The following is a 56752-nucleotide window of genomic DNA, read 5'->3' as shown; positions in this document are numbered from 1 at the left end:
GCCTTCTGTTCCTGCGGGGCCACGGGGATGCGCACGCCGTCGCCGGAGATCTCGAAGCGGCGCTCGCCGTCGGTGCCGCGTAACAGGGAGTCCTGGGTCTGTTCGATCCCGCCGAGGGCCTGGTTGTCCCCGCCCAGGAACCCGACCACGGAACCGCCCAGGGAACCGTCCGGATAGCTGCGCTGGAACGTGGGCTGGCCGTAGATGTACGGCAGGTTCAACTCCCGCAGGGCGTTGTACTGCTCGGGGGTTACGCCCCGCGCTACGTAGTTGAAGCTCTTGTCCCCGTCCAGCGCGGCCTTCACGTCCGTGTCCTTCATGCCCAGGGCGTCCGCGATCTTGTACACGGCCTGCGTGGGGGTCACGGTCTCGGTGGAACCGTCCTTGTGGGGCACGGTCACGGCGGCGACGGCGCTCTGGTCCACGGTGATGTCGTAGCGCTGCAGTGTGCGGGCCAGCACCGTGCCACGGCTGTCGGTGATCTCCCCGCGCACCGCGGGGATGGACTCCACGAGCGTGCGCTGGGCGGCCGCGGCCTCGGCCCGACCCCCGGGGTCCAGCCCCTGGACCCAGAACAGGCGGCCCACCACGAGAAGCAACAGGACCAGCAGGAAGGCGATGCCCACGTGCATGCGCGAATAGGGCCGGAACAGTCGGTTCTTGCGCGCTGACGATGCTGACACGGTCTTCCTCGATTCCTGGACTTCAGCGTGGTGGGGCCACCTCCGACGGGTTCTACTCCCGGTCCGCGGCGCGGACCGGCGCGTTCACTGGCCAGGCGCGCGCTGCGACGGCGCGGGGATGGAGCCCCCGTTGAGATCCCGGGACTCGTCGGCCTTCTGGGCCGCTTTACGCTGGGCGGTCTTCTTGTCCGCTTCTTCCTTGGCGCGTTTCTCCGCGCGTTCCTCGGCGGCGATCCGGTTCGCCTCCGCGGCGTCGGAACCCTTCATCTGCGCGGGCGGCACGAGGATGTTCTGCGCGTCCGTCTTCTCCGCGGGGGCGCTCGGGGCCGTGACGGCACCCGTGCCGAGCTGGATGCTCCCCACATCCTTGGCCGGGACCATGCCCAGGTCGTTGGCGCGGGCGGCCAAGTTCTGCGGCGCGGAATTGGCCTCGATATCCTGAGTGAGCGCCTCGTTCTCCTGGGAGAGAGCGCGCTGCTGACCCGTGAGCTCGGTCAACTGGTACTGCCCCTGGGTGATCTGGATGTTGAGCAACAGGATGCCCACGAGAGCTGCGGCCAGGGCGAGGGTGCACATGACCACGGTGGAGACCCGGCTGCGGCGGGCCGCGCGGCGCGGCACCACGGAGAGCGGCCTACGCCCGTCCGCCCCCCGGCCCGAGGGGTCACCCGACGACGGGTGCGAGGCCGACGTCGCACTGCTCATCGCTCACTCCCTGGTCTTGTGGTCTCCCGGAGCCGCTCGACGGCACGCAACCTGGCCGAGGCGGCCCGGGGGTTGTCCCGGACCTCCTGCTCGCCGGCGCGTTCCGCCCCGCGGGTGAGAACCTTCAGCGTGGGCTGGTGTTCCGGCAGTTCCACGGGAAAACCTCTGGGGGCCGTGGAACGTGCACCGCGAGTGAACTCCTGCTTGACAATTCTGTCCTCCAGGGAGTGGTAACTCATGGCGAGGACACGCCCTCCCACCCTGACAGTTTCCACGGCGGCGGGCACGGCACGCTCCAGGACGTCGAGTTCCTCGTTGACCTCGATCCGCAACGCCTGGAAGGTCTGTTTGGCCGGGTGGCCCTTCTTGTGCTGGGCCGCGGCGGGAACCGCGGAGCGGACCACGTCCACGAGCTGGGCGGTCGTGCGCAGCGGGGCCTCGGTACGGGCGGCGACGATGGCGCGCGCGATCCGCGGCGCGAAGCGGTCTTCGCCCCAGCGGTAGATGATGTCCTTGAGCTGGGCCTCCGAGTACTCGTTGACCACGGTGTACGCGGACAGTTCCGCCCGGGAGTTCATGCGCATGTCCAGGGGGGCGTCGAACGAGTACGCGAAGCCGCGCTCGCGTTCGTCCAGCTGCAGTGAGGACACCCCGAGGTCGAACAGGATGCCGTCCACCCGGTCCACGCCGGCGGCTGCGGCGGCCTGATCGATGTGGTCGTACGTGGTGTGGATGCCCGTGAACCGCTCCCCGAAGTGCGCAAGGCGTTCCCCGGCGAGTTCGAGGGCCTGGGGGTCCCGGTCGATCCCGACCACGCGCAACCCCGGGAAGCGTTCGAGCATGGCGTGGGTGTGCCCGCCCATGCCCAGGGTCGCGTCCACGACCACGGGGTGTTCGGTGTCCAACGCCGGCGCGAGCAGGTCCAGACAGCGCTCCAGCATCACGGGGATGTGTCGTTGCTCGGCGGGGGCGTGGTCCATGCCGGGCTCCTGGTCTGTCGCGGATCGTGCGGGTACTACGGGTCGCAGGTCTCGGTGCGCACGGCACCGATGTCCTCCGGGGGCATCCTACGGTGCGCCCGGACACCAGATCCCCATCCGCCGCTCGCCCCTCGAATCCGGCCTGACTCGGGGGAAGTCGAGTCAGGACGGTGACGTGGGCGGCTGGAGATCTCACGTCCGGGGACGGCACCGGCGGGGATCCCGCGCGGTGGTCCTCGGGTGATCAGAACAGCCCGGGTATGACCTCGTCCTCCGTGGCGGAGAAAGCCGCTTCCTTCTCCGTCAGGTACTGCTGCCACGAGGCCGCATCCCAGATCTCGGCGCGGCTGCCCGCCCCGATCACCGCCAGTTCCCGGTCCAGGCCCGCGTACGAGCGCAGGGACGCCGGAACGGTGATGCGACCTTGCTTGTCCGGGACCTCGTCCGATGCCCCGGAGAGAAAAACGCGGATGTAATCCCTGGCCTGCTTGGACGACAACGGGGCCGCCCGCATCTGTTCGTGGACCCTGGCGAACTCCTGAGCGCTGAACACGTACAGGCAGCGTTCCTGCCCTCGGGTCAGCACGAGTCCGTCCGCCAGTTCGGCCCGGAACTTGGCCGGGAGAATCAGCCTGGCCTTGTCATCCAAACGCGGTTCGTATGTTCCGAGAAACACAGCCACCGCCTTCGAACCAGGGTCAGCCCAACCCTCGCTTCTCTACCACCCTCCACTTTACTCCACTGCCCTCCCCCGTCAACGCGCATCCCCTCCACGGCACGCCACGACGGCGCTGCCCCGGGGCGTCGTCGACACCCCTTTCCCGGCGTGGTCTGCGGGCACGCCGGAGACGATGGGTCCGGACATGAAAGAACTCCCCGGCGCGGTGCCGGGGAGTTCTCGGAAGTTCTACGGGCTGGACGGCCTGCGGGGAGGCTCAGCGCTAACCCTGATTGCGTTTGTCCCACTTCTCCTCGAGGTTCTGGAGGAAAGTGGAGGACTTGCGTGGACCGGAGGGACCGCGGCCGAACGGCCCGCCATTGGACGGCCCGTTCCCGGGGCCTCCGGGATTGGCCGCGCCCTTGTCCGGGGTGGCCCGGCCCCGCACGGTGGCCACGTACGCGCCGGCGGCCATCACGATGAAGCCCAACACGCCCACGATGATCAGTTGCAGGGCGACCCCGGCGAGCAGGACGCCCAGGCCAACCACGGCGATCACGACCCCCAGCACGACGTTGCGCATGGACCCGCGCCCCCGAACCGCTTCGGTGTGCATGGTCGACGCGAAGCGGGGGTCGTCGTCGTGCAACTGCTTCTCGAGCTGGGCGAGAAGCTGTTGTTCGTGCTCGGAGAGAGGCACGATTCCTCCTGTGGTGTTGAGGGAGCGAGGCGGGGGCGGTACGGCTGCCTTCCTCACGTACCGTCCAGAATATCCCGTGCGGGACGGATTGGCATCGTCGTTTCCATGAGTTTGGCTGGGCGCACAATTCCGGGGCCGAATCGGTGGTGCACGCGGTCCATGGCTTCCTCCGCGGCACCCCATTCCTCCTCCCGTCCGTCCAGGCTCAACTGGAACGCGTGATCGGCCCCGGTGAGCTTCTCCGCCCTGATGCCCACGAGCCGCACGGCCTGCGCTCGCGGGCCCAGACCGTCCAGTAGCGCGCACGTTTCGGTGTAGAGATCGTGGGCCGCGGTGACGGGGTGACTCAGCGTCCTGGAGCGGGTGATGGTCGAAAAATCGGCGTAGCGCAGCTTGAGTCCCACGCGCCCGGCGCGCAGTCCGTGCCTGCGCAACCGGACCGCGGTGTCGTGGGCCAGGCCCAGCAGCACACGTTTCAGAGCCGCACTGTCGGCGACGTCGCACTGGAACGTCCGTTCGGCCCCGATGCTCTTCTCCTCGCGCGCGGGCGTCACGGGACGGGGGTCGTGGCCGGTGGCCAATTGTTTCAAATGTGTCCCGGAAGCGGTGCCCACGAGCGCGTGCAACCGGGGCAACGGCGTGGCGGCGATGTCCCCGACCGTGGACAGCCCGGCGGACTGCAGGATCTCGGAGGTGCGCTTGCCCACCCCCCACAACTTGCCCACCGGCAGCTGTGCCAGGAACGCGAGGGTGTGCTCGGGCGTCACCACGAGCAGCCCGTCCGGCTTGCAGTACGCGGAGGCGATCTTGGCGACCGTCTTGTTCTCCGCGACCCCCACGGAGGCGGTGAGTCCCGTGCGTTCGTGGATCACGCGCCGCAGGGTCCGGGCGATCTCGACGGGCGGCCCGCTGCGCCGGATCGCCCCGGACACGTCCACGAACGCCTCGTCCACGCTCAGCTGCTCCACGCGGTCCGTGACCGAGCGGAAGATGTCCATCACGACCCGTGAGTAATGGGTGTACGCCTCGCGATGCGGTTCGAGCACCACCGCGGAGGGGCAGCGAGCGCGGGCCTGGGACACGGGCATCGCGGAGTTCACGCCGTACCGGCGGGCCTCGTAGGACGCGGAGAGCACCACCGAGCGCGGACCGGAACCGGCCACGATCACGGGGCGGCCGCGGTACTGGGGGGCGTTGAGCAGTTCCACGCCCACGTAGAACATGTCCATGTCCACGTGCAGGATGGCGCAGCGCCGGTACTCGGCCAGTTGCTGCGGACTCGGCCCGCCCATGGCGCCTCCTTCCACGACCCTCCGGCATCGGGAACCCATCGCCACGCGGGACCCGTCCGGATCAAGACCCGTTGATGACGGACATGCCACCCGCGCGGGATCTGGTTCGTCTTCCCTAAGCCTAGGAAGGGGCTCCGACACGCACACGGGCCACGGCACCACGAACTTGTCCGGCCCCGGGCCGCTCGACAGGGCGGCACCGATACGCATCCGCGGCGCCGCGTCCGGTTAGGCTGGTTGGGCGCCCGCGGGGCGGCCCGGCGTCGTGGAGCCCGTGCCCGTGACGCCCGCCGCGCCCCGCGGTACCGCGCAGCGCGGCCGACAGCATCCCCTCGATCAAAGGTGCCCTGGCATGACCCCTTCCGACGCGTCCGTCACCGCGACGCAACAGGACCGTGACTTCTCCGCGCTCCTGGACGAGCGGATCACCGAGTTCTTCGCGAGGGAACGCGAACGGGTCACCGGGATCTCCCCGCACGCGACCGTGCTCGTGGACGCGATCGAGGACCTCACGCGCGGCGGCAAGCGCCTGCGCGCACGGCTGTGCTACTGGGGCTGGCGCGCGGCTGGCGGGGCCGTGGCGGACGACGTCGCCGTGGCCGCCGCGGCGTCCCTCGAACTTTTCCAGACCGCGGCGCTGATCCACGACGACATCCTGGACCGCTCGGACACGCGCCGCGGCAAGCCCAGTGTGCACCGCGTTTTCGAGGCCCTGCACCGCGAGGCCGGGTGGTCCGCGGACGCCGCCCACTTCGGGGTCAGCGCGGCCGTCCTCACCGGGGACATGAGCCTGTCCTTCGCGGAACAACTCTTCGCCGACGCCACCGCGCGCGTCGCCGCGGACGCGGCCGCGACCGCACGGGAGATCTTCTCCACGATGCGCACCGAGGTCATGGCCGGGCAGTACCTGGACATCCACGCGGAGGTCGCTCCCGCCGTGGGCGACCCCGAGGAACAACTCGAGCGTGCCATGACCGTGCTGCGCTACAAGTCCGCCAAGTACTCGGTGGAGCACCCCGTGGAGATCGGCGCGGCACTCGCCGGCGCGGACCGCGAGTTCCTCGCGGACTGCTCCGCGTTCGCGCTGCCGGTCGGCGAGGCTTTCCAATTGCGCGACGACGTCCTGGGGGTCTTCGGCGACCCGGAGACCACGGGCAAGCCCGCCGGGGACGACATCCGCGAGGGCAAGCGCACCGCGCTGATCGCACTGTGCGCGGCATCAAGTTCGACCGAGGACATCGCGTGGCTCGAATCGGTGCTCGGCCGCGCGGAACTCACCGAGCAGGAGGTGCACCGCGCGCGGGACCTCATGCGGGACAGCGGCGCCCACGCGCGCTCGGAGGACCTCATCGCGTCCCTCGTGCGCACCGCGGACACGCAGCTGGCGCGCTTGCGCACCGACGACGTCGCCCGGGCCGGACTGCAGGCGCTCGCCGACGCCGCCGTGCGCCGCGCCAAGTAGGCCGCCTCAGCGGGCGGGTGTCACCAGCCCAGGGCCTGGGCCCTGCGGCGCACCTCGGTCTTCTGGCCACGGCGCAGCGCGTCGATGGGCCGCCCGGGCAGGGACTCGTCCTCGGTGAACAGCCAGCGGATCGCCTGGGCGTCCGTGTAGGCGGCATCCCGCAGGACGGCCACGGTCCCCTTGAGGGAGTCCACGGGGCGGTCGCCGTCCATGAATTCGGCGGGGACCACACGCACGCGGTCTTCGGGTCGGCGCACCTCGAGCAGGGCGCCGTCGTCCACGAGCCGGTGCACCCGGGTGATCTGGATGTCCATGGCCTCGGCGATGTCGGGAAGGTAGGTCCACTCGCCCACCAACGAGTCGAGTTCGGCGAATTCCTGGGCGGAGAGATCGGTTGAGTAGTTCACGAACCCTACTGTGCCACGGCGCACCGACCGGCTCACACACCGGTCGCGACCAGGGGTCGGGTAATCTGGGGGCACCGTGCTGTACCGGAGGGTGCCGCCGGATCTTCCCCCGCTTCCCCGTCCAGAGGTAGGAATCGCGAACATGCCGGTTGACCCGCCCCACGACCGCCGGTCCCCCCGTTCCACATGGTCCCGCCGCGCCGCGCAGGGCTCCGCCGCCGCGCTGGCCGCCCTCACCGCCCTGGGCACCGTGGGTTCCGCGCACGCCGCGCCGGCGCCCGCCCCGAACGTCCACGTGGCGCAGCATGCCCAGTCCACGCACGTGACCGTGGCCCCCGGGGACTCCCTGTGGTCCCTGGCGACCGCCCACGGGGTGCGAGTCCAGGACCTGATGAGCGTCAACAAGCTCCCGGCCCACGGCATGATCCGCCCCGGCCAGCGGCTCGTGATCCCAGGATCGGACCGCGCTCCCGCCTCCTCCTCCGCGGCCGTATCGCGCGCCGACGACGCAGACCCGGCCGGCTCCGACCGCGGCGGCTCCCGGCGCCACACCGTGGCCGCCGGTGACACCCTGTGGGACCTCGCGCAGCGCTACGGCGTGAGCGTGGCCGAGCTCATGCGGGCCAATGGGGTCTCCGCTGCCTCCGTGTTGCGCCCGGGCCAGGGACTCACGATCCCGGGCGGGGCGGCGGGACCCGCCCGAGCGGCGTCGTCGTCCGAACCCGCCGCGACGGTGCGTGACGCTGGCACGGCCGCGGCCCCGAAGCCCAAGGCCGCCGTGGGTGACACGTTCGCGGGCCGCACGTACCCCCGCGAGGTCGTGGAGTCCGCGAACCGACACCACGCCCAGTTGCAGCAGCGCCAACTGCCGGCCCCGGAGCAGATCCGGGAGATGGTGCGAGCGACCGCCCAGGAGTTGGGTGTGGACCCGGCGCTCGCGCTCGCCCACGCCTCGCAGGAATCCGGGTTCCGCCACGGGGTGGTCTCCCCCGCGGACGCCGTGGGCACCATGCAGGTGATCCCGTCCGCCGGTGAGTGGGCGTCCGCGATGGTGGGTCGGGACCTGGACCTGCTGGACCCCCAGGACAACATCACCGCGGGGGTCGCGTTGATCCGGGAGCTGCAGGCCAAGGCCCCCAACAAGGCCGCGGGGATCGGCGCCTACTATCAGGGACTGCACGGCGTGAAGACGTACGGTATGTACCCCGACACCAAGGCGTACGTGAAAGCCGTGAGCGCACAGGAACGAGAATTTGCCCAGTAGCAGCATGAACGACCACCGCGTGGGATCCCTGCTGGAGGGCCGGTACCAGGTCCGCCGCCTGATCGCCCGCGGTGGTACGGCCACGGTCTACGAGGGGCTCGACGAACGGCTCGAACGTCCCGTGGCCCTGAAGATCATGCACCCCCACGTCGCGGACGACCCGTCCTTCGTGGCCAGGGCACGGCGTGAGGCCAAGTCCGCCGCGCGCCTGCACCACCCCAACGTGGTGGCCGTCCTGGACCAGGGTCACACCGCGGATGGCGTGCTCTACCTGGTCCTGGAATACGTGGACGGGCCCACTCTGCGCGACGTCGTGGCCCATGAGGCGCCCATGACACCGCGCCGCACGCTCGACCTGCTGATCCCCGTGCTGCGCGGCCTCACCCAGGCGCACCGGATCGGCCTGGTCCACCGGGACGTGAAGCCCGAGAACGTCCTGCTGACCCGGGGCGGGCAGGTCAAGGTTGCCGACTTCGGACTGACCCGCGCCGTGGACGAGCACACCACGAGCACCACGGTCATGGGCACGGTGGGCTACGCCGCCCCCGAACTCGTGGGGGACGGCCCCGTGGACCAGCGCAGCGACGTCTACGCCGTGGGGATCATGGCGTACGAGATGCTCACGGGCTCACGCCCGTACACCGGTACCGCCCTGCAGGTCGCGACCGCCCACGTGAGTCGGGACGTCCCCGCCCCCGGTGGGCTCGCGCAGGGCTTCCCCGCCGCGCTCGACGAGTTCGTGTTGCGCGCGACGTCCCGCGACGCTGCCCAGCGCCCCGCCGACGCCGTGGCGCTGCTGGACCTCGCGCTGGCCATCCGACGCTCGCTGCCCGGGCAGATCGACCCGCCCTCACTGCGGGACACGGACACGGTCGTCCTGGGAGGCGGGTCCCACGCCTCGACGGCTGCGGCGGCGGTCGCCGGAGGGGCACTGGCCGGCGCTGCGGGAGCGTCCGCCGCTGCCGGCGCGGCCACCGTTCCCACCGCGGGAGGCGACGCCGCCGAGGCGCCGACGCAGGCACTCGGCGGAGTACCCACGGAGGCCCTCGGCGATGCGGGAGCGGATCCCACCGGGGAGAACGCCACCACCCCGCTCGGTACCCAGCACACGCATGGAATGGGCCGTCCCGGCGAGCGCGGGGCCGGTGCGCCGATCCTGCCCGCCTTCGAACCCGACGCGACCGGGACCATCGCCATGACCCAGGTGGGCTCCACCGCCCACCGCTCCCGCGACACACCCCGGGTCCGGCTGAACCCCCAGCCCCCTGCCCTGCACCTGGCCGTGGGCGCCGTGGTCTTCGCGCTGCTGCTCTCGGTGGCCGGATTCCTGGGCTGGTGGCTCGGCTCGGCCCCCGGGACGGCGTCCGCGACCGTCCCTGCCGTCGCGGGTCAGGACACCGCGACCGCGGAACGCGCCCTCAACAGCGCGGGCATCTCCAACGTGGGCGTGCGCTCGACCACGAGCCCCGAGGTCCCGCAGGGCATCGTGATCGCCACGGATCCCGGGGCCTCCACCACCGTGCGCGGTATCGAGCAGGTCAACCTGGTGGTCTCCGAGGGTCCCGCCCGCGTGAGCGTTCCCACCGTGGTCGGTTCAGCGGGCGACGACGCCCGGGCCGCGATCACCGGCGCCGGGCTGCGCGTGGGCGAGATCTCGCGGGAGTACTCCGCGCAGGCCGTGGACACCGTGCTCGGGCAGTCCCCCGCTGCGGGGACGAGCGTGGACGAGGGCACGACCGTGGCCCTGACCCTCGCCGCGGACACCCCGCAGGGTGCACCGCCCAACGTGGTGGGCCAGGACGCGGACTCCGCCCGGCAGAGCCTCGAGGAGCAGGGGTACACGGTGGAAATCAACTCACCCGTTGGTTCCCACCTCAATCGGGTGGTGCGCCAGCGTGAGGACGGGAACACGGTGATCCTCACCGTGTTGTGACGGTCGTGCGGACACGACCGCATGAGTGGCGACCGTGCTGTCACGACCACGCCGTGACACCCGCGCCCCGAAGGCGATGACGACACGGACGCCTGACACACGAAAGATGACCCCGGCACCAACGGTGCCGGGGTCATCGCATGTCAACGGATCAGTTCTGCTGGGAGAGGTACTCCGCGACAAGGAACGCGATCTCCAGGGACTGCATGTGGTTCAACCGGGGGTCGCACAGCGTCTCGTAGCGTTCGGCGAACGAGGACTCGTTGACCGGGTCGGACCCGCCCAGGCACTCCGCGACGTCGTCACCGGTCATCTCCACGTGGATGCCGCCCGGGAACGTACCCAGCGCGCGGTGCACCTCGAAGAAGCCGCGGACCTCATCCACGACGTCGTCGAAGTTGCGGGTCTTGTACCCCGAGGGCAGCGAGACCGTGTTGCCGTGCATGGGGTCCGTGACCCACACGGGCTTGGCACCCGTCGCCTCCACGGCCTGGATCACCGGGGGCAGCTTCTCGCGGATGTTCTTGGCACCCATGCGGGTGATGAACGTCAGACGACCCGGCTCGCGCTCGGGGTCCAGGGCATCGATGAGCCGCAGGGCGTCGTCGCCCGTGGTGGACGGGCCGAGCTTGACGCCGATGGGATTGCGCAACCGGGAGAGCAGGTCCACGTGCGCGCCGTCGAGTTCGCGCGTGCGCTCCCCGATCCACAGGAAGTGCGCGGATGTGCCGTACGGCAGGTTCGTGCGGGAGTCGATGCGGGTCAGTGCACGCTCGTAGTCAAGCAGCAGCGCCTCGTGACCCGCGAAGAACTCGGTGGTCTTGAGAGCGTCGAAGTCGGAGCCGCACGCGGCCATGAACTTCACCGCGTGGTCGATCTCGCGCGCCATGGACTCGTAGCGGGCGTATGCCGGGTTGGCCGCGAAGCCCATGTTCCACGCGTGCACGCGGCGCAGGTCCGCGAACCCGCCCTGGGTGAAGGCGCGAATCAGGTTCAGCGTGGACGCGGACGTGTGGTAACCGCGCACCATCCGCTTGGGATCGTGGACGCGGGACTCCTCGGTGAAGTCGAAACCGTTGACCATCTCCCCACGGAATGAGGGCAGGGTCACGCCGTCGCGGGTCTCGTCGTTGGACGAACGCGGCTTGGAGAACTGCCCCGCCATGCGCCCCATCTTGACCACGGGCAGCGACGCGCCGTACGTGAGCACCACGGCCATCTGCAGCAGCGTGCGCACCCGGGCCGAGATCTTGTCCGCGGTGGCACCGGCAAACGTCTCGGCGCAGTCGCCGCCCTGCAGGAAGAACGCCTCACCGTTGGCCACCTGGGCCAGGCGCGCGCGCAGCCGGTCGACCTCCCCCGCGAACACGAGGGGCGGGACGGCGTTGAGCTCCTGCATGCTGCTCGCGAAGTCGGGGTGCTGCGCCCACTGGGGGTGCTGACCGATCGTCTTGTCCCGCCACTCGTCCAGGCCGGGATAGTTCGCCGCGCTCGGGGAGGGGGACGACACGGTTCGGATCTGTTCAGGCAGCGTTATGGAACTCATTCGGACAGTCTAGGCGGATTCCTTGGGACCGCGCTCGTCCGTTCCGTCATGTGAACGTCCCTGCAGTTTGGCGCCCAGGTTGCTCGCCTGCTGGGACACGGCGTCCGTGACCGCGCGTCCCTTGTCCCGGGTGGCCTCGACGACGTCGCGGGCCTGGTTCTTGAGCACTGCGGTCTTCTCCCCGGCGAGCGCGCGCTTGTGATCGGCAGCGTAGACGTCCGCCATCTCCTGGCCAGAGATCTTCTGGATCGCGGCCATGATCTCGTCCGTCACGCGGCGCATGGTCGCGTGGTCCCCGCGCCGGGACATCAGGTCCGAGAAGTCCATGGGCTCACCGAAGACCGTGGTGACCTTGGCACGGCGCGGATCCGGGAACCGTGAGCCCAGGGGCTGCATCTTGTCCGTGCCGAACATCGCCACGGGGATCACGGGGGCCCCGGTCTCCAGCGCGAGGCGGGCCACACCGATCTTCCCCTTGTAGAGCCGACCGTCCGGGGAGCGTGTGCCCTCCGGGTAGATCCCGATCAGCTTGCCCTCGGCGAGTGCCTGGCCACCGGCACTGAGCGATTTGGCGCTGGCCTTGCCACCCCTGCGGTCCATGGGGATCTGGTTGATGGCTTTGAAGAACGCGCCGATCACGCGCCCCTTGAGCCCGGGGGTCGTGAAGTACTCGGACTTGGCCAGGAAATACACCTGGCGCGGCACGGCCACGGGCATGAAGACGGCGTCCGGGACGGACAGGTGGTTGCTCGCGAGGATCGCGGGGCCGTGCTCGGGGACGTTCTCCAGACCCACCACGGTGGGTCGGCACACCAGGTTGACCACGGGGCCCACCACGTAGGTCTTCAAGAACATGTACACCATGAGCGGGAGCCCTTTCGTCATCGCGGGAGTCACCGGATGCCCGCGGTGGCCCGGCCGTGCACCGGTGCGCACACGCGGCACCGTGCCTTTGTTCCGCCACATTCTCTCACGAGTTCTCGCGGCGGCTGGCACAATGGCGCCATGTTCTCCGATCAGCAACTCCACGGCCCCCTGCACCTTCCCGGCTCCTCCTCCGTGGGGGTCCTCCTACTGCACGGCTTCACGGCCACCACGGCCTCCGTGCGGGATTGGGCGCACGCCGTCCACGAGGCCACCGACGACGCCGGAGCCCACCCGGGCGTGTGCGTCCCCCTGCTGCCCGGGCACGGGACGCAGTGGGAGGAACTGGCCGAACAACCGTGGCAGGCCTGGCGGGACGCCGTGGACGAACAGTACTGGGCGTTGCGCCGCGAGCACGACCGCGTGGTCGTGGGCGGGCTGTCCATGGGCGGCGCGCTGGCCCTGCACACCGCGGCCCGGCGGGAGGTCGCCGGGGTGCTGCTCGTGAACCCCGCGCTGTCCCTCGTGAACCGGATGGCGCGGTTCAGTCACCTGATGAGTCCCGTGGTCGCGTCCCTGCCCGGGATCGGTGGCGACGTCAAGAAGGAGGACGTCCTGGAGTCCACCTACGACCGCACGCCCCTGGCCGCCGTCGCGCAGTTGAACGTGCTGATGCACCGGACCGTGCGCATGCTCCCTGCGATCACCGCGCCCACCGTGGTGTTCCGTTCCGAGGTGGACCACATCGTCTCCGGGGGCTCCGCTGACCTGGTGGCCGAGCACAGTTCCGGGGACGTCCGCGTGGTCGATCTGCAGAACAGCTACCACGTGGCCACCCTGGATCACGATGCCCCACTGCTCGAACGGATCTCCCGGGACGCGGTCCAGCGGTTGTCCCGGGGCGAGCAGTTCCTCCCCGAGGACCCGTCGTGAGTTCACGCCAACCACCGGAGGACCCGTTCGAGCGGATCATCCGCGGCAACTCGTGGGACGACGTCCCCCGCGACGACGAGGACCTCGAACCGTGGGCCGAGGACTTCCCGTGGGAGCCCCGCGAGCAACCGGCCGAGGAGATCCCCGTCGAACTGCGGGACACCCGGGAGGACGAACGCTACGAGCCCGATCCCGGGCCCGTTACGAGCGGGATCTCCCCCGCCATGCTGCGCGCCCTGAGCACCGTGCTCGCGGTCATCGTGATCATGGTCGGGCTTGCCCTGTTGCCAGGTCCCCTGCCCCCGGTTATGTGGCTGCTGGGCCTCGTGGGTCTGGTCACGGGTCTGTACCTGGTCTTCCGCGCGCTGCCGCAGGACTCCCCCGAGGACCACGACGGCGCCGTCGTCTGACGCGTCCGCGCGGCGCGTTCCAGCGGGGCCGGCTCCCCGGACGCGGGCGTCTCCGCCACAATCCTGCCGGGGTCGCCGTCATGTGGTGGACACGTCCAGTATGTGCCGGGAGTGAGGCGCGACACACAGTAGGCTGAGAGCCGTTCCCATCAGGAAGGTGCCCCTCCATGCGACGCGTCAGCGCCCCGGCCATCGTCGATCCCCTGCCGTACCCCGGCATCGCCCACATCCTCGCCGAACGCGCCGAGCAGAAACCCGACACGGTGCTGTACACCGTGCTCGCAGAAGGGCGCGAGCGGGACGTCACGGCGCGACAGTTCCGTGACGAGGTCGTGGCCCTGGCCCGCGGGATCGCCGCGAAGGGCATCCGCCCCGGTGAGCGCGTGGGCCTGCTGAGCCGCACGCGCTACGAGTGGACGCTCGTGGACTTCGCCCTGTGGTGGGTCGGCGCAGTGCCGGTGCCCGTCTACGACACGTCCTCCCCCGATCAGATCGCCCACATCATGTCTGATTCGCAGGCCGTGGCGATCTTCGTGGAGACCGACGAACTGGCCGAACGCGTGCAGCGGGCCACCGGGATCACTGAGTTCGCGGCCGCCCGGCGAATCTGCGTCTTCGACACCGCCTCCAGCGAAAACTCCCTGGAGGCCATGATCGCGGGCGGCGCCGACCGCACGGATCTGCAGACGCCCTACGACGGCGTGACCCTGGACGACGTCGCGACCCTCATCTACACCTCGGGGACCACGGGTGCGCCCAAGGGCTGCGAACTGACCCACCGCAATTTCGTGTCGTGCTCGCAGAACACCATCCCGGTGGCCGGTGCCGTCATGGCCGGGGGGTCCCGCACCCTCATGTTCCTGCCGCTCGCGCACGTGTTCGCCCGGTTCGTGGAGGTCACGTCCCTGGACGCCGGGATCACCCTGGCCCACACGCCGGATGTCTCCCACCTCATGGAGGACCTCGCCCGGTTCAAGCCCACGTTCATCCTGGCCGTGCCCCGCGTGTTCGAGAAGATTCTGGTGGGCGCGCGGTTCAAGGCCCAGGCCGGTTCGCCCGTGAAGAAGCTGATCTTCGAGCGGGCCGTTGCGACCGCCGTCGCGTGGTCACGCGCCGCCGTGAAGGGCCCCGTGCCGCCGCTGCTAGAAGCCCGCCACCGCCTCTACGACAAGCTCGTGTACTCCACGCTGCGCCAGGCCATGGGCGGGGACGTGCGCTATGCCGTCTCCGGGGGTGCGAGTCTGGGCGACTACCTCGCGCACTTCTTCAACGGGATCGGTGTGTACGTGGTCGAGGGCTACGGGCTCACCGAGACGACCGCCCCCATCGCGGCGAACTTCCCGAGCCTCAACAGGCTCGGCACGGTGGGCCACCCGATCCCCGGCAACGAAGTCGCGATCGCCGCGGACGGGGAAATCCTCGTGCGCGGCGCCAACGTGTTCAAGGGCTACCACGGGCTGCCCGATAAGACCGCCGAGGCGTTCTTCGACGGTTGGTTCGCCACCGGGGACCTGGGCCACCTGGACGACGAGGGGTTGCTCACGGTCACGGGGCGCAAGAAGGAGATCATCGTCACCGCGGGCGGCAAGAACGTGATCCCCAACCAACTCGAGGACCCCATCCGCGCCTCCGCGACCGTGGGGCAGATCATGGTCGTCGGGGACGACCGCCCCTTCGTGGCCGCCCTGATCACCCTGGACCCCGAGACGCTGCCCAAGGTGCTGCCCGGACTCGGGCTGGATCCGCACATGAGCGTCGACCGGGCCGCACGCGAGGAGGCCGTCATCGACCACGTCCAGAAGATCGTGGACCACGCCAACGCCAAGGTCTCCCGCGCGGAGGGCATCAAGGCCTTCCGCATCCTGGACCGTGACCTCACGATCGAGGACGGCCACCTCACTCCGTCCATGAAGCTCAAGCGGGCCAAGGTCGCCCAGGACTTCGCGCGCGAGATCGAGGACATCTACGCGCGCTGACAGCCCGCCGACGCCGTGGGGTGCCCGGGCCAGGAACTGCGCTTCGCATACCGGGCTCCGGGGGCCCGGTTTAGTCCTCCGTGCGCTGCCCGGGGACGTCCAGACCCAGTAGCGCGTTCTCCACCACCTCCGCGAGCGCGGGGTGGATCCAGTACTGGCCGCGTGCCATTTCGTGGGCCCGCAGCCCGAAGGACATGCCCTGGACGAGCGGCTGGATCAGGTTGGAGGAATCGCGGCCGATGAGGTGTGCCCCCAGCAGCTCGCCGGTGCGGGCGTTCGCGATGAGTTTGCAGATCCCGGCGTGGTCCTCCATGGCCCAGCCGTAGGCCACGTCCCCGAAGTCCTGTTCCTTGATCGTGATCCGCTCGTCGTTCCGGGCGGCCCAGTCGCGGGCCTGGACCTCGGTCATGCCCACGGACGCGATCTGCGGTTCAGTGAACACCGCGGACGGCACGTAGCGGTGATCGGTCGCGCGCAGATCCTGCGGGTGCACCACGTTGTGGGAGACCGTGCGGGCCTCGGCGTTGGCCACGTGCTTGAGCTGGTACGGGGAGCACACGTCCCCGAGGGCCCACACGCCGGTCACGGGTTCCCCGTCCGAGAGCACACGCTGGTACTCGTCCACGGCGAGCAGACCGCCGCCGGTGACGTCCAGGTGGGCGGCTTCCGGGCGCAGCGTGTCCGCATTGGGGACGCGCCCCGTGGCCAGCAGGACGACGTCGGCGGTGCCGTCCCAGTGCTGTGCGGAACCGTCGGAGGCCTGCGCCGACACCGTCAGGCGGCCGTCCTCGGCACGCTCGATCCCGGAGAGCGTCCACCCGAGTTGTAGGTCCCACTGTTCGGCGGCCTCACGCGTGAAGCGTTCGGCGATCGTGTCGTCGTGTTCGCGCAACAAGCGCTGCGAACGGTTGAGCTGGGTCACGGAGGCGCCCAGTCCGCGGAAAACGTGGCAGAACTCGGCGGCCACGTACCCGCCGCCCACCACGATGACGTCTCGGGGGAACTCGTCCAGGCGCATCACGGTGTCCGAGGTATGCACCCCGGGCAGGTCGGTACCCAGCACGTCGGGGATGCTGACCCGCGAACCGTTGGCCAGCACGATCTCATCGGCGGTGATCCGCTGCCCGGACTCGGTCTCGAGGACCTTGGGTTCCACGAAGTGCACGTACTCCTGGATCACCGTGACGTTGTCGAGCGACTCGCGGTACTGCAGCCCGTTCTTGGAGATCGCGTCGATCCGGGCGAAGATGCGATCCCGCATGCCGGGCCAGTCCACACCCTCGATCACGGCGTCCAGGCCCAGCCGTATGGCGTCCCGCGCTTGGTCCCCCACGGTGGCCGGGTACGCGTACATCTTGGTGGGGATGCACCCCACGTTCAGACACGTCCCCCCGAACCGGCCGGGTTCCACGATGGCGACGTCGAGGTCCGCGTACTCGTCTGTAAGGATGGAGTTGCCGGAGCCGGAGCCCACGATGATCAGGTCGAAAGAACGCATGTGCCCCATCCTAGGCCGCCGCCCCGCGCGTCCGAGGACAGGCGGGGCGGCGGGATCCGTCACTCGGGATCGATCACCAGCACCAGGTCCCCGCCGCTGACGTGCGCGGTGTCCGCCAGTGCCACGCGGGAGACCGTGCCCGAGACCGGCGCAGTGATGGACGCCTCCATCTTCATGGCCTCGATCGTGGCCACTGAGTCCCCCGCGGCGACCTTTGCCCCCTCGGAGACCGTGACCGTGACCGCACCTGCGAAGGGTGCCGCCACGTGCCCGGGCTTGGAGGTGTCCGCCTTCTCGGTCTCCACGGCCTGGGACTTCACCGACTCGTCGCGGATCTCGAGCAGACGCAGCTGACCATTGAGGGTCACCATGACCGTGCGCATCCCCTTCTCGTCCGGTTCGGAGATCGCCTGCAGGGTGACCAGCAGCCGCACCCCCTTGCCGAGCGAGATGACGTGCTCGTGGTCCTGTTTCAGCCCGTACAGGAAGTCGCGGGTGTGCAGGAGGGAGATGTCCCCGTACTTGGTGCGCGAGTTCTGGTAGTCGCGTGTGGGGCCGGGGAAAAGCAGCCGGTTCAGGGCCGCGCGGCGCACCTCGCCCGGCTGGGCGAGCTCCTCGACATCCTGCTCCGAGAGCTCCTCGTCCGCCAGGTGCACGGTGCGTCCCTCCAGCGCCTTGCTGCGGAACGGTTCCGGCCAGCCCGCGGGCGGGGTGCCGAGCTCGCCGGCGAGGAAGTTGATCACGGAGTCGGGGATGTCGAACTTGCGGGGATCGGCCTCGAACTCGGCGGGGTCCACGTCCATGCCCACGAGCTGCAGGGCGAGGTCGCCCACCACCTTGGACGACGGCGTGACCTTGACCAGGTGCCCCAGCATCCGGTCCGCGGCGTGGTACATGTCCTCGATCGCCTCGAACTTCTCCCCGAGCCCCAGCGCGATGGCCTGCTGGCGCAGGTTTGAGAGCTGCCCGCCCGGGATCTCGTGGCGGTACACGCGGCCGGTGGGCCCGGTCAGCCCGGACTCGAAGGGCTTGTAGATGGAGCGCACCACTTCCCAGTAGGGCTCCATGTCGCTCACGGCGTCCAGGTCAAGTCCGGTGTCCCGGTCCGTGTTCTCGAGCGCGGCCACGAGCGCGGAGCCCGAGACCTGGGACGTGGTGCCGGCCATGGACGCGGATGCGGCGTCGACGGCGTCGACCCCGGCCTCCGCAGCGGCGAGCAGCGTGGCGAGCTGCCCGCCCGCGGTGTCGTGGGTGTGCAGGTGCACCGGCAGATCGAAGCGCTCGCGCAGGGCCGCCACGAGACGCCGCGCGGCCTCCGGGCGCAGCAACCCCGCCATGTCCTTGATCGCCAGGATGTGCGCGCCGGCGTCCACGCACTGCTGAGCGAGGTCCAGGTAGTAGTCGAGCGTGTAGACGTTCTCCTGCGGGTCGAGCAGGTTGCCCGTGTAACACAGGGTCACCTCGGCCACCGCGGTGCCCGTGGCCCGCACCGCCTCGATGGCCGGGCGCATCTGCTCGACGTCGTTGAGCGCGTCGAAGATCCGGAAGATGTCGACGCCGGTCTCGGCCGCCTCCGCGACGAACGCGTTGGTCACCTCCACCGGGTACGGCGTGTACCCCACGGTGTTGCGCCCGCGCAGCAGCATCTGGATGGGGATGTTCGGCATCGCCTCGCGCAGCAGCCGCAGCCGCTCCCACGGGTCCTCCCCCAGGAAGCGCAGCGCGACGTCGTACGTGGCACCGCCCCAGGCCTCGACCGAGAGCAGCCCCGGCAGCAGGTGCGCGTACGCGGGTGCCGCCGCGAGCAGGTCGCGGGTGCGGACACGAGTGGCCAGCAGGGACTGGTGGGCGTCACGGAACGTGGTGGACGTCACTGCGAGCGGTTCGTAGTTCCGCAGGGTGCGCGCGAAGCCCTCGGGCCCCTGCTCCTGGAGCACCTGGCGCCAGCCGGAGGGCACCTCGTGGGAGGACGGACCGTCGAACGGGCTGCGGAAGGGTTCGTCCCGCTTGTCCCCCGGGTAGTGCGGGAGCTTGTCGCGCGGGTCCATGCCGTCGATGCGCTCGCCGTGGGGCTTGTTGACCGTCACCTCCGCGAGGTAGTTCAGCGCGCGGGTGCCGCGGTCCGCCGAGCCCTTGCCCTTGAGCAGGTCCGGGTGGTTCTCGATGAAGTCCGTGGCCACGTCCCCGGCCAGGAAGTCCGGATTGTGCAGCACGGCCTGCAGGAACTGGATGTTGGTGGCGATCCCGCGGATGCGAAACTCGGCGAGCGCACGGCGGGCGCGGTGCACCGCGGTGGTGTAGTCGCGTCCGCGGCACGTGAGCTTCACGAGCATCGAGTCGAAGTGCGGGGAGATCTCCGCGCCCGCGTAGAGCGTGCCGCCGTCCAGGCGCACACCGGCGCCACCGGCGGAACGGTAGGCCGAGACCTTCCCCACGTCCGGGCGGAAGTCGTTGGCGGGATCCTCCGTGGTGATCCGGCACTGCAGGGCGGCCCCACGCACGCGCAGCGCGTCCTGCGAGATGCCCAGGTCGTCCAGGCTCTCACCGGCGGCGATGCGCAACTGGGACTGGACCAGGTCCACGTCCGTGATCTCCTCGGTCACGGTGTGCTCCACCTGGATCCGGGGGTTCATCTCGATGAACACGTGCTGCCCCGCGCGTTCCCCCGCGGTGTCCACGAGGAACTCCACGGTGCCCGCGTTGACGTAGCCGAGCTCTTTGGCGAACTTCACCGCGTCCCGGTGCAGGGCGTCACGGATCTCCTCGTCCAGGTGCGGTGCCGGGGCGATCTCGATGACCTTCTGGTGCCGGCGCTGCAATGAGCAGTCCCGTTCGAACAGGTGCACGATGTTGCCCTCATTGTCCGCGAGGATCTGCACCTCGATGTGCCGCGGACGCAACACGGCCTGCTCGATGAACACGGTGGGGTCACCGAACGCGGTGTCCGCCTCGCGCATCGCGGCATCGAGCGCTTCCGCCAACTGTTCGGGCTTCTCCACGCGCCGCATCCCGCGGCCACCGCCACCGGCGACCGCCTTGACGAACACCGGGAAGCCGATCTTCTCCGCGGCCTCGATCAACGTCTCCTTGTCCGAGGAGGGGTCCGAGGACTCGAGCGTGGGGATGCCCGCGCGCCGCGCGGCCCGCAACGCCTCGACCTTGTTCCCGGCGAGTTCCAGGATCTCGGCGCGCGGACCCACGAACGTGATGCCCTCCGCCTCGGCCGCGCGCGCCAGGTCCGGGTTCTCGGACAGGAAACCGTAGCCCGGGTAGATGGCGTCCGCCCCGGACTCCTTGGCCACGCGCACAATCTCGGCCACGTCCAGGTACGCGCGGACCGGGTGGCCCTCCTCCCCGATGTGGTAGGCCTCGTCCGACTTCTGGCGGTGGATCGAATTGCGGTCCTCGTACGGGAAGACGGCAACGGTCTTGGCGCCGAGTTCGTACGCCGCTCGGAACGCGCGAATGGCAATCTCGCCGCGGTTGGCCACCAGGATCTTGGAGAACATGACTACCGTTTCCGCACGCGGCGCCCTGTGGGGCCCGCGCACTGGGTGAGGAGACAACTACCGGGACAGCTTACGTGAGCCACGCCTCGGCAGGGTAGCCCGGATTTCGTGTCCCCTGTGCCGGTCCAGGCAACATCCGCCGCTCGTGGTGACACCTACGGCTCATGACGACGACGCCGCGCGGCACCGCCCGGCCCGGCTCGCGACGTGCGGTGATCCACCCACTAGCATGGAACAGGCTGGTGGACAGCCCCCATTTCAGGTGACAGAAGGGTGATCCGTGCAGATCGTCAGCATCAGCAGCCTCAAGGGCGGGGTGGGCAAGTCCTCCGTGGTCCTGGGGTTGGCCTCCGCCGCTCTCGAAGCACACGTCCCCACGCTCGTGGTGGACCTGGACCCCCACGGCGACGCCTCCACGGCGCTCGGCGTTCACGCCCGCCCGGGGCACGAGGTGGGCACCGTGCTGCGCCGCCCCCGCAAGGGTGCACTGGCCTCCGTGGCCACGGCGTCCTCGTGGACCAAGCATCCCATCACCCCGCACACCGTGCCCGCGGGCCCGGGCGCGCCTGCCGACGGGTCATCGACCGGGGACGGCGCACGAGCCGTGCTGGACGTGGCACCCGGCTCCGCGGCGTCGTCGCACCTGGACCACGCCGCGTTCCGGACCAAGGACCTCAAGCGTCTCGAGACCGCGCTGCGGGGACTGGCCCGCTACGAGCTCGTGCTGATCGACTGCCCGCCCACCCTGAGCGCGCTGACCCGCATGGCGTGGGCCGCGTCCCACAAGGTGCTCTCCGTGGCCGAGCCGTCCCTGTTCTCCGTGGCGGGTACCAAGCGCACCATGACGGCGCTCGCGCAGTTCGAGACCTCGCGGATCTGGGCCGTCCCGGAGGCCGGGGTGGTGATCAACCGCGTGCGCGACGACTCGGTCGAACAGCGTCACCGCATGCGGGAACTGCAGGAGTTGTTCGGACCGCTCGTGGTGGATCCCGTGCTGCCGGACCTGTCCGTGATGCAGCAGATCCAGGGGGCCGCGTGGCCCGTCCACCGCTGGCCGGGTGCCCCGGCTCAGGATCTCGCGCAGCGCTTCGGCACCATTCTGGCGGGCCTCACGCGCTGATCCCGCAACCCGCGGCGGCGGGGTGCGGTGGCGGGTCAGCCCGCGTTCTTCTTGCGACGGCGTGCGCGCCGGGCGGACAGCTCGTCCTCCGGGAACGGATCCGCGGCGGGGGCCCCGTCCAGGCTCGTGTGTTCGCCCGGCATGGAGGCCAGCGTGCCCTCGACCTCGCGCCACACCCGACCCACAGCGATCCCGAACACGCCCTGACCGCCCTGGACCAGGTCGATGACCTCGTGGGGGGACGTGCATTCGTAGACGCTCGCGCCATCAGACATGAGCGTCAACCGCGTGAGGTCCTCGATGTTGCGCAGCCGCAGCGCGCCCACCGCCGAGCGGATCTGCTGCAGGGAGACACCGGTGTCGAGCAGGCGCTTGACGACCTTGAGCACCAGGATGTCCCGGAAGCTGTAGAGCCGCTGCGACCCGGAGCCCTTGGCGCCGCGCACGGTGGGTTCCACGAGATCGGTCCGGGCCCAGTAGTCGAGCTGGCGGTACGTGATCCCCGCGGCCTTGCACGCGGTGGGACCGCGGAAGCCCACGGTCTCGTCGTAGCCGCCCAGGTTGTCAGTGAACAACATCTCCTGGGTGCCGCCGGCGAGGGAAGATGCGCGCAGCCGTGCCGCGTCCAGCGGCAGCTCCGGATTGCTCAAGCGTCCTCCTCATGCGTGGGTAGGGGTGTCCGATCCCCCGGACACGGGCACCAGCTCGCTGACGCCTCCTCGACGGTAAACCCACGGGTGGAGCGGGTCAAAAACATTGCCCACGGGCGGGCCCGTGTCGTCAGCCTACCCGCACGGGGCCCGGACGGGGTGGAATCAGGACTGGAAATCGTCCGGATCCACGTGGTCCAGGAAATCCCGGAATTCCCGGACCTGGGCCTCGGCCTCCTGCGGCTGGTCCCCCGCCTGTTCCCGCAGCTCCCCGTCCGGGCTGAGCACCAGACCGGCCTCGTCCAGCACGGCCGCGGCGCACAGGATGGGGCACGACGTGCGCGCGGCGATCGCGAGGGCGTCCGAAGCGCGGGCGTCCACCACGGTGCCGTCGTCGAAGGAGATGGCCGCGTGGAACACCGTGTTCTCCACCGTGTGCACCACGACGTCCCGCACGCTGCGCCCGAGCTGGTCCACCACGGACAACAGGAGGTCGTGTGTAAGGGGGCGCGGGGGCTCGATGCCCTGCAGCGCGAACACGATGGACGTGGCCTCGTTGGTCCCCATCCAGATGGGTAGACGCCGGGCGCCCTGGAGTTCGCGCAGCACGACCACGGGCTGGCCCGTGGGCACGTCCATGCGCACCCCAGCGATCTCCATGCGCACGTTCGGGCTCATTGCGCGCTCCCGTCCGTGTCCGGCGAGGCGAACGGTTGCACCGTCTCCTCCACCTGCGAGGTCACAAGCGCGGTCATCACGGTGAGGCACAGCGAGGCGATCTCTCGAGCCCGCTGCACGGCCCTCCGCCGCGTCTCGGGGTCCCTGCGGTTGCGCAACGGTGAGATGCTGCCCTCGACCAGGGCGATCACGCGCTCCGAGGCGCCCCGCAGCACCCGCAGGTGCCGCGGTTCGATCCCGTACCCGTTGAGCTTGCCCGCAGCCACGGCCACGGTAAGTGCGTGGCCGTCGAACGCGCCGACCCGTTCCACGAGCAGGCCGTGGTTGAGCAGTTCCCGCAGCAGCGGCACGTCCGTGCCCGACCGCGCCGCGAGCTCGCGCAGGGTGTACCGCCGACCGTCGTCCGGAACCGGTGAAGTGGGTTCGGGGTCGACGCCGTCCCTGGAGCGTCCGGTCCCCGGTTCCTGCCGCTCGGTGTCCTGCGCGGGATCCTCGCCCCGGTCCAAGCGGTCACGGATGACCCGCAACGGGAGGTAGCGCTCACGCTGCAGCGTCAACACGGTCTCCAACCGGGCGACGTCCTCGTGGGAGTACTTGCGGTACCCCGAGGCGCTCCGCAACGGGTGCACGAGTCCCTGGTCCTCGAGGAAGCGCACCTTGGACGCGGTCAGTTCAGGGAACTGCGGCTGCAATCGGCGTAGTAACGCCCCGATACCCACCCGCGGGATCTGCGGTCGTTCGGAATCAGGCATGGAGCGCGTCAGGAACCGTTCTGCACGGAGTGGTAGTACGTAAACCGGAACTTGCCGATCTGGACCTGGTCGCCGTTCTCCAGCACCTTGGTGGCGACCCGGTCACCGTTGACGTAGGTGCCGTTGAGGGAGGACTGGTCCACTGCCTCGAACGTACCGCTGCGTCGGATGAACTCCACATGACGGCGGGACACCGTGACGTCGTCCAGGAACACCGAGCACGCCGGGTGACGACCCGCGACGATCTCGTCCCGGTCCAGCAGGAACCGGGCACCGGTCAGCCCGCCGTTCGTCTCCAGCAGCAGCGCGGAGCCCGGGGGCAGGGAGGCCACCGCGTTCTGCTCGCTCTCGGAGAGTTTGTGGTGAGCGGCATGGGCCAGCACATCCCCCACGATCTGGATGGATGTGGTCTCCGGACCCGCCTGGGTACCGGATTTCTCATGGTTCGACATCAGGGTTCCCTCACCTCACGTGAAGTTGGCGTATTCAGTCCAGCAACTGCTGGTAAGCATCGGCATCCAATAGCTGCCCGGCGGCATCCGAGGAGTCCACACGCACGGTGAACAGCCAGCCGGATCCGTACGGGGACTCGTTGAGCGCGCCGGGGTTGTCCACGAGGTCGTCGTTGACGCTCACGATCTCGCCGCTGACGGGCGCGAAGAGGTCGCTCACGGACTTGGTGGACTCGACTTCCCCCACCACGTCCCCGGCGGAGACGGTGTCCCCGACCTCTGGTAGTTGGACGAACACGACCTCGCCCAGTTCGTTCTGTGCGTGGTCCGTGATGCCCACACGGAAAGTGTTGTCCTCGTGGAGGTCCTCGACCCACTCGTGTTCTTCGGTGTACGCGAGTTCCGCGGGAATGTTGGTCATGTCGGTCAGTTTAGGGCACGACTCACGCAGTCGGGTTCATCACACGTGCGCGTGTGCAGCGCGCCGGTGTCAGCTGAACGGCCTACGAGGTTCAGGCGCGCTCACGCGGCGCTTAGCCGGTACCGCCCCGGCGGGTGTACTTTGACCCCGTGCCCATCACCGAGGCCCTCCGCCAGGCCGCGATCCGCGCGCGCACGCACGGGTCCAGGATCCCCCGCGCCGTCCCCCTGAGCCGACGACGCCGCGATCCGCTGCACCTGCACGAGCTCACCCCCGCCCGGTCCGCACGGATCATCGTCACGGCCTTCCTGGTGGCGGTGCTCACGGGCACCGGATTACTCATGCTGCCCCCAGCCACCACGGCTCCCGGGGGCACGGACGTGCTCACCGCGGCGTTCACCGCGACCTCCGCGTTGTGCGTGACCGGCCTGGTCACGGTGGACACCGCGACCTACTGGACGCCATTCGGTCAGGTGGTCATCATCTGTCTGATCCAGGTGGGTGGCCTGGGTGTCATGACGTTCACGACCATGCTGGGGATCCTGCTGGCCCGTAAATTCGGCCTGTCCTCCCGGTTGCTCGCCAACGCGGAGACGAAATCCCGCGGCGGAGCGCGCAAGGTGGTCGCACGCATCGTGGCGACCACCGCCGTGATCGAGAGCATCGCGGCGCTCATCCTGTTCCTGCGGTTCTGGGGCCACTACCACTACCCGCCGGGCACCGCCCTGGCCCACGCGGGGTTCCACGCCGTGTCCGCGTTCAACAACGCGGGATTCGCGCTGTACACGCTCAACGTCATGGACTTCGCGGGCGACGCCTGGATCCTGCTCACGCTCGCGGCGTGCGTGATCCTGGGCGGGCTAGGCTTCCCAGTGCTCTACGAACTGCGCCGCCACATCCGGGTGCCCCGGCGCTGGAGCATGAACACCCGGCTCGTGCTGCTCGCGACCCCCGTGCTGCTCGCGGGAGGCACGCTGTTCCTGCTGGTGCTCGAGTGGAACAACCCGGGCACCCTGGGCGGCCAACCGTCCGCGGTCAAGCTGCTCAACGCGTTCTTCCAGTCCACGATCTCCCGCACCGCGGGCTTCAACAGCATCGACATCGGTCACATGCACCCGGTGTCGTGGCTCGGGATGGACATCCTGATGTTCATCGGCGGCGGCCCCGCGGGCACGGCCGGCGGTCTCAAGGTCACGACGTTCGGGGTGCTGTTCTTCGTGGCCCTCACCGAAATCCGGGGTGGCGCCGCGGTACCCGTGCTCGGCAAGCAGCTCTCCCGCTCCGTCCAGCGCGAGGCCATCACGGTCGTGGTGCTCGCGACCGTGGCGGTGATCGGTGGCACGATGCTCATCATGCTCACGGACACCGGCCTGGGCCTGGACCGTGTCCTGTTCGAGTCCGTCTCCGCTTTCGCGACCGTGGGACTGAGCACGGGGATCACCCCCACGCTCGCCCCGTTCGCGCAGTGGGTGTTGATCGCCCTGATGTTCACGGGCAGACTCGGCCCGGTCACCGTGGCCGCGGCCATCGCATTCGGCCGCCGCCCACCCCATTACGAACTACCCAAGGAACGACCGCTCATCGGATGAGCCCGGGCCCCGCCCGCGCCACCCGTGGACCCGGTGCTCGACGACCACGACCCACGAAGGATGCCCCATGTTCGGACCCCACCCCGCCGCGTCTTCTCGCAACGCCATGGCCAACGCCGTGGTCGTGATCGGGCTGGGCCGCTTCGGCGGTGCGCTGGCCACGGAACTGATGCGCAACGGCACGGACGTGCTGGGCGTGGACATGGACGAGACGGTGGTCCAGCGCTTCAACGGCAAGCTCACGTCCGTGGTGCGCGCGGACGCCACGGACGAGGACGTGCTGCGGGAGCTGTCCGTGGACGAGTTCGACCGCGCGGTCGTGGGCATCGGTTCGGACATCCAGGCGAGCATTCTCGCGGCGTCCCGGCTCGTGAAGTTCGGGTGCCCCGCGATCTGGGCCAAGGCCATCACGGAGCCCCACGCGGAGATCCTGACCCAGATCGGCGTGCAGCACGTGGTCAATCCCGAGAGCGACATGGGCACGCGTGCCGCGCACCTGATCCAGCACCGGATCCTGGACTTCGTGCCCATCGACACGGACTACGCCCTGGTGCGGTGCACCCCACCGGAACCCATCCAGCAACGACCCATGGACCTGCTCAACGTGCGGCGTCGGTTGGGGGTCTCGGTCGTGGCCGTGTGCCGCCCGGGCGGTCAGTGGGAGCCCATCGAACCCGGCACCATGCTCTACGACGACGACCAGATCCTCGTGACCGGGCCCACCGCCAAGGTAGAGCACTTCTCGAACCTGACCTGAGGGTGTTCCTATAGGAACCGAGTCAGTCGGCGCAACTCACGGGCCGTGGCCGCGGGAGCGCCGTCGGGGCGCACGAGGGCGTCGAGGCGGCGGCGCAGTGCGGCGTCGTCGCACTCCAGGCCGATGGCCACGACCCGGGACCGCGCGGGCTCGTCGGAGGGCCGTGACACCCGGTCCACCGAGACGTATCCCGCCACGGAGTGCGCCACGAACCGGCGGATCCCCCGGCCCGCGGCGACATCCACGATCGCCTTGATCCGGTGGACGGACGCGGGCGGGTCCTCAAGCAGCTCGGCGAGCGCCGCGGGGTCCACGACCGAGGGCGCGTCCAGGGCCGTGGCGCGGTGGTGGACGTGGTGGTCGTGGCCGGGGGCCCGGCCGAACTCCCACAGCGCGAGCTGGCCGCCCTCGGGTACGGGGTGCTCGGCGGCGTCGAAGAACAACCGGGGATCGGCCGCCCCGTGGGGCGCGTCGATGACGAGCGCGTGGGGATTGGCGTGCGCGATCCGTTCGCGCACCGCGGCGGTCTCCCGGGGATCGGCGAGGTCGGTCGTGGTCAGCAGCACGACCGCCGCGGCCTTGACGTGCTGCGCGAGGTCCCAGCCGCTGGCCTCCGCGAGCGCCACGCGGGCCACGGCGATCACCTCGACGAGCCCGCCGAAGCGTACGTCGCGCACCTCGCTGCCCAGGACCATGTGGATGAGCCCCGGGGGCTCGGCGATCCCGGAGCCCTCGATCACGACCGCGTCGAGCTCGAGGGAGGGCCGGGACAGCGCACGCAGGGCGTCGTCGAGCTGGCGGGGGTCCTCGATGCAGCACAGGCACCCGCCCGCGATCGACACGGGTTCGGCAACGTGCCCCGCCACGAGCGCGGCATCGACATTCACGTCCCCGAAGTCGTTGATGATCACACCGATTCGCGCGCCGCCGGTCGCGAGGAAGTGGTTGAGCACCGTGGTCTTGCCGGAACCCAGGTAGCCGGTGAGGATCAGGACGGGAAGCGAGCTCGGCATGGGTCCATGCTTATCAGTCCGCGAGCATGTCCTGCACGAGGGGCGCAACACGCGTGCCGTAGAGCTCGATACTACGCATGAGCTTTCCGTGGGACAGCGGGCCCGTGGAGATCTTCAGGTCGAAGCGCGAGGCACCCAGGGCCCGCACGCCCGCGGCGATCTTACGGGCCACGGTCTCGGGAGATCCCACAGCCATGGACCCGTGCTCCACCTCCTCCAGGAAGGACTCCTCGGTGGGTGCGGGCCACCCGCGCTCGGCTCCGATGCGCTCGGTGGAGATCGTGTAGGGGCGGAAGAACTCCTCGCGGGCCTGCTCGTCGGTGTCGGCGACGTACCCGTAGGAGTGGTAGGCCACGGGGTTGTCGGAATGGCCGAACTCGGCGAGCGCGCGGCGGTAGAGGTCGCTGAACGGCGAGAACCGCTCCACGGGCCCGCCGATGATCGCGAGCATGAGCGGGAGGTCGTAGTGCGCGGCCCGCACAACCGATTGCGGGGAACCACCCACCGCGATCCACGTGGGCAGCGGTCCGTTCTCGAGGGGCGGGTAGAGGCTCACGTCCCGCAGGTCCTGGGTCAGCGTGCCCTTCCACGTCACCGGCTGACTCGTGCGCAGCGCCGCGAACAGCGCGAGCTTCTCCTCGAACAGTGCCTCGTAGTCCTGCAGGTCGTATCCGAACAGCGGAAAGGACTCGGTGAACGAGCCGCGGCCCAGCACGACCTCAGCCCGCCCGTGGGACAGCGCGTCCAGCGTGGCGAAGCGTTCGTACACGCGCACCGGGTCGTCCGAGCTGAGCACCGTCACGGCCGTGCCCAGGCGCAACCGCTCGGTGCGCGTGGCGATCCCCGCGAGCACGACGTCCGGGGCGGAGATCGCGAAGTCGTCCCGGTGGTGCTCCCCGATCCCGATCGAGTGCAGCCCCACCTGATCCGCGAGCACCGCTTGCTCCACCACGTTGCGGACGGTCTGCGCGTGCGAGACGGGGCGGTCGTCGTCGTCCCACGTGACGTCCCCGAAGGTGTCGATTCCCAGTTCAACGGCCATGCCACGCACAACATTGTGGACACGTCAGCTATTCCGGTGGCGGCCCATGCGGGTGGCCGGTCGCTTCCCCACCCCGCGGGCTCTTGCTAGGCTCGATCGCGATGCCCACGTTCCCGATCGCCACTGCCGCGCGCCCGCACGCCGTTCCTCGCGGCAGCGTGTCTCCGGGTCTGCTCGTCCGATCCGTGGGTACGAACGGCCAGGTGTCCTCGTGGGGCGCCAACCAGGCCGGCGCACCGCCGTCGGCCTCCGTCCACTGACCCCGGAGCCGTTGCCGGCGCTCGTGAGCGCCCACACCGTCCTCCGGCCCGCTCTGACCTCATGTCACCCCGGACCTAGGTGGACCCTTGCTACTTGCCTGCCTCGCGGGCGCACTCCTCACGTGCGCGCTCGCCCCTCTATTGACCCGCGCGATCGGCCGCAACGTCGGATGGCTGCTCGCGGTGCCCCTGCTCGGCGCCGCGGCGCTGATCGCGCTGGGGTACGACGACGCCGCGCACTCCCCCGCCGAGCCCACCCCCGCGGTCGTCGAGTCGCTGCCGTGGATCCCGTCCCTGGACGTGGGGCTCGACCTGCGCCTGGACGGGCTCTCGCTGGTCTTCTCCCTCCTGGTCCTGGTGATCGGGGCCGCGGTGCTGTGTTACGCCACGCGCTACCTCGAGCGCACGGACCGGGCCGATCGCGGGAAGCACGCGGGGTTCTATACGCTCATGACGGGCTTCGCGGCGGCCATGCTGGCCCTCGTGCTCACGGACGACCTCGTGGTGTTCTACGTCGCGTGGGAGGCCACCACGCTGTGTTCGTTCCTGCTCATCGCACGCTCGGGGGACGGCGCACGGGAACCCGCGATCCGCACGCTTCTCGTGACCGTGGCCGGCGGACTCGTGCTGCTCGCGGCCGTCGCCGTCATGATCGTGGCCACCGGCACCACCCGGATCAGTACCGTGCTTGCGCACGACGTGTGGGGTGCTCAGCCCGGGCTGACCACGCTCGTGGCCGTCCTCGTGGCGGTCGCCGCGTTCACCAAGTCCGCCCAGTTCCCGTTCCAGGCGTGGTTGCCGGACTCTATGGTCGCGATCACCCCGGTCTCCGCGTACCTGCACGCCGCGGCCATGGTCAAAGCCGGCATCTACCTTCTCTTGCGCTTCTCCCCCGTCTTCTCCGGAGTTCCCGCGTGGACCGTCCTGCTCGTCACGGCAGGACTCGTCACCGCGATGTTCGGTGCCGTGGCCGCGCTGCGCCGCTACGACCTCAAGGAACTGCTGGCCTACTCAACCATGAGCCAGCTGGGTCTGTTAACCGCGATGATCGGGGTGGGCACCACGGCCGCACTGTCCGCCGCGGTGGTGCACACGATCGCGCACGCGCTGTTCAAGTCCGCCCTGTTCATGGGCGTGGGCGTGATCGATCACAGCGCCCACACCCGGGATCTGCGCGAGCTGGCCCGGATGAACCCGCGGATGCCCGTGACCGCCACCCTCATGGTGCTGGCCGCCGCCTCCATGGCGGGGATCCCGCTGTTGCTCGGTTTCGTGAGCAAAGAGTCCATGCTCGCGGCCTTCCTCGAGGCTCCCGGTCCCGCGTGGGCCCCGTGGCTGCTCACCGCCACAGCCGCCCTCGCCTCGGTCTTCACGGTCGCCTACGCTGCGCGCCTCGTGCTGGGCGCGCTCGGTGGCCGCAACGGCACCGTGGTGCGCGAGGCCCCGGTGTCCTTCTGGGCCGCGCCCGCCTCGGGTGCCCTCGCGGGGCTCGTCCTGGGTCTCGTGCCGTTCCTGCTGGACGGACTCGCCTCCGCGGGTGCGAGCGCGGCCGCCGGGTCCACCGTGGAGAAGCACCTCGCGGTGTGGCACGGCCCGGTCCCCGAACTGTTCGTCTCCCTCGCCGTGCTCGCCTCGGGTGCCGCACTCGTCCTCACCCGACGCCGCGTGCACGCCGTCCTGGCCCCGCGCGCCTTCCCGTTCTCCGCCCTGGACGGCGTGGACCGGGCGCGCGAGGGGACCATCCGGCTCGGCGGCGTCGTGGGCTCGTGGACGAACAGCCCCGCCCCCGCGCGGCACCTGTCGATCCCCGCGGTGTGCCTGAGCGTCGTCGCGCTGCTCGCCGTGTGGAGCACGACCGAGTTGCCGCCGGTGCGGATCGCGGCGAGCGAGCCCTTCGACTGGCTGCTCGCGCTGCTGATCGCGTGCGGTGTGGCGGCCATGATGAACGCGCGCAGCCTGATCTCCGCGATCGTGGTGACCGGGGTGGTGGGCTTCTCGATCACCGTGTGGTTCTTCGACCTGGGCGCCACGGACGTGGCCATGACCCAGCTGCTCGTGGAGATTCTCACGGTGTGCGTCATGGTCCTATTGCTGCGCCGCCTGCCCGCGCGCTTCTCCTCTCCCGGCGCACGACGCCGCGTGGTCGCGCTGCTCGTGGCGGGCTCCGCGGGGCTGGCGACCACCGCGGGCGTGTGGATGCTGACCGGACGGCGCGAGGCCTCACCCGCGTCCGAGTACTACCTGACCCACGGCTACAACGAGACCGGCGGGTCCAACCTGGTCAACACGATCCTCGTGGACTTCCGCGCCCTGGACACCCTGGGCGAACTGACGGTGCTGGGTGTCGCCGGGCTCACGATCGCCGCCCTGCTGCACGGGCGCCGCCCCGCCGCGGACGACCCCGCCCCGATCGACGAGCAATCTCCCGTGAGCGACCCGGAGACCAACACTGTGTTCGTGCGCACCGCCGCGCGCCTGCTCGGGCCCGTGATCGTGGCGATGTCCGTGATCCTGCTGCTGCGCGGACACCACGAACCCGGCGGCGGCTTCATCTCCGCGCTCGTGGGCGGGGCCGGCTTCATTCTGAGCTACCTGGCCGCGCCGTCCGACGAACGCGCCCGCGTGCGCCTGACGTACCTGTGGTTGATCGGGGCCGGCGTGGCCGTAGGAACCGTCACGGGCCTGCTGGGGTACCTGGACGGGTCCTTCCTGCGGCCCCTGCACCCGCGCATCCTCGGATTCGAGATCACCACCGCGCTCGTGTTCGACGTGGGCGTGTACCTCGCGGTGATCGGCGTGATCCTGGCCGCGTTCAACCTGCTGGGGCGGCCGCCGTCGGACACCACCAAGGTGCTGCCCCGCGAACCCGAACCCGGTGCCGCGGGGCCGGACGACCAGCCCGGTTCCGGCGCGTCCCCGGGCGCGCGCGCCGGGGCCGGCGAGCGCCGTCGTGCCGCCCGGAGCGGTACCGCCGCGAGTCCCGCGACGACCCGTTCGTCACACACGACCCACGAGACCGGAGAGGTGACCCCCCGATGAGCGCAGCCGTGATCGCCGGACTCCTCGTGTTCGGTGCCGTGTACCTGCTCATGCAGCGCGAGATGCTGCGTGTGATTCTGGGCTTCGTGCTCCTGGGCCACGCGGGCAACGTGGTGCTCATGGCCGCGGGCGGCAGCGCGCGGCGCCACGAGCCCTTCGGTGCCCCCGAGGACCTGTCCACCGTGGCGGATCCCCTGCCCCAGGCGTTCGTGCTCACGGCGATCGTGATTGCGTTCTCGATCACGATCGTGATGCTCGTGCTGGCCGTGACCGGCCGGGACGATGACGACGACACCGAGGCGAAGCCCGAGGAGGTGCGCTCATGAGCGGCGCCCTCCTCCCTCTGTTCGTCGCACTTCCCCTGCTCGTGTCCGCGGTGTTGTTGATCGTGGGCGACCGCCGCGTGCTGCACGCCGCGGGTCTCCTCGGGACCCTGTTGCTCGTGATCGCCGGAGGCGTGTGGCTCGTGACCGATTTCGCCGGCAGCGGCGGGGCCGTGGCCCACGGTGTGGCGCAGTGGCCCGTGGGGATCTCCATCCCGTTCGTTGCGGACATGTTCGCCGCGCTCATGCTCACGGTCACCGGGGTGCTGACTCTGGTGTGCTCGTGGTTCGCTTACGCCTCCGGCCGGGCGGCCACCGTGTACTTCGCCCCGCTCGTGCTCGTGCTCACGGCGGGCGTGAACGGCGCGCTGCTGACCGTGGACCTGTTCAACCTGTTCGTGTTCGTCGAGGTCATGCTGCTGCCATCCTACGGGCTGTTCGTCCTCGCGGCGCGGCACCGGGGCACCGAGCGGCAGGTCATGGGTGCACGGTTGTACGTGACCCTGAACCTGCTCACCTCCACGATCTTCCTCATGGGCGTGGGCTTCATCTATGGCACCGCGGGCACCGTGAACATGGCCGAACTGGCCGGCCGCGCCGCGACCGACGGCACCGTGGCGATCTCGACCGCCGTGTGCTTGTTCGCCTTGGCGATCAAGGCCGCGGTGGTCCCCATCCACGGGTGGCTCGCGGTCGCCTATCCGGCCACCTCCCCCGCGATCACCGCGCTGTTCTCCGGGCTGCACACCAAGGTGGCCAGCTACGCGATCTACCGGATCTACGCCGTGGTCTTCGACGGCGACGCCCATTGGCTGTGGATCGGCGTGGCACTGTGCTGCCTCACGATGGTCGCAGGCGTGCTGGGCGCCGTGGGCGAGAAGACCACACGCTCGATCCTGGCGTTCCACATGATCAGCCAGATCGGGTACATCCTGCTGGGGGTCGCACTGTTCACCCTGGCCGGGCTCGCGGCGGGCATCTTCTACCTGCTTCACCACATGATCGTGAAGGCCTCCCTGTTCCTGTCCACCGGCGCGATCGAGGTGCGCTACACGACCGGGAGGATCGGCGCGCTGTCCGGGATGGCGACGCGCGAACCGGTCATCGCGGTCGCGTTCTTCGTGGCCGCGCTGTCCCTGGCCGGGCTGCCGCCGTTCTCCGGGTTCGTGGCCAAGTTCTCGCTCATCCTCGCGGCGGTCGACACCGGTCACGTGATCGCGGTGATCGTGATGCTCGCGGTCAGTCTCATCACGCTGCTGTCGATGCTCAAGATCTGGAACGGCGTGTTCTGGGGCTCCGCGCGCGAGTCGTCGCTCGAGAACGGGGGCGGTTCCGGGGCCGGTGGTGGTCCCGCCGCCCGCACTGCCGGTTCCGGTGCGGGGGCCGTGCCGGAACCTGCCCCGGCCACCCGTGACGACGGCGCCGTGGCCACCGCGAGCGGGCGACGCATCTCCGCGGCCCTGGCGGGGCCCGCCGTCGTCACCGCGTGCCTGACGCTCGCGCTGGGCCTCGGCGCGGAAGTGCTCATGGGCGTATCCACGACCGCCGCGGAGGGCCTGCTGGACACCTCGACCTACGTGAAAGCGGTGATGGACTCATGAGTTGGCTCACCTGGCCTGTCCGGGTCGTGGGGTTCCTGGTGTGGTACGCCGGGCAGATCATCTCCTCGAGCACCGCGGTGCTGCGGGACAACCTGACCCCGGGGCAGAACTCGACTCCCGGTGTGGCCCGCGTGCGGACGCGCTGCCGCTCGGACCTGGAGGTGACCCTGCTGGCCGCCCTCATCACGCTCACCCCCGGCACGCTCACGCTGGGGATGCACGACGCACCCGTGGCGGCGCAGCGCCGTCGTGACGAGAACGAGATCCGCACGCTGTACGTCCACTCGCTGTACTCGGGTAACGCCGACAGCGTGCGGGTCGAGGTCCGGGAACTTGAGACACGACTGCTGCGCGCGGTGCGCCGCACGGGAGGGACGTCATGATCGGTGTGACCGTGGGGATCGTGATCCTCGCCGTGGCCTGCCTCGCGGCGGCCTTCCGGATCCTGCGCGGGCCCACGGAGGCGGACCGCGCGGTCGCGGGTGACCTGTTGCTGTTCGGGTTCGTCGGTCTGATCGCGTTGTTCGGTGTGCGCGTGGCCAACGAGTACACCTTCGACATCGTGCTCGTGGCCGCGCTCGTGGGATTCCTCAGCGCGCTGTCCCTGGCACGGGCTCTGACCAGGGGGAAGCGATGAACGAAATCCTGACCGTGCTGGGCAACGTCCTGATCGTGGCCGGGGCCCTCGTGTTCGCGACCGCCGCCCTGGGGGTGGCCCGTTTCCGGGACGCGTACATGCGGGTCTCGGCCGTGGGGACCGCGGGCGGGCTCGGCATCGTGTTCGTGGTGACGGGGGCATTGCTGCTGCAGCCGTCCGTGTCCAACGTGGTCAAGGTCGTGCTCATCATCACGATCCACCTGATCACGTCCGCGGTGGGGACCATGGCGATCGCGCGATCGGCATATCTCACGGGGACTCCCCTGGAGCGGTACGCGTTCGACGAGCTGGCCGCGGATTCGCCCGGCACGGAGCGGGACCCGGAACCCGCACGGAAGCCTGCCGTGGACTGAGGACCGCACGTCCCGCCCCCCGGCACCGGGTGTGGACCGCGGTCCCTCGTGGCGTACGGCTGGCGCTTCAGCGCCCGGAACGGCCACCCGGGGTCAGTGTGCGGCCCCGCTGAGCCGGTCTACCGCCTCCACGACGGTCTCGGGCGCGCACGCGAGGTTCATCCGGGCGAAGCCCTTGCCCGCGCCACCGAACATGGGTCCATTGGACAGTGCCACCCCGGCGTGCTCGAGTGCGTAGGCGGCGGGATCATCGCCCCATCCCAGGGCGCGCATGTCGAGCCACGCGAGATAGGTCGCGTGACCTCGGCGCACGACGACGCCCGGGAGCTTCTCGCTCACTTCGCGCTCGAGCAGCTCGGTATTGTCCTGGATCGCGGTGATCGTCTCGTCCAGCCAGTCGAGGCTGTTGCGGAAACCCTCCCGCGTGGCGAGCAGGCCGAAGCTGCCGGTGCGGTAGGACACCTCGTCCGGCAACTGCTCGAGCCACCGCATCATGGGTTCGGAATCCACCACGAACATGGCAGTCTTCAAACCGGCCAGGTTGAACGCCTTGCTCCCCGATTCCGCGGCCACGCCGTGCGCGCGCGCGGCATCGGACACCGAAAGGTATGGCGTGAACTTGGTCCCGTGATGCGTGAGCGGGGCATGGATCTCGTCGCTGACCACGAATCCGTCGTGCTCGGCCACGATCTCGGAGAGCCGTTCGAGCTCCTCGCGGGAATGTACGAGCCCCACGGGGTTGTGGGGATTGCACAGCAGCACGCCGCGGGCACCCGCGCGCAGGGCGGCGTCGATGCCGCGCAGATCAAGACGGTAGCTCGCGGCGTCGTCGAGCAGCGGGACCTCCACGACCCGCCCGCCGGCCTCGACCACGAGGTCGAAGAACGGCGGGTAGACGGGCGGGGTGATGATCACGCCGTCGCCGGGCGCCATGAGACGGCGCAGCGACTCCACGATCACCACGCTCACGTCCGTGGTGTAGGAGATCCGCGCCGGGTCCGGGCGCCACCCCCACCGCTGCGCGGCGAAGTCCGCGAACGCCTCCGCGGCGCCGCGGTCGGTCGGGGTGGCGTACCCGGTGTCGCTGTTCTCGATCGCATTCTGTAGCGCCGCCTTGATGGCCGGCGGCGTGGGGAAGTCCATTTCCGCGACGAACATGGGCAACACGTCCCGCGGGTACGTGCGCCACTTGGCGCTCGTACGACGTCGCAGGGCGGGCATGTCATCGGCGGTCGTCATGGTCCCTCCTCCCGTTACTGTCTGGTCCTCAGGACTCCGTGAGTTTCTTGGCCTGGCCCAGACGCAGCGACTCGAGGGTCTTCTCCTGCTCCTGCGCGCGCTCGTAGAGGTTCTGCAACAGGTCCTTGTCCAACCGCTCGTCCGGGACCTCCAGGAGCAGCCGCCAGCCGAGGCCCTTGGCGTGCACGGCGGCCACGAGACCCTCGAGTTCCTCGATGTCCGACAGCGGCGAACGTTCCTTGATCCGCTCGTTCGGCTTGAGGCGTGCGAGCTTCTCCCCCGCCTTCGCAGGGAGATCCTTGTGCAGGGCAGGCTTGGCCCCGACCATGGACATGATGTCCTCCAGGGACTTCTGATCGCGGGCGATCTCCGGGACCAGTCGCTCGACCTGTTCCCGCACCTCCGGGTCCCCGTGACCCTCGGCCACACGGCGGAACACATCCACCCCCGCGGCCGATCCGGCGTGGTGGTCCTGCAGGTACGTAGTGATGACGTTGGTCATGGGATACCCCTTTCGTCGTGTCCTCCCACCTAAGCATGCTGAGCTCCGCACGGTCACACCCGAGTGGGTACATGACGTAAACATTTACCCGATCACCTGCGCCGCCCCGCCTGCCACCCCCATGTTCTAGTGCAGCAAAAGCAGCTTTGGTGCACCGAATCACGCTTAGCTCAGTAAAAACAGAGGGGTGCGGCGTCGTCGTCCGCCGTGCGTGCGCGGCATACTGGACGGGTACGCGCCGTGCCGGGGGAATCGGGGCGGATCATCTCAGGGGGGGACAGTGGCACCGGAAACTTTCGTGGACTTCACCGCGCCGAACGGACTGAGCTCGTGGTACCACGTGTGGGACTCGGGCACCGCGGGTATCATGTACTACTTCGACGGCGACTACTGGGACCTGGACGACACGTCCATCAACTGGCCGGACGAGGGCGATCTGGCCCGGCTCGCGGTGGCAGCACGGGCCCGGGACCTCATGTTCGTGGCCGTGAACACGCCGGACGAGGACGGCTCCGGCGACGGCTACACGTGGTGGGAGGACTGCAAGGCGAACGGCAAGTACTTCCGGGCGCTGCACGAGCACATCGTCGAGCGGAACCCGCAGGTGGACGCGAGCAACATCTGGCTCCTGGGGTACAGCGGCGGCGCCGAGTTCATCACCTACGAACTGCTGGACCGGGGTATTCCCGGGATGACGCACGGCGGCGCGGTGATCATCGGCGGCGGCGGAGCGAACGCGCCGGTGGCCACCAAGAAGAAGGCCCGGCCGTGCATCGGCAACACGGCCATGCACTGGTGGGTGGGCGATCAGGACGTGGACGGTGCCACGAACCCGCCCGAGTGGAGCGCGCTGGGCGCCGCCGAGGAGGGCGTCGCCGCGTTCCAGGCCGCGGGTTTCGACACGAACCTGCACGTCCTGCCGGGCGTGGACCACTCCGGGTACGACGCCGTGGCATGCCTTTCGCACGCACTGCCCGCGGTCTCGCGCAAGGCGGACCTGCGCGCTGCGCTGTCCGACGGATGGGTGCGGCTCACGCGGGACACCTGATGAGTGACGAGGAACGGCCGAGTGGCGGGTCATGATTTCTAGTGAAGTTAAAACAGCTTCGCCGCACCGAAATGTGCTCTAACGCCACTAGAAATTCGGGTGGTAGCCATGAGCGGGACCGTGCACCAAAAACCGGCTCCGGCCAAGGATTTCTGCCTGGCCGGAGCCGGTTCACTCGGTCGGGATGACAGGATTTGAACCTGCGACCCCTTGACCCCCAGACGTCCAGACTGCTCCGGCCAGACCGGATTCTGCGTGATTCCTAGCGTCAGATCATGCAGAACACGTCACGAGATGCATGGAGTGCATGATTCTGGTCCCCCTCGTGGGCAAGCTCAGTTCGCGGTCAGAGCCGTGAGAGGCGCTACGACGGCGTGGAACCTATTGCCCACGAGCAGCACGACGATCTTGCGGCCGACGCTGTCGGGCTGCGGTTCTCCGGGTGGTGATGTCGGGGGCGCACGGGCCAGCTCAGGCCGGTTGCGGGATAGCGGCGATGTGCGCGAAGACCGCGACGATCGCGGCTGCCCAGGGCCACGACTCCGGGATCTTAAGGCGAGTTGATATGTCCGAGACGCTATAGGGCAGGAGAGTCGCCTTCCTCGCCGCCGACGGGGTCGAGCGAGTCGAGCTCGAACAGCCCCGCGAGGCACTGGAGCGGGCTGGCGCGCAGACCGAGGTGCTGTCGATCCATGACGGTGAGATTCAGGCGCGTGAGAACGATCTGGAGGCAGCAGGCACCTTCACCGTTGACAGGTTGGTCGCGGACGCCTCTGTCACCCACTATGACGCCCTGCTTCTCCCGGGCGGCACGGTGAATCCCGACCAACTCCGGGTTGACCCCGACGCGGTCTCCTTCGTCCGCGAGTTCGTCGAAAGCGGCAAGCCCGTTGCGGCGATCTGTCACGGGCCGTGGACGCTGATCGAGGCCGGTGTGGTCGAAGGCCGTGGGCCGCCCCCTTCATTCGGTCCGGTCGCTGTGCGAGTCGTCGGTTTCCGATTGATGGGTGCATTGCCGAGCGTAGTCGACGGGTGCGAGGTAGCCGAGCGATGAATGCCGGCGGTCGTGGTTGTATTCGGTCTTCCAGTCGCCGATCACGACCTGGGCGTGGAGCAGCGAGTAGAAGCTGTTGATGTTCAGGCACTCGTCGCGGAGCCTGCTCTCGGCATCCTCGCCTTCACTTCGGCGAGGTCACCCGTGGCCAGGCCTCTCGCCCTCGCTGCGCCACCGGCGACATCCTCCGCTTCGCGAGGTCACCATGGACGAGCCCCTCGCTGGGCGACGCGTGCGTCCCGTCATGGCCTGAGACCTCACATCACCGACGGGGCCCTGCCGAGAGACGATCCTCACGGCAGGGCCCCGTCACGGTGCTTGGGCGCGAGCGGCCGGGTGCGCCTCGGGGGTCAGGCGTCGTCCCGCCCGGCGGCGCGGTGGACGAACTCGATGAGGGAGTTCTCCATCTCGGCGCGGGTCTCGGGCTCGTTGTGAACCTCGTGGCGGACGTCGGGGTAGATGTGGAGTTCGACGTCGTGGCCCTTCTCCTCCAGGCGCCGGGCGACCTCGCGCGCACCCTCGCCGTAGTTGGTCACCGGGTCCTCCGCGCCCGCGAAGATCGCGACGGGAACCTGCGGAAGGCGGTCGAAGAAGTCGTCGCCGTTGGCCTGGTCGTACACGTCGACGAAGCCCTGCAGGAACCGGTTGCTCAAGGGGGCGCCGAAGTTGTTGAAGGGGTCGCGGCCGTGATCACGGACGACGTCCGCGTTGCGCGCCACCCAGTCCGTCGGGCCGAAGTCCGGGCCGAGGCGGTCGTAGAAGCCGTCGAACAGCTGGCCCACCAACGCATCCGCAGCGGGGGCGGAACCGTCGGCCGCCACGGCAGCCTTCAGGGCCTCGCGATCCAGCGTCGACTCGACACCGCGCATGCCCACGGCGATACCGCCCAGCGCGAGCCCGTCGACCTCGACACCCGGCTGCAGCACCAGCGCCCGCGCGATCATCGACCCCAGGCTGTGGCCGAACACCACGTACGGCAGGTCGGGGAACAGCTCCTTGGCCTTCCGGTACAGCGTCACCTCGTCCTGCACGATGACCGTCGCCGACTCGTCACCGGCGTCACCCCACGTCCCCGACTGCATCGCCGTCCGACCGTGACCCGCGTGATCGTCCGCGACCACGACGAACCCCGCATCCACCAGCGCGGCCGTCATGTGCAGGTACCGGCGGGAGTGCTCGCCGAGACCGTGGATGAGCTGGACCACCGCCACCGGCGTGACCGCCGGTTCGTACACCCAGGCCTGGATGGTGTCGGTGCCGTTGTGCGACGTGAACTCGAGTTCGCGCAGAGCCATGCTGACCTCCTCGTCATGCCCCTCGGGCGGGGAGCTCGACGGTATGACCCTACCGTACCTGCCGACAACGGGATGTCCGGCCCCCGACCTCCGTCGCCCACTCGCGGAACTCCCTGTCGCGGGCGCTGAGAGCGGCAGGTACGCGCCCAGCCCGTCCCGAGAGCCGCGTGACCGGGTCCGGACCCGGCGGCCCGGCAGGGTCACCCCCGGTGGGGGGGCCGCGTCCCGCCCGGATCATGCCTGCCGGCCCGCCCCGTGGCACTTCGGACGCTCTGTGCCGGCGCCGGGCGTGCCCGTCCACGCCCGGACGGCCCGCAGAACGTGGACCAGGCCTCGGCATCGCGGCTAAGGAAGGTGAGGCCGGGGTCGATCAGACAGGCGACACGGGACATCACATGGAGAAACGGCGTCCCCGCTCCGGTGCTGCGTGTACCCGACGACGGCCCCCCGGCCGACGAGCCCGGCGCCGACGACCTCGGTCCCGGCGATCACGCCGCGGCCCACGTCGCCCGCGACTACGGTGCCCGCGCCGACGACGCGCCCCACGACCACGCCCACCACGCGCCCGACGACCCGTCCGAGCGTCCCCGCAGTGAAGGCGGTGCAGCGCACCTTCCAGGTGGACCGGTACATGCCCAAGACCGCGGCTCAGGCCCGGGTCGTGGCGCGCCTCGACGACGACGGCGTGCTGCGTTACCGCGAGGACCGCGCCCTCTGGGGCGCGAACAACTGGCAGTTCGTGACGGTGCGGGTGCCCGCCGACGCGAGCAAGGCGCAGGTCATGGCCGTGATCAACGCCAAGACGTCCTCGCGTGTGGGTGACGTGCACACCGGTTCGCGCCTGCGTTCCATCACGCGTGGTCGCTCGGTGACGATCGCGTGGGAGCTCGGCAAGGGCGCCCGCCCCACCTCCGCCTGGGGTGCGAACAAGTCCGTCAACCAGATGTTCTTCGCCCGCTCCTGAGCGACCACAGGTGGGCGTGGCCATCACCACCACGCCCACCTGTGGCGGGCCTGCATCGCCGAGCCCGGCCGAGCGACGCGTCACCCTTGCGAGGGTGGCGCCGTCGCCGCATGTCGGCTCCGCCCCTCGGGGGTGAGTCCGGGACCGGCGCCCTCATGGGTCGAATCACTCGGCCCGGCCATCGAATTCGGCGGCAGCCTCTCGGTGATCCTGGGACCCGCGCGGTGTTGCGGGGCGGCCTGGCACCTCTTCTCCGCGTCGTGCAGCAGCGTCCCTTCGCGTGAGAACACTGTGAACGTTCCCCGAGATGCCGGGGGCGGCCCAGGACGTCGTGGTGGACGGGAACCTGATCACCAGCCGCTCGCCCGATGACCTGCCTGCGTTCTGCGATACGATGGGGGCGAAATTTGCGAGCAATTCGACCCGGGAAGAGGTGATGTCATGAGCGTGACTAAGGGACTGCTTGTCAGGCTGGAGGCCCTGCCCGGCAAGGAAGACGAGGTCCAGGAATTCCTCGGCATCGGGCGAGGGCTCGTCGAGGAGGAACCGGCCACCGTCGCATGGTTCGCGATCCGTCTCGGCCCATCCTCCTTCGGGATCTTCGACGTGTTCCCCGATGACGATGGCCGCGACGCGCACCTGTCCGGCGCAGTTGCCACCGCTCTCGGCGAGCAGACCGGCAAACTGTTCAGCGAGCCCACGATCGAGAAGTTGGACGTCCTGGGCTCCAAACTCCCCGCCTGACACCACAGACCGGGAGTACTGGCCCAGAGAGGAGGGGTCGTTGCGCGCGGTGACTTCGGGCTTACACAGCCCGCTGACGTCGTGGCAGCGGCCCCTTCTCTTGCGGCCTATCGCTAATCACCAACGGATCGAGGAACCGCGATGACAGGAACTGACGACGGCGTTGCCACGACGCGTTCACCCGAGGTAGCAGTGATCGGGGGCGGGATCGTCGGTCTGTCCACGGCGTACGCGCTGCGGGAGCAGGGCGTGCCGGTGCGCTTGTACGAGGCTGGTCTGCCCGGGACGGGTCAGTCCGCAGGCGAGTCGCGGATCTTCCGGCATGCCCATGACGACCCGCGACTGGTCGCTTTCGCGCGCGAAAGCCGCGGCGTATGGGATGAGTGGGCCGAACACTTCGACGTCGAGCTGGTCTCATCAGACGGTGTCCTGGCGATCGGAGACAGCGCCCTGGCGCGGCTGCGGGTGCTCGACCAGGTCGGCGGCGTGGAAGCGCACGAGATCGACGCGGCCGAGGTCGCCCAGCGGATGCCGCTGCTCGCTGGGTACTCGGGGCCAGCGGTGCTCGACGAGTCGGGCGGCGCGATCCGCACCCGCGCCGCGATCACGGCACTCACGGGTGCTCTCGCAGATGCGATCACCACCGGTGAGGTCATCTCCATCGATCCCCGCGCCGACGGGACGGTCGAGGTGCGCAGCGTCACCGACCGGGCTGTCTACTCCAAGGTGGTCGTGTGCGCCGGCCGCGAAACCGCCCGCCTGGCACGCAGCGTCGGCCTGTCGCTGCCGGTTCGCCTCGCCGCACACGTACGGCTGACCTTCGACGTGAAAGCCGCCGCCCCGGCACGAGTCGCGTGCCTGCAGGACAGCAGCGGCGTCTTCGGCGAAGTCGGCGTCTACGCCACGCCGCTACCGGGCAACAGCAGCTATTCGGTCGGACTCAGCGACACCGTCGGCGTCCGCGACGACGGAACTTTCATCGACCCGGCGGCGATTCGATCGCTGGACGAACGCGCACGCGAATACGTGACACGGGCGCTGCCCGGTCTCCACCCAGAGCCGCGCGACTTCCTCCACTGCTGGGTGACCGACCTCCCGTGGAGTGAGGACGGCGTGGCCGTGTGGGAGGCAGGCTCTGTCTTCTTCGTGGCCGGTCACAATTTGTTCAAGCAGGCACCTGCACTGGGTCGCGCTCTTGCCCGGGCTGCGACCGGCGGCGGTCTCCGCGCCGAGCTCACGCCCGAAGCGCGCCTCGGCGAGGCCCAGGGCTAGCCCCGGTCTTTCATGACGGCGGTCGGGATCGTGTCGGAGCCGTGTGGTCGAGTGCGCCCGTGTGCGGAGTGACTGCGGGTACGACGACGGGCTGGCTGGCGCTGTCGGGCTGCGGTTCTCCGGGTGGTGATGTCGGGGGCGCACCGGCCAGCTCAGGCCGGTTGCGGGATGGCGGCGATGTGCGCGAAGACCGCGACGATCGCGGCTGCCCAGGGCCACGACCCCGGGATCTTAAGGCGACGTCGGCGTGCGCTGTGAGCGAGTCGGGCGGGCACGTGGAGGAATCGGTAGCGCAGCGCCTTCGGCTCGCAGGTTGCCAACATGGCGGCGGAGCCGCTGCAGCCGAGCAGGCGGGTCCACGCGGTTAGGTCGCCCGCGATCTGGGTGATCATCAGCCAGGTCTGGTTGATGTTGAACTTCCGCGACGGAAACCGTCCCAGGCCGCTGTCCTTGGCGTGGCGGATGCGGTCCTCGACCCGTGCATGGGCCCGGTGCCGGGCCTCGAGAAAGGCGAGATGGCCGGCCGTGGTGTTGGTGTCGAAGACTTCGTAGCGCCAGCCGTCGCGTTCCTCGAACAGAGACAGTTGCGCGCCGGGGTGGGGGCGTTCGCGGCGCACGATCACCCGCATCCCGGCTGGCCACTTGGCGAGAACCTTCGGGTCGATGAGGCCGGTCAGCTCGGCGACGTCGCCGCCCTCACGAACGCCGCCGTTGGCATCGAGTGCTGGGGTCCAGACCTTCTTCGGGACCAGATCGATGGCATCGCGGAGCTTTCCGGTGATCGCGAATCCCACGCTGTACTCGACGCTGCGGCCGCGGACCGTGCCCCGTCCGGTGAAGGAAGGGGGTTCAAGGCGCTCCGTTCGGCCACAGGCGACCGCCGGCGAGAGCGCCGGGGGGACCAGAAGGGGACCACGAAAAACGACCGCCGGACATGATGAAGCCCAGGTGAGAAACCTGCTCTCACCTGGGCTTTTTTGTCGGGATGACAGGATTTGAACCTGCGACCCCTTGACCCCCAGTCAAGTGCGCTACCAAGCTGCGCCACATCCCGCGACCGTGTTCGACACCGTTTCCGGCCCCGAACACCCGAGTTACATTACCCCAACCCTGCCCGAATTTCACATCGGCGCGAGCGACTCGCGAGCCGCCCGCGCCGACTGGAAACCGAGCCAGTAGGGGCAACCACTCAGCGCTTGCGCTGGCGCTTCTCCCGCACCCGCATGGTGACCTCCAGCGGGGTGCCCTCGAAACCGAAGGTCTCACGGATCCGACGCTGGATGAACCGGCGGTAACCGGGGTCCAGGAACCCGGTGGTGAACAGCACGAACTTGGGCGGCCGGGAGGCCACCTGCGTCCCGAAGAGGATCCGGGGCTGCTTGCCACCGCGCACGGGGTGCGGGTGGGCCGCCACGATCTCGCCCAGGAACGCATTGAGCCGCCCGGTGGGGATGCGGCGGTCCCAGGAGTCCAGGGAGGTGTGCAGCGCCGGGACCAGCTTGTCCTTGTGCCACCCGGTCTTGGCCGAGAGGTTCACCCGGGGAGCCCAGGACACGTGGGCCAGATCCCGTTCGATCTCGCGTTCCAGGTAGAACCGGCGCTCGTCGTCCAGGGTGTCCCACTTGTTGAACGCGAGCACCAGCGCGCGGCCCGAGTCCACGGCCATTTGCAGGATGCGCACGTCTTGTTCGGAGAGCACCTCGTCCACGGCGAGCAGCACCACGGCCACCTCGGCGCGTTCTAGAGCGGTCTGGGTGCGCAGCGACGCGTAGAAGTCCGCCCCCTGCTGCAGGTGCACGCGGCGGCGGATGCCGGCGGTGTCGATGAACCGCCACGGTTCCCCGCCGAGCATCACGATCTCGTCCACGGGGTCACGCGTGGTGCCGGCGGTCTCGTCCACGACCACGCGCTCGGAACCGGCGAGCTTGTTCAACAGGGAGGACTTGCCCACGTTGGGCCGCCCGATCAGGGCCACGCGGCGCGGTCCACCCTCGAGCTCGGCCTCGGCCACCTCCGAGTACTCGGGCAGCGCCGCCACGAGGGCGTCCAGCGCGTCGCCAGAGCCCTTGCCATGCAGCGCGGAGACCGGGAACGGCTCCCCCATGCCCAGGGACCACAGCGCGGTGGCCTCGATCTCGAGCTGCGGGGAATCCGCCTTGTTGGCCACCACGATGATCGGCTTGGTCACGCGCCGCAGCATGGACACCACGGCCTCGTCGGTCGCGGTGACCCCCACGGTCACGTCCAGCACGAGCAGCACGGCGTCCGCGTTCTCCACGGCCAGCTCCGCCTGATCGGCCACGCGCTTGTGGATGCCCTTGGCGTCCTGCTCCCACCCGCCGGTGTCCACCAGGGTGAAGTTCTTCCCGTTCCACTCCGCCTTGTAGGACACGCGGTCGCGCGTGACGCCCGGGGTGTCCTCGACCACGGCCTCGCGGCGCCCGATCACGCGGTTGACCAGTGTGGACTTGCCCACGTTGGGCCGGCCGACCACGGCCACCACGGGGTCGGGGCGGCGGGCGTCCCGCTCGTCGTCGCCGTCGACCCAGTCCGCGAGTAGCGCGGCGTCCTCATCGTCCAGCTCGTAGTCGGCCAGCCCTTCGCGCAGGGCCTGCGCACGGGCCTCGGCCTCGGCGTCGTCGATCGCGGCCAGGCGCTGGGAGATGTCCTCGTTGCCCCCGCCCAGGACGGACTGTTCGTAGGAGTCCACCGTGGGCTCGTCCGATGCGCTCATGGTTACCTCGCTTCCTCGGGGGCATTGGCGCCCGTGTCGTGAGGCGCGGCGAGCGCCCCGTCGTGTGTGGTGGCGCGGATGATCAGGTCGATCACGCCCTGCACCGTTTGTTCCATGGTCAGTTCGGAGGAGTCGAGCAGGTGCACACCGTCCTGCGCCGTAGTGAAGTTCACCACGGTGGAGTCCTTGGCGTCCCTGCCCACCACACGGGCCTCCAGGTCCGATGACGCCGCTGCGCCCACCTGTTTGCCCCGCCGCGCCATCCGCGCGGCCTCCGAGGCGGTCAGCAGGATCCGCACCTGGGCGTCCGGGGCCACGACCGTGGTGATGTCCCGGCCCTCGGCCACGATCCGGTACCCGCTGTCCCGGATGATGTCCTGCTGCATGCGCACCAGGACCTCGCGGGCGGGGATGGTCGTGGAGACCGCAGAGACGTGGTCCGTGACCCGGTTACCGCGGATCGCCGTGCGCACGTTCTGCCCGGCCACCGTGATCCGCTCCTCGTGGGGATCGGTGCCCATCTCCAGGGGGACGGTCTCGGTTGCGGCCGTGACGGCCTGCGGATCAGTGAGATCCACCCCGGATTCGAGGCACCACCAGGTCACCGCGCGGTACATGGCTCCCGTGTCCAGGTAGGCCAGGTCGAAGCGGCGGGCCACCTCCTTGGACACCGAGGACTTCCCGGAGCCCGAGGGCCCGTCGATCGCGACCACGAGTCGCGCGTTCGTGTCCCATGCGTTCATCACTGCACCACCTTCCAGCCGCGTTCCTGCAGCTCGTCCACGAGGCCTTCCCGGCGGTTGGGATCCACCGAGGCCACGACCAGGCCCACCGGTTGCCCGGGTGAGTGTTCCAGGCGCAGGTCCTCCAGGTTGACTCCGATCTCCCCGATCTCCGTGAGCAACTTGGCAATGGTCCCGGGGGTGTCGTCCACGGCCACGGTGAAGGTCGCGAAGGCCCGCGGTGCCCCGCCGTGCTTGCCGGGGATCCGCGCCTGGCCCGCATTGCCCTCGGCCATGAGTTGGGCAATGTCCAATCGCGCACCGTCCGCCGCCGGGTCCTCCAGCGTGGCGATGAGCCGTTCGATGTCCTCGCGCACCTCGTACAGCGAGCGCACCACGGGCCGGGCGTTCGCGGAGAGGATCTGCACCCACAGACCGGGGTCCGAGCCCGCGATCCGGGTGGTGTCCCGCAACCCCTGCCCCGCGAGGGACAGGTGGTGCAGCGGGGTGTCCTGCAACCGGGAGGCCAGCAGGGAGGACATCACCTGCGGTACGTGGGAGATCAGCGCGACGGTCTCGTCGTGTTCGGTGGGGTCCAACACCGTGATCGTGGCGCCGAGGTCCACCGCGAGGTTCTTCGCCGCCGTGATGGCGCCCGCACCGGTCTCAGGACCGGGGCAGATCACCCACGGCATGGACGTGAACAACTCCCCGCGCGCGGCCACGGGCCCGGACTTCTCCCGCCCGGTCATGGGGTGGGTCCCCACGTACCGGGTGAGGTCCGCACCGGAGGCCGTGACGGCGGCCAGGATGGGGGCCTTGACGGAGGCGATGTCCAGCACCGTGGCACCCGGGTGATCGGTCAGTGCCTGCACCACGAGCTCGGCCACGACGTCCGGAGGGGCCGCGACCACCACGAGCACGGGCTCGGGCACGTCCCCGCCCGCGGCGCGCACGCTGCGCCCCGCGCCGATGTCCTGGGCCACGGCCTCCGTGGTGGGCGAGGAGTCCCGCAAGTACACGCTCACACCCAGGTGCCGCAGGCCCAGGCCGATGCTCGCCCCGAGCAGACCGGAACCGATGACCAGCACCGGTCCGGTCGTGGATGCTGTCACGGGAACCACGATCACATCCCCACGGACGCGAGGAGGTTGCCCACCTCGGTGTGCGAGAGCTTGCGCACGGTGCCCTGGCGCTGGTCCCCGATCGCAATGGGGCCCACGTGGGTGCGCGCGAGCTTCTCCACGGGGTGGTTCACGGCGTCGAACATGCGGCGCACGATCCGGTTGCGCCCGGAGTGCAGCACCACCTCAATGAGCACGTGCCCGGGGGTGGAGTCCACGAGGCGGAAGTCGTCCACCTTCGCATCGCCGTCCTCGAGCCGGATGCCCTGCTTCATCTGATTGCCCACGCCCTTCTCCACGGGCCCGTGCACCTGGACCAGGTACGTCTTGGGGACCTCGTAGGAGGGGTGGGTCAGGCGGTTGGTGAGCTCGCCGTCGTTGGTGAGCAGCAGCAGACCCTCGGTCTCCACGTCCAGGCGGCCCACGTGGAACACGCGTTCGTGCTTGCGCGGGTCCAGGAAGTCGCTCACGCAGCGCCGGCCGTCCGGGTCCTCCATGGTGGAGACCACACCGGCGGGCTTGTTGAACGCGTAGTAGACGAGCTTCTCGTCGGTCTGGATGCGCATCCCGTCCACGTGCACGGCCTGCAGCACAGGATCCACGCGCACGCCCAGCTCGGTGACGATCTCACCGTCCACGGACACGCGCCCGTCCTGGATCATCTCCTCGCACACGCGCCGGCTCGCCACGCCCGCCTGGGCCATGAGTTTCTGCAGCCGCACGCCGTTCTCGTCGTGCACCTCCAGCCGGTCCACGGGCGGGTTCTTGGGACGACGACGCCGGTGCGGGCCGTGCTCCTTGATCGCCGCCGCGCGGCGCTCGTACTTGTCCACGCCCGCGAACGCGCGAGGCTTCTGGGGTCCCTTGCGGGACGCCGCGGCCTTGGGCTTGCCCGCCGCCTTGCCGCGCCCGGCACCCGGGCCCTTGGAGTAGCCGCGCCCGGCTGCGTCGCCCGAGCGGGATCCGGAGGCCTTACCGGGACCCGAGCGGAAGCCGGCCTTGGGCCCGGATTTGGAGCCCTTGCCGCGACCCTGGGGGCCGCGGGCTCCCCCGCCGCGGGATGGGTTGTTGCGTGATTGTGCCATGCGTCGATCAGTCCTCTATGTCGTCAAGTTGGTCGGTTCCCGGCAGCAGGGGTGCGATGTCCGGGAGCTCGTCCAGCGAGCCGAGACCGAGTTTTTCCAGGAAGAGCGGGGTGGTGGAGTACAGGACGGAGCCCGTGGCTTCCTCGCGCTCGTGGGCCGTAAGCAGCCCGCGCTGCACCAGGGTGCGTACCACGCCGTCCACGTTCACGCCGCGGATCGCCGAGACGCGGGAACGGGAGACCGGTTGCAGGTAGGCCACCACGGCCAGGGTCTCCAGGGCGGCCTGCGACAACCGCGAGCTGCTGCCCTCCACCACGAAGTCCGTGACGAGCTGCGCATGCTCGCTGCGGGAGTAGATTCGCCACCCGCCGGCCACTTCGCGCAGTTCGAAACCACGCACGCGGGCGGCGGGCACCGTGTCGTCACGGGAGGCCGACCGTCCATCATATCCGGCGGCGCCGTCCCGTGGTGAGTGCGCTGGGGTGTTTCCGATCACGCCGTCGTAGTCGGCCTTGAGGTGTTCCAAGGCGCTGCGTACCCGGTGCACGGGCTCGCCCGTGACGCGCGCGAACTCCTCGAGCTGCACGGGGGCCGCGGCCACCATGAGCACGGCCTCCAGGGCCGAATACAACTGCGCGTCGTCGAGCCCTGTGGGCTGTTCCGAGTCGTGGGTGTCGACGATGTCGACATTGGGGGGTCGTGCGGGGCTGGGTTCCGCCACGCGCTCATCATCTCCTTCGGTACGGTTCACACCGATCCTGTGCGGGAATCATTCTCCCAGGTTTTGTTCCCCGGCGCTCGCCGCCGGATCCGCCTCCGCGCCCGTGTACTCGCTGCTCAGGGAATCGGCGGTCCAGTCGTCGGAGCCGTCCCAGCGCACGAGCAGGGGTCCAAGCACCTCGTCCTGGCGCATACGCACCACCCGGTCTCGGTACATCTCGAGCAGGGCCAGGAACCTCACGACGATCACGAGCGTGGACGTCGCGTCCGCGATCAGTGACCGGAACGTGTGTTCCTCGCCGTCCCGCAGCGCCTCGGCGATCGTCTCGGCCTCGTCCGCGACCCGCACCCGCGCGCCGTGGAGGTGAGCGACGTCGACCTCTTCAGGGACGTGCCGCTCGGGGTCCAGCACCACGACGGCCAGGTGCGCGAGCTGACCGGGTGTGAGCGTCCACATGAGCGGCGGCAGGGCCGTGACGACCGCGGGGTCCAGGTCCACGTGGCGCGGGATCCGCACGGACTCCGCGGCGAAGCGCGCGTTGAGCTGCCCCGCGACCTCCTTGAACGCCTTGTACTGCAGCAGGCGTGCGAACAGCAGGTCGCGCGCTTCGAGCAGTTCGACGTCGTACTCGTCCTCGACCTCGCCGCGCGGCAACAAGCGCGCCGCCTTGAGATCCAACAGGGTGGCCGCGACCACGAGGAACTCGCTCGCCTCGTCGAGCGCCTTGGGCGAGGCGATCTCCTGCAACTCTCGCACGTACTGGATGAACTCGTCCGTGACCGCGGACAGGGACACCTGGGTGATGTCCATCTCGTGCTTGGCGATCAGGGACAGCAGGACGTCGAACGGACCCTGGAAGTTCTCGAGCGCAACGGTGAAACCCGCGGCCGCCCCGGACGGCGCGTCCGACGGCTCGCCGGAGGACCCACCCGACGCCGCATTCGCCTCGAGCTCGACGGTGCTCACGAGTGCGTGGGGATCACGGCGCCCCGCCGCGCGAGATCAGCTCGCGCGCGAGCTGACGGTAGGACTCGGCACCGGGGTGGTTGCTCGCGAAGTTGAGGATCGGCTCCGCGGCCACGGTGGCGTCCGGGAACTTCACGGTGCGCTTGATGACGGTGTCGAAGACCTTGTCCCCGAACGCGTCCACGATGCGCGCGATGACCTCGCGCGAGTGCAGGGTGCGGGAGTCGAACATGGTGGCCAGCACGCCGTCGATCTGCAGCTTGGGGTTGATCCGCTCCTGGACCTTAGAGATCGAATCCACGAGCAGTGCGACCGCGCGCAGCGCGAAGAACTCGCAGATCAGCGGGATGATCACGCCGTGGGAGGCCGTGAGCGCATTGACCGTGAGCAGCCCCAGGGACGGCTGGCAGTCGATCAGGATGACGTCGTAGTAGTCCTCGACCTTGCGCAGCGCGGACGCGAGCACCTGCTCGCGGGCCACCTCGGTCACGAGCTGGACCTCCGCGGCGGAGAGGTCGATGTTGGCGGGTAACAGGTCCACGTTTTCCACATGGGTCTGCTGCACCACATCCCACACGTCCACGGAACGGTCCATCATGACGTTGTAGATGGTCAGGTCCAGCTCGTGGGGGTTGGACCCGAAGCCCGCGGACAGCGCGCCCTGCGGGTCGAAGTCCACGAGCAGCACCTTGCGCCCCAGCTCGGCGAGCGCGGCCCCCAGGTTGATCGTGGACGTGGTCTTACCCACCCCGCCCTTCTGGTTGACCATCGCGATGATGCGGGCGGGGCCGTGTTCCGTGAGCTCGGGCGGGTCCGGGAAGGTCCGCACGGGGCGGCCGGTGGGGCCTACGGCGTCCGACGCCGGGTTCTGCTGGGGCGTCTCATCACTGGCGTTGCTCACGGGCGACAGCCTTCCTTCCTGGGCGTCCGTTCAAGTCTCAACGCCCTACCCTACCGCCCGGGGGTGCACCCGACCGGTACCAGCTGCGCTCCCCCGCACGAACGTGGACATGCACCGGGCCCCACCGCGGTGACGGTGGGGCCCGGTACGGGGGCTCGGCGGCGTGACCTGGGGAGTCAGTGCTCCCGCGGGGTCACGGGCCGGGATTCCGGATGTCCCTCGAGGGCCTGCTCCGGGGCGGTCGGGGAGCCGTGCGGGTCCACCGTGAGGGATTCCTCGTCGAAGGGCTCGGCACCCGAGAGCACCCGGCGCACCCGGTCCTTGTCCACCTGCTTGACCCACGTGCCCAGCACCAGGGTGGCCACCGCGTTACCGGAGAAGTTGGTCAGGGCGCGGGCCTCGGACATGAAGCGGTCGATCCCCACGATCAATCCCACGCCGTCCACGAGGTCCGGGCGGTGGGACTGCAGGCCGGCGGCCAGTGTGGCGATGCCCGCGCCGGAGACACCGGCCGCACCCTTGGACGCGATGATCATGAACAGCAGCAGCGTGATCTGCTCCCCCAGCGCCAGCGGCTTGCCCATGGCGTCCGCGACGAACAGCGCGCCCATGGTCAGGTAGATCGCGGTGCCGTCCAGGTTGAACGAGTAACCCGTGGGCACCACCACACCCACGACCGGCTTGGACACACCCAGGTGCTCCATCTTGGCGATCAACCGCGGCAGGGCCGCCTCGGAGGAGGACGTGGAGAAGATCAGCAGGTACTCGCGGGCCAGGTACCTCATGAGCGAGAAGATGTTGACCCCGGAGACGAGCTTGAGGATCAACCCCAGGACCACCACGATGAACAGGATGCACGTGACGTAGAACGCGAGCATGAGCCCAATCATGGACACGATGGCTTTCATGCCGGTGGCACCGACCACCGCGGCGATCGCCCCGAGCGCACCGATGGGTGCGAGCCACATGACCATCATGAGCAGCCGGAACACGACCGCCTGGATGTAGGTCACGGCCTTGAGCACGGGCTTGCCGGACTCCCCCATGGCCTGCAGTGCGAAGCCCACGAGCAGCGCGACCAGCAGGGTCTGCAGGATGTTCCCGGAGGTCAGGGCGGAGAACAGCGTGGTGGGGACGATGCCCAGCACGAAGCCCACGGCACCGCCCTCGGCCGAGTGGTCTCCCCCGGAGGCCAGCCCCGAGGAGTCGTAGTGCGCGTTGGCCAGGTCCAGTCCGGATCCGGGCTGGACGATGTTGCCGACCACCAGACCGATCGCGAGCGCGAACGTGGACATCACGATGAAGTAGGTCAGCGCGAGCCCACCCACCTTGCCCACCGTGGCGGCGTGGGCGATGGACCCCACCCCGAGCACGATCGTGCAGAAGATCACTGGCGCGATCATCATCTTAATCAGGGCGATGAACCCCGTGCCGAGCGGCTTCAGCGCCACACCGACGTCCGGGAACAACAACCCGATCAGCGCGCCGAGCACCACGCCGGCGATCACGAAGATGTAGAGGTAGTGGGTGCGGTCCTTCTTCCGCGGACCGGCGCCCGCGGCGCGGGCTCCCCCGGGGACGCTGCCCCGGACGCGCGTGTCTGACATGGTGTCTCCTGACGGATCGGAGGTGGTTCGGTGGTGGAATGGTGATCAGCCTCACGCACCATCCGCGCCCGCGTCGCGTTGTGGTCATATCGTTCATGACCGGGATCACAGTGCCCGCCTCGGACCTCCCGCTGCCCGCCCGTACGACCCGCACCATTCGCTCGGAGCCGCCATGTCCCTCGCCCGCCGTTTCCTCGCCCTGCAGTTGGGGCTCGTGGTGGTCATCTCGCTCGTGGTGGCCGGTGTGATGGTGTGGCAGACCCACACTCGGGTCACGGAGCAGGCCCAGGCGGTCACGCGGGTGGCCACGGGAACACTCGTGGACGATCCGTTCGTGCGGGACGCACTGCTCTCCTCCGACCCCCACCCGAGGCTGCAGGAGTTGACGAGCACCCTCGAACGGGACACCGCGGTGGACTTCATCACGATCATGACCCCGGACGGCACCCGGATCACCCACCACGACGAGGGCCTCGTAGGTCAGCAGTACCTGGGCGACCGTTCGCAGGCGCTGCACGGCGAGGTGCACACCGCGACCGAGGTGGGTCGGCTGGGTCCCTCCGTGCGCACGATCGCGCCCGTGCGGGACCGGGATGGGACCATCATCGGACTCGTGTCCTCGGGGGTGCTCGTGAACCGGATCGCCGCGGAGAGCCGCCACGAGCTGCCAGGACTCGCCCTGATCGTGGGTGCGCTGCTCGCGGCGGCCTCGGTGGTCTGCGTCCTGGTGGCGCGCTACCTCAACCGCGTCACGGACGGGCGCTCCCCCGAATCCCTCGTGCGCGGTCTCGCGCTCAACCGCGCGGTGCTGTCCCGCGCACGGGAAGGGCTCGTGCTGCTGGACCCCGCCGACCGCCCGGTGCTGAGCAACACGCGCGCCGGTGAGCTGCTCGGCGTCACCCCCGGCGAGCAGCGCGGCTCCTCGCCGGAGGACACCCGCTTCGAGCCGTACGACAACGCCCGCTCCGGCCCCGGGAGCCCAAGACGCGGTCGCGGTCTCTCGGGTCCACGCGGGATCGCCCGACGACGACGCCGCCCCGCCGCCGAGCCCGTGCCCCCGGCCGTGGCCGAGCTGCTCGCCCGGGCGGACACGTTCACGGACGAACGCTGCACCGTGGCAGGACGCACCCTGGTGGCCTCGTGCACCCGGGTCTCGGAGGACTCCGGGCTGCGTGTGCTGATGGTCCAGGACCAGACGGAGCTGAGCAGGATGTCCGGCGAGCTGGACACCGTGCGCACGATGGCCGCCGGGCTGCGCGCCCAGACCCACGAGCACGCCAACCGGATGCACACCGTGGTCTCGCTGCTCGAACTCGAGCGCTACCCGCAGGCCCGGGACTTCGCGGCCTCGACCCTCGAGGGGTCAGTGCGATTGGGTGTGACCGCCCGGGAGATCGAGGACCCGTACGTCGCGGCATTGCTCGCGGGTAAGACCGCCACGGCCCACGAACGCGGCGTGGAACTCGTGGTCGTGACCCACGAGCGGGTGCCACCGCTCGCCGTGGACCCCTCCGAGCTCGTGAGCGTCCTCGGCAACCTCGTCGACAATGCCGTGGATGCGGTCAGCGATGTCGAACGGGACGAACGTCCGGACAACGAACCGCCCACCGTGGAGGTGGAACTCGTCCCGTCCCGAGACGGGCGGTTCGTGCACCTCACGGTCGCCGACAACGGGCCCGGCATCCGACCGGACGTGCGGGAGCGGCTCTTCGACCCCGGGGTCACCACCAAGCCCGCCACGGACGCACCCCGCGGGGTGGGCCTGGACGTCGTGCGCCGGGCGGTGGAGGGCTGGGGTACCGAACTCACGATGTCCCACGAGGCGGGCGCAGTGTTCTCGGTGGACATCCCCGCGCAGCACCCCGCCCTCGATCGAAAGGAGAACCGATGATCCGCGTGCTCGTGGTGGACGACGAAGCCCTGACGGCGTCCGCGCACGCCGAGTACGTGGCCCGCTGCGCGGGATTCGAGGTGGCAGGGGTCGCGCGCAACGGCACGGCGGCCGTGCGCGCGGTGCGGGAGCGGGCGGCGTCGTCGACCCCGGTGGACCTCGTACTGCTGGACCTCACGCTCCCGGACATCTCCGGGCTCGAGGTGGCCCGGGCCCTGCGAGCACAGCGCGCGGCCGTGGACCTGCTGATCGTCACCGCACACCGGGACGTGGCCACGGTGCGGGACGCCACCGCGGTGGGGGTGGTGGGCTACCTCGTGAAACCGTTCACGTTCGACGAGCTGCGGCGCAAGCTCGAGGCCTACGCCGCGTACCACCGGGTGCTCGCGGCGGCCACGCCGGACGACGCCGCGATCGAGCAAGCGGAGCTCGACCGGATCTTCGCCGCCCTGGTTGCTCGCCCCGCTCCCGCGCCGCCCAAGGGTCTCGCTCCCGACACCCTCGAAGCGGTCGCCGGCTTCCTGCGGGAGGCCCCCGACTACCACTCCGCGGGTGAGCTCGCCCGTGAACTGGGGCTGGCCCGCGTGACCGCGCGGCGTTACCTCGAGCACCTGTGCGCGGCGGGATCCGTGGAGCGGCGGGCGCGACACGGCACCCCCGGGCGCCCCGAACTGGAATACGGGTGGCGCCGCTGAACCCAGCGGCGCCACCCGTCACGTGGTCGATCGGTCGTGGGGGGGGGACTACTCGGAGGTCACGGCGCTGCTTTCCGCGCGGGCACGACGGCGCTCGCGGCGCCGTCGTGAGAGCGGGACGTGGACCCTGGCCACGAGCCCGCGGTGCGCGCGGTGCCTCAGCATCTTCAGGGGCCCCGGTGCGGGTACGGCGCGCGTAGAACGCGGCCACCAGCCCGAGCACGCCGAAGGCCACCATGGACGAGGTCCCGTAACGGGACAGGGAGCTCGTGGTTTCCGCCCACAGGGTGCGGCACGCGATGTCCAGGGGCAGGCCCACCAGGAACCCCAAGGCGCCCACGAGGAACAGGCCCAGACCCATCGTGAACATGATGGGGATCTCGAAGCGCACGGCCACGAAGGTCTCCAGGCCTTCCGCGACCATCCCCCGTACGACTCGGTGTTGCGCAGCCCACCGCCGCCGTTGCCGACGGCGCCCAGGATCGCCGGCGCCGATGGACGAACGGCTCGAGGACTGGCCGGGCAGCAGGGTGAGCACCGTGATCATCACGGCGTGCAGCGCCAGGCCGATCCAGAGCCAGATCTTCTAGGCCTGGGGACTCGTGGCCAGCACCGCCGCGACCACCAGGGCCGCGAGACTGACCGGGTTCAACCGGTGGT

The 56752-nt window shown here is 69.8% G+C and carries 51 protein-coding genes, 1 tRNA gene and 2 pseudogenes (1 of these 54 cut by a window edge); 22 read left to right on the top strand and 32 right to left on the bottom strand.

Going from position 1 to position 56752, the window contains the following annotated elements; genetic code table 11:
* The 6 genes from B3I25_RS02040 to dinB all read right to left on the bottom strand — a co-directional run.
* On the bottom strand, positions 1-683 hold the 5' end (the start) of the coding sequence (locus B3I25_RS02040) for a peptidoglycan D,D-transpeptidase FtsI family protein (protein WP_286737652.1). 1171 nt of this gene lie to the left of the window's left edge; only the first 683 of its 1854 coding nucleotides appear in the window; the start codon lies at positions 681-683; its stop codon lies off the left edge, out of view.
* Between the two features lie 84 nt (positions 684-767).
* Positions 768-1388 carry a hypothetical protein gene (locus B3I25_RS02035; protein WP_064845742.1) on the bottom strand — a complete coding sequence of 207 codons (621 nt, stop codon included), beginning with the start codon at positions 1386-1388 and terminating at the stop codon, positions 768-770.
* Positions 1385-2368, bottom strand: a complete 984-nt coding sequence (gene rsmH / locus B3I25_RS02030; RefSeq protein WP_064845743.1) for a 16S rRNA (cytosine(1402)-N(4))-methyltransferase RsmH — start codon at positions 2366-2368, stop codon at positions 1385-1387. Before rsmH ends, B3I25_RS02035 begins: the two co-directional genes overlap by 4 nt.
* A gap of 244 nt (positions 2369-2612) precedes the next feature.
* Positions 2613-3044: a division/cell wall cluster transcriptional repressor MraZ gene (gene mraZ / locus B3I25_RS02025; RefSeq protein ID WP_286737651.1), complete on the bottom strand. Its 432-nt coding sequence runs from the start codon at positions 3042-3044 to the stop codon at positions 2613-2615.
* A 265-nt stretch (positions 3045-3309) separates the two neighbouring features.
* On the bottom strand, positions 3310-3726 hold the full coding sequence (locus tag B3I25_RS02020) for a DUF3040 domain-containing protein (RefSeq protein WP_286737650.1): 417 nt from the start codon (positions 3724-3726) through the stop codon (positions 3310-3312).
* Positions 3727-3779: 53 nt separating this feature from the next.
* A complete protein-coding gene (gene dinB, locus B3I25_RS02015; protein WP_286737649.1) occupies positions 3780-5018 on the bottom strand; it encodes a DNA polymerase IV in 1239 nt (412 codons plus the stop codon).
* Positions 5019-5370: 352 nt separating this feature from the next.
* On the opposite strand from dinB, the gene B3I25_RS02010 reads away from it, so the two are divergent.
* Complete coding sequence (locus tag B3I25_RS02010; protein WP_286737648.1) at positions 5371-6480, top strand: polyprenyl synthetase family protein; 1110 nt, start codon at positions 5371-5373, stop codon at positions 6478-6480.
* Between the two features lie 20 nt (positions 6481-6500).
* On the opposite strand, the gene B3I25_RS02005 is transcribed toward B3I25_RS02010, so the two are convergent.
* Positions 6501-6887, bottom strand: a complete 387-nt coding sequence (locus tag B3I25_RS02005) for an Rv2175c family DNA-binding protein (protein ID WP_131333104.1) — start codon at positions 6885-6887, stop codon at positions 6501-6503.
* A 142-nt stretch (positions 6888-7029) separates the two neighbouring features.
* Between B3I25_RS02005 and B3I25_RS02000 the strand changes: the two genes are divergently transcribed.
* Together B3I25_RS02000 and B3I25_RS01995 are read left to right on the top strand one after the other, a co-directional pair.
* Entirely contained in the window at positions 7030-8151 is a 1122-nt protein-coding gene (locus B3I25_RS02000) for a lytic transglycosylase (protein ID WP_286737647.1), read from the top strand.
* A 4-nt stretch (positions 8152-8155) separates the two neighbouring features.
* The gene (locus B3I25_RS01995; protein WP_286737646.1) at positions 8156-10084 is read left to right on the top strand and encodes a protein kinase domain-containing protein; all 1929 of its coding nucleotides are present in this window, start codon (positions 8156-8158) and stop codon (positions 10082-10084) included.
* 151 nt (positions 10085-10235) lie between these two features.
* Here the strand turns inward: B3I25_RS01995 and B3I25_RS01990 are convergent, their stop codons facing one another.
* Entirely contained in the window at positions 10236-11630 is a 1395-nt protein-coding gene (locus tag B3I25_RS01990; RefSeq protein WP_286737645.1) for a class II 3-deoxy-7-phosphoheptulonate synthase, read from the bottom strand.
* Between the two features lie 9 nt (positions 11631-11639).
* Positions 11640-12485 (bottom strand): lysophospholipid acyltransferase family protein, encoded by an 846-nt coding sequence (locus B3I25_RS01985; protein ID WP_349676516.1) that lies wholly within the window; start codon positions 12483-12485, stop codon positions 11640-11642.
* A gap of 150 nt (positions 12486-12635) precedes the next feature.
* Between B3I25_RS01985 and B3I25_RS01980 the strand changes: the two genes are divergently transcribed.
* From B3I25_RS01980 to B3I25_RS01970, 3 genes are all read left to right on the top strand, one after another.
* Positions 12636-13427, top strand: coding sequence for an alpha/beta hydrolase (locus tag B3I25_RS01980; RefSeq protein ID WP_286737643.1), 792 nt, complete (start codon positions 12636-12638; stop codon positions 13425-13427).
* Entirely contained in the window at positions 13424-13837 is a 414-nt protein-coding gene (locus B3I25_RS01975) for a hypothetical protein (protein WP_286737641.1), read from the top strand. Before B3I25_RS01980 ends, B3I25_RS01975 begins: the two co-directional genes overlap by 4 nt.
* 167 nt (positions 13838-14004) lie before the next feature.
* Positions 14005-15813: an AMP-dependent synthetase/ligase gene (locus tag B3I25_RS01970; RefSeq protein WP_286737640.1), complete on the top strand. Its 1809-nt coding sequence runs from the start codon at positions 14005-14007 to the stop codon at positions 15811-15813.
* A 70-nt stretch (positions 15814-15883) separates the two neighbouring features.
* Here the strand turns inward: B3I25_RS01970 and B3I25_RS01965 are convergent, their stop codons facing one another.
* The gene (locus B3I25_RS01965; protein ID WP_064845755.1) at positions 15884-17311 is read right to left on the bottom strand and encodes a mycothione reductase; all 1428 of its coding nucleotides are present in this window, start codon (positions 17309-17311) and stop codon (positions 15884-15886) included.
* A gap of 59 nt (positions 17312-17370) precedes the next feature.
* On the bottom strand, positions 17371-20820 hold the full coding sequence (locus tag B3I25_RS01960; RefSeq protein ID WP_064845756.1) for a pyruvate carboxylase: 3450 nt from the start codon (positions 20818-20820) through the stop codon (positions 17371-17373).
* A 280-nt stretch (positions 20821-21100) separates the two neighbouring features.
* Between B3I25_RS01960 and B3I25_RS01955 the strand changes: the two genes are divergently transcribed.
* Positions 21101-21940: a ParA family protein gene (locus tag B3I25_RS01955; protein ID WP_085105896.1), complete on the top strand. Its 840-nt coding sequence runs from the start codon at positions 21101-21103 to the stop codon at positions 21938-21940.
* A 35-nt stretch (positions 21941-21975) separates the two neighbouring features.
* On the opposite strand, the gene B3I25_RS01950 is transcribed toward B3I25_RS01955, so the two are convergent.
* The 5 genes from B3I25_RS01950 to gcvH all read right to left on the bottom strand — a co-directional run bounded on the left by B3I25_RS01950 (position 21976) and on the right by gcvH (position 24893).
* Entirely contained in the window at positions 21976-22518 is a 543-nt protein-coding gene (locus B3I25_RS01950) for a MerR family transcriptional regulator (RefSeq protein ID WP_064845778.1), read from the bottom strand.
* 237 nt (positions 22519-22755) lie between these two features.
* Positions 22756-23268 carry a bifunctional nuclease family protein gene (locus tag B3I25_RS01945; protein WP_064845758.1) on the bottom strand — a complete coding sequence of 171 codons (513 nt, stop codon included), beginning with the start codon at positions 23266-23268 and terminating at the stop codon, positions 22756-22758.
* Positions 23265-24020 (bottom strand): MerR family transcriptional regulator, encoded by a 756-nt coding sequence (locus B3I25_RS01940; protein ID WP_286737638.1) that lies wholly within the window; start codon positions 24018-24020, stop codon positions 23265-23267. The genes B3I25_RS01945 and B3I25_RS01940 overlap by 4 nt, the downstream gene beginning before the upstream one ends.
* Positions 24021-24028: 8 nt before the next feature.
* The gene (locus B3I25_RS01935; RefSeq protein ID WP_064845760.1) at positions 24029-24472 is read right to left on the bottom strand and encodes an FHA domain-containing protein; all 444 of its coding nucleotides are present in this window, start codon (positions 24470-24472) and stop codon (positions 24029-24031) included.
* Positions 24473-24506: 34 nt separating this feature from the next.
* Positions 24507-24893, bottom strand: coding sequence for a glycine cleavage system protein GcvH (gcvH, locus tag B3I25_RS01930; RefSeq protein WP_239321147.1), 387 nt, complete (start codon positions 24891-24893; stop codon positions 24507-24509).
* A 149-nt stretch (positions 24894-25042) separates the two neighbouring features.
* On the opposite strand from gcvH, the gene B3I25_RS01925 reads away from it, so the two are divergent.
* Positions 25043-26482 carry a TrkH family potassium uptake protein gene (locus tag B3I25_RS01925; RefSeq protein WP_286737636.1) on the top strand — a complete coding sequence of 480 codons (1440 nt, stop codon included), beginning with the start codon at positions 25043-25045 and terminating at the stop codon, positions 26480-26482.
* A gap of 67 nt (positions 26483-26549) precedes the next feature.
* The gene (locus tag B3I25_RS01920) at positions 26550-27239 is read left to right on the top strand and encodes a potassium channel family protein (RefSeq protein WP_098055234.1); all 690 of its coding nucleotides are present in this window, start codon (positions 26550-26552) and stop codon (positions 27237-27239) included.
* An 8-nt stretch (positions 27240-27247) separates the two neighbouring features.
* Here the strand turns inward: B3I25_RS01920 and B3I25_RS01915 are convergent, their stop codons facing one another.
* The gene (locus B3I25_RS01915) at positions 27248-28252 is read right to left on the bottom strand and encodes a CobW family GTP-binding protein (RefSeq protein WP_098055232.1); all 1005 of its coding nucleotides are present in this window, start codon (positions 28250-28252) and stop codon (positions 27248-27250) included.
* Between the two features lie 13 nt (positions 28253-28265).
* Positions 28266-29294 carry an LLM class flavin-dependent oxidoreductase gene (locus B3I25_RS01910; protein ID WP_286737634.1) on the bottom strand — a complete coding sequence of 343 codons (1029 nt, stop codon included), beginning with the start codon at positions 29292-29294 and terminating at the stop codon, positions 28266-28268.
* A gap of 347 nt (positions 29295-29641) precedes the next feature.
* Between B3I25_RS01910 and B3I25_RS01905 the strand changes: the two genes are divergently transcribed.
* From B3I25_RS01905 to B3I25_RS01880, 6 genes are read left to right on the top strand one after another with little or no spacing between them, the layout of a single operon-like run.
* Positions 29642-32593: a DUF4040 family protein gene (locus tag B3I25_RS01905; RefSeq protein WP_286737633.1), complete on the top strand. Its 2952-nt coding sequence runs from the start codon at positions 29642-29644 to the stop codon at positions 32591-32593.
* Complete coding sequence (locus B3I25_RS01900) at positions 32590-32919, top strand: cation:proton antiporter subunit C (RefSeq protein WP_098055225.1); 330 nt, start codon at positions 32590-32592, stop codon at positions 32917-32919. Before B3I25_RS01905 ends, B3I25_RS01900 begins: the two co-directional genes overlap by 4 nt.
* Positions 32916-34517 carry a monovalent cation/H+ antiporter subunit D family protein gene (locus B3I25_RS01895; RefSeq protein WP_206478434.1) on the top strand — a complete coding sequence of 534 codons (1602 nt, stop codon included), beginning with the start codon at positions 32916-32918 and terminating at the stop codon, positions 34515-34517. Before B3I25_RS01900 ends, B3I25_RS01895 begins: the two co-directional genes overlap by 4 nt.
* Positions 34514-34900, top strand: a complete 387-nt coding sequence (locus B3I25_RS01890) for a Na+/H+ antiporter subunit E (RefSeq protein WP_193519381.1) — start codon at positions 34514-34516, stop codon at positions 34898-34900. Before B3I25_RS01895 ends, B3I25_RS01890 begins: the two co-directional genes overlap by 4 nt.
* Positions 34897-35154, top strand: a complete 258-nt coding sequence (locus B3I25_RS01885; protein WP_035961140.1) for a monovalent cation/H+ antiporter complex subunit F — start codon at positions 34897-34899, stop codon at positions 35152-35154. Before B3I25_RS01890 ends, B3I25_RS01885 begins: the two co-directional genes overlap by 4 nt.
* Positions 35151-35528, top strand: coding sequence for a cation:proton antiporter (locus tag B3I25_RS01880; protein ID WP_098055217.1), 378 nt, complete (start codon positions 35151-35153; stop codon positions 35526-35528). The genes B3I25_RS01885 and B3I25_RS01880 overlap by 4 nt, the downstream gene beginning before the upstream one ends.
* A 93-nt stretch (positions 35529-35621) precedes the next feature.
* On the opposite strand, the gene B3I25_RS01875 is transcribed toward B3I25_RS01880, so the two are convergent.
* Positions 35622-36767, bottom strand: a complete 1146-nt coding sequence (locus tag B3I25_RS01875; protein ID WP_206478440.1) for a MalY/PatB family protein — start codon at positions 36765-36767, stop codon at positions 35622-35624.
* A gap of 28 nt (positions 36768-36795) precedes the next feature.
* Positions 36796-37269 (bottom strand): hypothetical protein, encoded by a 474-nt coding sequence (locus tag B3I25_RS01870; protein ID WP_286737632.1) that lies wholly within the window; start codon positions 37267-37269, stop codon positions 36796-36798.
* A 280-nt stretch (positions 37270-37549) separates the two neighbouring features.
* On the opposite strand from B3I25_RS01870, the gene B3I25_RS01865 reads away from it, so the two are divergent.
* Positions 37550-38317 carry a hypothetical protein gene (locus tag B3I25_RS01865; protein ID WP_286737631.1) on the top strand — a complete coding sequence of 256 codons (768 nt, stop codon included), beginning with the start codon at positions 37550-37552 and terminating at the stop codon, positions 38315-38317.
* A gap of 583 nt (positions 38318-38900) precedes the next feature.
* A pseudogene (locus B3I25_RS01860) lies at positions 38901-39266 on the top strand (DJ-1/PfpI family protein); the annotation flags it as partial.
* A gap of 12 nt (positions 39267-39278) precedes the next feature.
* On the opposite strand, the pseudogene B3I25_RS01855 reads toward B3I25_RS01860, so the two are convergent.
* Both B3I25_RS01855 and B3I25_RS01850 read right to left on the bottom strand, forming a co-directional pair.
* Positions 39279-39491, bottom strand: a pseudogene (locus tag B3I25_RS01855) (integrase core domain-containing protein); the annotation flags it as partial.
* 230 nt (positions 39492-39721) lie between these two features.
* Positions 39722-40666 carry an alpha/beta fold hydrolase gene (locus B3I25_RS01850; protein WP_035964342.1) on the bottom strand — a complete coding sequence of 315 codons (945 nt, stop codon included), beginning with the start codon at positions 40664-40666 and terminating at the stop codon, positions 39722-39724.
* Positions 40667-41258: 592 nt separating this feature from the next.
* Here B3I25_RS01850 and B3I25_RS01845 point away from each other — a divergent pair.
* The 3 genes from B3I25_RS01845 to B3I25_RS01835 all read left to right on the top strand — a co-directional run bounded on the left by B3I25_RS01845 (position 41259) and on the right by B3I25_RS01835 (position 43646).
* The gene (locus B3I25_RS01845; RefSeq protein WP_013350234.1) at positions 41259-41630 is read left to right on the top strand and encodes a hypothetical protein; all 372 of its coding nucleotides are present in this window, start codon (positions 41259-41261) and stop codon (positions 41628-41630) included.
* A gap of 441 nt (positions 41631-42071) precedes the next feature.
* Positions 42072-42374, top strand: a complete 303-nt coding sequence (locus B3I25_RS01840; protein WP_064847389.1) for a putative quinol monooxygenase — start codon at positions 42072-42074, stop codon at positions 42372-42374.
* A gap of 141 nt (positions 42375-42515) precedes the next feature.
* Entirely contained in the window at positions 42516-43646 is a 1131-nt protein-coding gene (locus B3I25_RS01835; RefSeq protein WP_193519378.1) for an NAD(P)/FAD-dependent oxidoreductase, read from the top strand.
* Between the two features lie 152 nt (positions 43647-43798).
* Here the strand turns inward: B3I25_RS01835 and B3I25_RS01830 are convergent, their stop codons facing one another.
* The 10 genes from B3I25_RS01830 to B3I25_RS01785 all read right to left on the bottom strand — a co-directional run bounded on the left by B3I25_RS01830 (position 43799) and on the right by B3I25_RS01785 (position 53506).
* Positions 43799-44551 carry a transposase gene (locus B3I25_RS01830; protein ID WP_241246740.1) on the bottom strand — a complete coding sequence of 251 codons (753 nt, stop codon included), beginning with the start codon at positions 44549-44551 and terminating at the stop codon, positions 43799-43801.
* A gap of 75 nt (positions 44552-44626) precedes the next feature.
* A tRNA-Pro gene (locus tag B3I25_RS01825) sits at positions 44627-44700 on the bottom strand.
* Positions 44701-44835: 135 nt separating this feature from the next.
* On the bottom strand, positions 44836-46380 hold the full coding sequence (gene der / locus B3I25_RS01820) for a ribosome biogenesis GTPase Der (protein WP_098055213.1): 1545 nt from the start codon (positions 46378-46380) through the stop codon (positions 44836-44838).
* Positions 46381-46382: 2 nt separating this feature from the next.
* Positions 46383-47123, bottom strand: coding sequence for a (d)CMP kinase (gene cmk / locus B3I25_RS01815; RefSeq protein WP_064847386.1), 741 nt, complete (start codon positions 47121-47123; stop codon positions 46383-46385).
* Entirely contained in the window at positions 47123-48232 is a 1110-nt protein-coding gene (locus B3I25_RS01810) for a prephenate dehydrogenase (RefSeq protein WP_098055211.1), read from the bottom strand. The genes cmk and B3I25_RS01810 overlap by 1 nt, the downstream gene beginning before the upstream one ends.
* Entirely contained in the window at positions 48229-49311 is a 1083-nt protein-coding gene (locus tag B3I25_RS01805; RefSeq protein WP_144996930.1) for a pseudouridine synthase, read from the bottom strand. The genes B3I25_RS01810 and B3I25_RS01805 overlap by 4 nt, the downstream gene beginning before the upstream one ends.
* A gap of 7 nt (positions 49312-49318) precedes the next feature.
* Positions 49319-50032: an SMC-Scp complex subunit ScpB gene (gene scpB, locus B3I25_RS01800; RefSeq protein WP_369795636.1), complete on the bottom strand. Its 714-nt coding sequence runs from the start codon at positions 50030-50032 to the stop codon at positions 49319-49321.
* 48 nt (positions 50033-50080) lie between these two features.
* Positions 50081-50998, bottom strand: coding sequence for a segregation and condensation protein A (locus B3I25_RS01795; protein WP_286737629.1), 918 nt, complete (start codon positions 50996-50998; stop codon positions 50081-50083).
* 13 nt (positions 50999-51011) lie between these two features.
* Entirely contained in the window at positions 51012-51899 is an 888-nt protein-coding gene (locus B3I25_RS01790; RefSeq protein WP_064847382.1) for a ParA family protein, read from the bottom strand.
* Between the two features lie 176 nt (positions 51900-52075).
* Positions 52076-53506 carry a cation:dicarboxylate symporter family transporter gene (locus tag B3I25_RS01785; protein WP_144996936.1) on the bottom strand — a complete coding sequence of 477 codons (1431 nt, stop codon included), beginning with the start codon at positions 53504-53506 and terminating at the stop codon, positions 52076-52078.
* Positions 53507-53678: 172 nt separating this feature from the next.
* Between B3I25_RS01785 and B3I25_RS01780 the strand changes: the two genes are divergently transcribed.
* The gene (locus B3I25_RS01780) at positions 53679-55397 is read left to right on the top strand and encodes a sensor histidine kinase (RefSeq protein WP_286737628.1); all 1719 of its coding nucleotides are present in this window, start codon (positions 53679-53681) and stop codon (positions 55395-55397) included.
* Positions 55394-56092, top strand: a complete 699-nt coding sequence (locus tag B3I25_RS01775) for a response regulator (protein WP_286737627.1) — start codon at positions 55394-55396, stop codon at positions 56090-56092. Before B3I25_RS01780 ends, B3I25_RS01775 begins: the two co-directional genes overlap by 4 nt.
* Positions 56093-56752: the final 660 nt, after the last annotated feature.

This window comes from Kocuria sp. UBA1838, assembly GCF_002338785.1.
Lineage (GTDB): Bacteria > Actinomycetota > Actinomycetes > Actinomycetales > Micrococcaceae > Kocuria > Kocuria marina.
The sequence above is the reverse complement of the archived record's forward strand: the minus strand, read 5'-3'. Positions and strand labels throughout refer to the sequence as shown.

Bases quoted from the DNA above. Each gene is read 5' to 3' on its own strand.
- B3I25_RS02035 (WP_064845742.1), bottom strand. From the start codon at position 1,388: ATGAGCAGTGCGACGTCGGCCTCGCACCCGTCGTCGGGTGACCCCTCG.
- rsmH (WP_064845743.1), bottom strand. From the start codon at position 2,368: ATGGACCACGCCCCCGCCGAGCAACGACACATCCCCGTGATGCTGGAG.
- dinB (WP_286737649.1), bottom strand. From the start codon at position 5,018: ATGGGCGGGCCGAGTCCGCAGCAACTGGCCGAGTACCGGCGCTGCGCC.
- B3I25_RS02010 (WP_286737648.1), top strand. From the start codon at position 5,371: ATGACCCCTTCCGACGCGTCCGTCACCGCGACGCAACAGGACCGTGAC.
- B3I25_RS02000 (WP_286737647.1), top strand. From the start codon at position 7,030: ATGCCGGTTGACCCGCCCCACGACCGCCGGTCCCCCCGTTCCACATGG.
- B3I25_RS01995 (WP_286737646.1), top strand. From the start codon at position 8,156: ATGAACGACCACCGCGTGGGATCCCTGCTGGAGGGCCGGTACCAGGTC.
- B3I25_RS01990 (WP_286737645.1), bottom strand. From the start codon at position 11,630: ATGAGTTCCATAACGCTGCCTGAACAGATCCGAACCGTGTCGTCCCCC.
- B3I25_RS01985 (WP_349676516.1), bottom strand. From the start codon at position 12,485: ATGTTCTTGAAGACCTACGTGGTGGGCCCCGTGGTCAACCTGGTGTGC.
- B3I25_RS01980 (WP_286737643.1), top strand. From the start codon at position 12,636: ATGTTCTCCGATCAGCAACTCCACGGCCCCCTGCACCTTCCCGGCTCC.
- B3I25_RS01970 (WP_286737640.1), top strand. From the start codon at position 14,005: ATGCGACGCGTCAGCGCCCCGGCCATCGTCGATCCCCTGCCGTACCCC.
- B3I25_RS01965 (WP_064845755.1), bottom strand. From the start codon at position 17,311: ATGCGTTCTTTCGACCTGATCATCGTGGGCTCCGGCTCCGGCAACTCC.
- B3I25_RS01960 (WP_064845756.1), bottom strand. From the start codon at position 20,820: ATGTTCTCCAAGATCCTGGTGGCCAACCGCGGCGAGATTGCCATTCGC.
- B3I25_RS01950 (WP_064845778.1), bottom strand. From the start codon at position 22,518: ATGTTGTTCACTGACAACCTGGGCGGCTACGACGAGACCGTGGGCTTC.
- B3I25_RS01945 (WP_064845758.1), bottom strand. From the start codon at position 23,268: ATGAGCCCGAACGTGCGCATGGAGATCGCTGGGGTGCGCATGGACGTG.
- B3I25_RS01940 (WP_286737638.1), bottom strand. From the start codon at position 24,020: ATGCCTGATTCCGAACGACCGCAGATCCCGCGGGTGGGTATCGGGGCG.
- B3I25_RS01935 (WP_064845760.1), bottom strand. From the start codon at position 24,472: ATGTCGAACCATGAGAAATCCGGTACCCAGGCGGGTCCGGAGACCACA.
- gcvH (WP_239321147.1), bottom strand. From the start codon at position 24,893: ATGACCAACATTCCCGCGGAACTCGCGTACACCGAAGAACACGAGTGG.
- B3I25_RS01920 (WP_098055234.1), top strand. From the start codon at position 26,550: ATGTTCGGACCCCACCCCGCCGCGTCTTCTCGCAACGCCATGGCCAAC.
- B3I25_RS01915 (WP_098055232.1), bottom strand. From the start codon at position 28,252: ATGCCGAGCTCGCTTCCCGTCCTGATCCTCACCGGCTACCTGGGTTCC.
- B3I25_RS01910 (WP_286737634.1), bottom strand. From the start codon at position 29,294: ATGGCCGTTGAACTGGGAATCGACACCTTCGGGGACGTCACGTGGGAC.
- B3I25_RS01900 (WP_098055225.1), top strand. From the start codon at position 32,590: ATGAGCGCAGCCGTGATCGCCGGACTCCTCGTGTTCGGTGCCGTGTAC.
- B3I25_RS01895 (WP_206478434.1), top strand. From the start codon at position 32,916: ATGAGCGGCGCCCTCCTCCCTCTGTTCGTCGCACTTCCCCTGCTCGTG.
- B3I25_RS01890 (WP_193519381.1), top strand. From the start codon at position 34,514: ATGAGTTGGCTCACCTGGCCTGTCCGGGTCGTGGGGTTCCTGGTGTGG.
- B3I25_RS01885 (WP_035961140.1), top strand. From the start codon at position 34,897: ATGATCGGTGTGACCGTGGGGATCGTGATCCTCGCCGTGGCCTGCCTC.
- B3I25_RS01880 (WP_098055217.1), top strand. From the start codon at position 35,151: ATGAACGAAATCCTGACCGTGCTGGGCAACGTCCTGATCGTGGCCGGG.
- B3I25_RS01875 (WP_206478440.1), bottom strand. From the start codon at position 36,767: ATGACGACCGCCGATGACATGCCCGCCCTGCGACGTCGTACGAGCGCC.
- B3I25_RS01870 (WP_286737632.1), bottom strand. From the start codon at position 37,269: ATGACCAACGTCATCACTACGTACCTGCAGGACCACCACGCCGGATCG.
- B3I25_RS01850 (WP_035964342.1), bottom strand. From the start codon at position 40,666: ATGGCTCTGCGCGAACTCGAGTTCACGTCGCACAACGGCACCGACACC.
- B3I25_RS01840 (WP_064847389.1), top strand. From the start codon at position 42,072: ATGAGCGTGACTAAGGGACTGCTTGTCAGGCTGGAGGCCCTGCCCGGC.
- B3I25_RS01835 (WP_193519378.1), top strand. From the start codon at position 42,516: ATGACAGGAACTGACGACGGCGTTGCCACGACGCGTTCACCCGAGGTA.
- der (WP_098055213.1), bottom strand. From the start codon at position 46,380: ATGAGCGCATCGGACGAGCCCACGGTGGACTCCTACGAACAGTCCGTC.
- cmk (WP_064847386.1), bottom strand. From the start codon at position 47,123: ATGAACGCATGGGACACGAACGCGCGACTCGTGGTCGCGATCGACGGG.
- B3I25_RS01805 (WP_144996930.1), bottom strand. From the start codon at position 49,311: ATGGCACAATCACGCAACAACCCATCCCGCGGCGGGGGAGCCCGCGGC.
- B3I25_RS01785 (WP_144996936.1), bottom strand. From the start codon at position 53,506: ATGTCAGACACGCGCGTCCGGGGCAGCGTCCCCGGGGGAGCCCGCGCC.
- B3I25_RS01780 (WP_286737628.1), top strand. From the start codon at position 53,679: ATGTCCCTCGCCCGCCGTTTCCTCGCCCTGCAGTTGGGGCTCGTGGTG.
- B3I25_RS01775 (WP_286737627.1), top strand. From the start codon at position 55,394: ATGATCCGCGTGCTCGTGGTGGACGACGAAGCCCTGACGGCGTCCGCG.